This is a genomic window from Pseudomonas akapageensis, from assembly GCF_011355085.1.
Classification (GTDB): Bacteria; Pseudomonadota; Gammaproteobacteria; order Pseudomonadales; family Pseudomonadaceae; genus Aquipseudomonas; species Aquipseudomonas akapageensis.
The window spans coordinates 1-56,144 of sequence record NZ_VXCP01000022.1 but is presented as its reverse complement, the minus strand read 5'-3'; the positions used below and the strand labels follow the sequence as shown (position 1 = coordinate 56,144).

Annotated in this window: 55 protein-coding genes, 1 tRNA gene, 3 pseudogenes and 1 riboswitch; of the genes and pseudogenes, 37 read left to right on the top strand and 22 right to left on the bottom strand. The window is 60.6% G+C overall.

Annotated elements, in window-relative coordinates:
* Nucleotides 1-107: 107 nt before the first annotated feature.
* The 5 genes from F2S13_RS16045 to F2S13_RS16025 all read right to left on the bottom strand — a co-directional run bounded on the left by F2S13_RS16045 (nt 108) and on the right by F2S13_RS16025 (nt 3,821).
* Nucleotides 108-183: transfer RNA gene (locus F2S13_RS16045), tRNA-Gly, on the bottom strand.
* A 66-nt stretch (nt 184-249) separates the two neighbouring features.
* Nucleotides 250-810 (bottom strand): CDP-diacylglycerol--glycerol-3-phosphate 3-phosphatidyltransferase, encoded by a 561-nt coding sequence (pgsA, locus tag F2S13_RS16040; RefSeq protein ID WP_166362471.1) that lies wholly within the window; start codon nt 808-810, stop codon nt 250-252.
* A 32-nt stretch (nt 811-842) separates the two neighbouring features.
* Nucleotides 843-2,681 (bottom strand): excinuclease ABC subunit UvrC, encoded by a 1,839-nt coding sequence (gene uvrC, locus F2S13_RS16035; protein WP_166362469.1) that lies wholly within the window; start codon nt 2,679-2,681, stop codon nt 843-845.
* Between the two features lie 2 nt (nt 2,682-2,683).
* Nucleotides 2,684-3,328 carry a response regulator transcription factor GacA gene (gene gacA, locus F2S13_RS16030; protein WP_166362467.1) on the bottom strand — a complete coding sequence of 215 codons (645 nt, stop codon included), beginning with the start codon at nt 3,326-3,328 and terminating at the stop codon, nt 2,684-2,686.
* Nucleotides 3,329-3,455: 127 nt separating this feature from the next.
* On the bottom strand, nt 3,456-3,821 hold the full coding sequence (locus tag F2S13_RS16025) for a helix-turn-helix domain-containing protein (protein WP_166362465.1): 366 nt from the start codon (nt 3,819-3,821) through the stop codon (nt 3,456-3,458).
* A gap of 198 nt (nt 3,822-4,019) precedes the next feature.
* Between F2S13_RS16025 and F2S13_RS16020 the strand changes: the two genes are divergently transcribed.
* Nucleotides 4,020-4,325 (top strand): hypothetical protein, encoded by a 306-nt coding sequence (locus F2S13_RS16020; protein WP_166362463.1) that lies wholly within the window; start codon nt 4,020-4,022, stop codon nt 4,323-4,325.
* A gap of 130 nt (nt 4,326-4,455) precedes the next feature.
* On the opposite strand, the gene F2S13_RS16015 is transcribed toward F2S13_RS16020, so the two are convergent.
* The gene (locus F2S13_RS16015; protein ID WP_343047488.1) at nt 4,456-4,890 is read right to left on the bottom strand and encodes a GNAT family N-acetyltransferase; all 435 of its coding nucleotides are present in this window, start codon (nt 4,888-4,890) and stop codon (nt 4,456-4,458) included.
* Nucleotides 4,891-5,496: 606 nt separating this feature from the next.
* Here F2S13_RS16015 and F2S13_RS16010 point away from each other — a divergent pair.
* The 10 genes from F2S13_RS16010 to F2S13_RS15965 all read left to right on the top strand — a co-directional run bounded on the left by F2S13_RS16010 (nt 5,497) and on the right by F2S13_RS15965 (nt 17,206).
* Nucleotides 5,497-6,606 (top strand): 3-deoxy-7-phosphoheptulonate synthase, encoded by a 1,110-nt coding sequence (locus tag F2S13_RS16010; protein ID WP_166362461.1) that lies wholly within the window; start codon nt 5,497-5,499, stop codon nt 6,604-6,606.
* A 79-nt stretch (nt 6,607-6,685) separates the two neighbouring features.
* Nucleotides 6,686-6,967 carry a peptidylprolyl isomerase gene (locus F2S13_RS16005; RefSeq protein ID WP_095966785.1) on the top strand — a complete coding sequence of 94 codons (282 nt, stop codon included), beginning with the start codon at nt 6,686-6,688 and terminating at the stop codon, nt 6,965-6,967.
* An 81-nt stretch (nt 6,968-7,048) separates the two neighbouring features.
* Nucleotides 7,049-8,914, top strand: coding sequence for an extracellular solute-binding protein (locus F2S13_RS16000; RefSeq protein WP_166362459.1), 1,866 nt, complete (start codon nt 7,049-7,051; stop codon nt 8,912-8,914).
* Complete coding sequence (locus tag F2S13_RS15995) at nt 8,911-9,969, top strand: microcin C ABC transporter permease YejB (RefSeq protein ID WP_166362457.1); 1,059 nt, start codon at nt 8,911-8,913, stop codon at nt 9,967-9,969. The genes F2S13_RS16000 and F2S13_RS15995 overlap by 4 nt, the downstream gene beginning before the upstream one ends.
* Nucleotides 9,969-10,991: an ABC transporter permease gene (locus F2S13_RS15990; RefSeq protein ID WP_166362455.1), complete on the top strand. Its 1,023-nt coding sequence runs from the start codon at nt 9,969-9,971 to the stop codon at nt 10,989-10,991. Before F2S13_RS15995 ends, F2S13_RS15990 begins: the two co-directional genes overlap by 1 nt.
* A 45-nt stretch (nt 10,992-11,036) precedes the next feature.
* Nucleotides 11,037-12,431 carry a sigma-54 interaction domain-containing protein gene (locus F2S13_RS15985; protein ID WP_166362453.1) on the top strand — a complete coding sequence of 465 codons (1,395 nt, stop codon included), beginning with the start codon at nt 11,037-11,039 and terminating at the stop codon, nt 12,429-12,431.
* Nucleotides 12,432-12,712: 281 nt separating this feature from the next.
* Nucleotides 12,713-14,104 carry a GntP family permease gene (locus F2S13_RS15980; protein ID WP_166362451.1) on the top strand — a complete coding sequence of 464 codons (1,392 nt, stop codon included), beginning with the start codon at nt 12,713-12,715 and terminating at the stop codon, nt 14,102-14,104.
* A 10-nt stretch (nt 14,105-14,114) separates the two neighbouring features.
* Entirely contained in the window at nt 14,115-14,885 is a 771-nt protein-coding gene (hbdH, locus tag F2S13_RS15975) for a 3-hydroxybutyrate dehydrogenase (RefSeq protein WP_166362449.1), read from the top strand.
* 11 nt (nt 14,886-14,896) lie between these two features.
* Nucleotides 14,897-16,852 carry an acetoacetate--CoA ligase gene (locus F2S13_RS15970; protein WP_166362447.1) on the top strand — a complete coding sequence of 652 codons (1,956 nt, stop codon included), beginning with the start codon at nt 14,897-14,899 and terminating at the stop codon, nt 16,850-16,852.
* Nucleotides 16,853-16,930: 78 nt separating this feature from the next.
* On the top strand, nt 16,931-17,206 hold the full coding sequence (locus tag F2S13_RS15965; RefSeq protein WP_007932676.1) for a peptidylprolyl isomerase: 276 nt from the start codon (nt 16,931-16,933) through the stop codon (nt 17,204-17,206).
* 265 nt (nt 17,207-17,471) lie between these two features.
* On the opposite strand, the gene F2S13_RS15955 is transcribed toward F2S13_RS15965, so the two are convergent.
* Nucleotides 17,472-18,680, bottom strand: coding sequence for an amino acid deaminase (locus F2S13_RS15955; protein WP_166362445.1), 1,209 nt, complete (start codon nt 18,678-18,680; stop codon nt 17,472-17,474).
* Between the two features lie 100 nt (nt 18,681-18,780).
* Between F2S13_RS15955 and eco the strand changes: the two genes are divergently transcribed.
* Nucleotides 18,781-19,260 carry a serine protease inhibitor ecotin gene (gene eco / locus F2S13_RS15950; protein WP_166362443.1) on the top strand — a complete coding sequence of 160 codons (480 nt, stop codon included), beginning with the start codon at nt 18,781-18,783 and terminating at the stop codon, nt 19,258-19,260.
* 133 nt (nt 19,261-19,393) lie between these two features.
* On the opposite strand, the gene F2S13_RS15945 is transcribed toward eco, so the two are convergent.
* Nucleotides 19,394-19,654: a DUF1652 domain-containing protein gene (locus F2S13_RS15945; protein ID WP_166362441.1), complete on the bottom strand. Its 261-nt coding sequence runs from the start codon at nt 19,652-19,654 to the stop codon at nt 19,394-19,396.
* Nucleotides 19,655-19,839: 185 nt separating this feature from the next.
* On the opposite strand from F2S13_RS15945, the gene ku reads away from it, so the two are divergent.
* The 3 genes and pseudogenes from ku to F2S13_RS15930 all read left to right on the top strand — a co-directional run bounded on the left by ku (nt 19,840) and on the right by F2S13_RS15930 (nt 25,420).
* Entirely contained in the window at nt 19,840-20,727 is an 888-nt protein-coding gene (gene ku, locus F2S13_RS15940) for a non-homologous end joining protein Ku (RefSeq protein WP_166362439.1), read from the top strand.
* A gap of 51 nt (nt 20,728-20,778) precedes the next feature.
* A pseudogene (ligD, locus tag F2S13_RS15935) lies at nt 20,779-22,812 on the top strand (DNA ligase D); the annotation flags it as partial.
* A gap of 139 nt (nt 22,813-22,951) precedes the next feature.
* Nucleotides 22,952-25,420 carry an autotransporter family protein gene (locus F2S13_RS15930; RefSeq protein WP_246237913.1) on the top strand — a complete coding sequence of 823 codons (2,469 nt, stop codon included), beginning with the start codon at nt 22,952-22,954 and terminating at the stop codon, nt 25,418-25,420.
* Here the strand turns inward: F2S13_RS15930 and F2S13_RS15925 are convergent.
* Nucleotides 25,410-26,105, bottom strand: coding sequence for a metallophosphoesterase (locus F2S13_RS15925; protein ID WP_166362432.1), 696 nt, complete (start codon nt 26,103-26,105; stop codon nt 25,410-25,412). The genes F2S13_RS15930 and F2S13_RS15925 overlap by 11 nt on opposite strands.
* A 74-nt stretch (nt 26,106-26,179) precedes the next feature.
* Between F2S13_RS15925 and F2S13_RS15920 the strand changes: the two genes are divergently transcribed.
* The 5 genes from F2S13_RS15920 (at nt 26,180) to F2S13_RS15900 (ending at nt 28,540) form a co-directional block, all read left to right on the top strand.
* A complete protein-coding gene (locus F2S13_RS15920) occupies nt 26,180-26,692 on the top strand; it encodes a DUF3016 domain-containing protein (RefSeq protein WP_166362430.1) in 513 nt (170 codons plus the stop codon).
* A 41-nt stretch (nt 26,693-26,733) separates the two neighbouring features.
* Nucleotides 26,734-27,090 (top strand): osmotically-inducible lipoprotein OsmE, encoded by a 357-nt coding sequence (gene osmE / locus F2S13_RS15915; protein WP_166362428.1) that lies wholly within the window; start codon nt 26,734-26,736, stop codon nt 27,088-27,090.
* Nucleotides 27,091-27,150: 60 nt separating this feature from the next.
* On the top strand, nt 27,151-27,516 hold the full coding sequence (locus F2S13_RS15910) for a hypothetical protein (RefSeq protein ID WP_166362426.1): 366 nt from the start codon (nt 27,151-27,153) through the stop codon (nt 27,514-27,516).
* 109 nt (nt 27,517-27,625) lie between these two features.
* Nucleotides 27,626-27,994, top strand: coding sequence for a hypothetical protein (locus F2S13_RS15905; RefSeq protein WP_166362424.1), 369 nt, complete (start codon nt 27,626-27,628; stop codon nt 27,992-27,994).
* A 201-nt stretch (nt 27,995-28,195) separates the two neighbouring features.
* A complete protein-coding gene (locus F2S13_RS15900) occupies nt 28,196-28,540 on the top strand; it encodes a hypothetical protein (protein ID WP_166362422.1) in 345 nt (114 codons plus the stop codon).
* A 116-nt stretch (nt 28,541-28,656) separates the two neighbouring features.
* Here F2S13_RS15900 and F2S13_RS29250 read toward each other — a convergent pair whose 3' ends face one another.
* Nucleotides 28,657-29,028 (bottom strand): hypothetical protein, encoded by a 372-nt coding sequence (locus F2S13_RS29250; protein WP_218583958.1) that lies wholly within the window; start codon nt 29,026-29,028, stop codon nt 28,657-28,659.
* Between the two features lie 137 nt (nt 29,029-29,165).
* Here F2S13_RS29250 and F2S13_RS15890 point away from each other — a divergent pair, with 137 nt between their 5' ends.
* On the top strand, nt 29,166-29,543 hold the full coding sequence (locus tag F2S13_RS15890) for a hypothetical protein (protein ID WP_166362418.1): 378 nt from the start codon (nt 29,166-29,168) through the stop codon (nt 29,541-29,543).
* Between the two features lie 3 nt (nt 29,544-29,546).
* Here the strand turns inward: F2S13_RS15890 and F2S13_RS29245 are convergent, their stop codons facing one another.
* Both F2S13_RS29245 and F2S13_RS15880 read right to left on the bottom strand, forming a co-directional pair.
* Entirely contained in the window at nt 29,547-30,062 is a 516-nt protein-coding gene (locus tag F2S13_RS29245; protein ID WP_218583957.1) for a lysis system i-spanin subunit Rz, read from the bottom strand.
* Nucleotides 30,059-30,457: pseudogene (locus F2S13_RS15880) on the bottom strand (glycoside hydrolase family 19 protein); the annotation flags it as partial. The pseudogene F2S13_RS15880 and the gene F2S13_RS29245, both read right to left, overlap by 4 nt.
* Between F2S13_RS15880 and F2S13_RS15875 the strand changes: the two are divergent.
* The 3 genes and pseudogenes from F2S13_RS15875 (at nt 30,443) to F2S13_RS15870 (ending at nt 31,991) form a co-directional block, all read left to right on the top strand.
* Complete coding sequence (locus F2S13_RS15875) at nt 30,443-30,703, top strand: hypothetical protein (RefSeq protein WP_166362412.1); 261 nt, start codon at nt 30,443-30,445, stop codon at nt 30,701-30,703. The pseudogene F2S13_RS15880 and the gene F2S13_RS15875 overlap by 15 nt on opposite strands.
* Nucleotides 30,704-30,781: 78 nt before the next feature.
* Nucleotides 30,782-31,136, top strand: a pseudogene (locus F2S13_RS29445) (hypothetical protein).
* 315 nt (nt 31,137-31,451) lie between these two features.
* Nucleotides 31,452-31,991 (top strand): hypothetical protein, encoded by a 540-nt coding sequence (locus tag F2S13_RS15870; RefSeq protein WP_246237912.1) that lies wholly within the window; start codon nt 31,452-31,454, stop codon nt 31,989-31,991.
* Between the two features lie 67 nt (nt 31,992-32,058).
* On the opposite strand, the gene F2S13_RS15865 is transcribed toward F2S13_RS15870, so the two are convergent.
* Complete coding sequence (locus tag F2S13_RS15865) at nt 32,059-32,253, bottom strand: hypothetical protein (RefSeq protein WP_166362410.1); 195 nt, start codon at nt 32,251-32,253, stop codon at nt 32,059-32,061.
* 318 nt (nt 32,254-32,571) lie between these two features.
* Between F2S13_RS15865 and F2S13_RS29440 the strand changes: the two genes are divergently transcribed.
* From F2S13_RS29440 to F2S13_RS15850, 3 genes are all read left to right on the top strand, one after another.
* Nucleotides 32,572-32,799: a site-specific integrase gene (locus tag F2S13_RS29440; protein ID WP_246237911.1), complete on the top strand. Its 228-nt coding sequence runs from the start codon at nt 32,572-32,574 to the stop codon at nt 32,797-32,799.
* Between the two features lie 39 nt (nt 32,800-32,838).
* Nucleotides 32,839-34,425, top strand: coding sequence for an ABC-F family ATPase (locus tag F2S13_RS15855; protein WP_166362408.1), 1,587 nt, complete (start codon nt 32,839-32,841; stop codon nt 34,423-34,425).
* A 225-nt stretch (nt 34,426-34,650) separates the two neighbouring features.
* Nucleotides 34,651-35,838 (top strand): MFS transporter, encoded by a 1,188-nt coding sequence (locus tag F2S13_RS15850; protein ID WP_166362406.1) that lies wholly within the window; start codon nt 34,651-34,653, stop codon nt 35,836-35,838.
* Here the strand turns inward: F2S13_RS15850 and F2S13_RS15845 are convergent.
* Nucleotides 35,835-36,866 carry an alpha/beta hydrolase family protein gene (locus F2S13_RS15845; protein WP_166362404.1) on the bottom strand — a complete coding sequence of 344 codons (1,032 nt, stop codon included), beginning with the start codon at nt 36,864-36,866 and terminating at the stop codon, nt 35,835-35,837. The two genes, F2S13_RS15850 and F2S13_RS15845, sit on opposite strands and share 4 nt — an antisense overlap.
* 458 nt (nt 36,867-37,324) lie before the next feature.
* Between F2S13_RS15845 and F2S13_RS15840 the strand changes: the two genes are divergently transcribed.
* Nucleotides 37,325-37,609, top strand: coding sequence for a DUF3077 domain-containing protein (locus F2S13_RS15840; protein ID WP_166362402.1), 285 nt, complete (start codon nt 37,325-37,327; stop codon nt 37,607-37,609).
* A gap of 207 nt (nt 37,610-37,816) precedes the next feature.
* On the opposite strand, the gene F2S13_RS15835 is transcribed toward F2S13_RS15840, so the two are convergent.
* Nucleotides 37,817-38,428 (bottom strand): FMN-dependent NADH-azoreductase, encoded by a 612-nt coding sequence (locus F2S13_RS15835; RefSeq protein WP_166362400.1) that lies wholly within the window; start codon nt 38,426-38,428, stop codon nt 37,817-37,819.
* 138 nt (nt 38,429-38,566) lie between these two features.
* On the opposite strand from F2S13_RS15835, the gene F2S13_RS15830 reads away from it, so the two are divergent.
* Together F2S13_RS15830 and F2S13_RS15825 are read left to right on the top strand one after the other, a co-directional pair.
* Entirely contained in the window at nt 38,567-39,475 is a 909-nt protein-coding gene (locus tag F2S13_RS15830) for a LysR substrate-binding domain-containing protein (RefSeq protein WP_166362398.1), read from the top strand.
* Nucleotides 39,476-39,495: 20 nt separating this feature from the next.
* Nucleotides 39,496-39,840 carry an MmcQ/YjbR family DNA-binding protein gene (locus tag F2S13_RS15825; RefSeq protein ID WP_166362396.1) on the top strand — a complete coding sequence of 115 codons (345 nt, stop codon included), beginning with the start codon at nt 39,496-39,498 and terminating at the stop codon, nt 39,838-39,840.
* A gap of 5 nt (nt 39,841-39,845) precedes the next feature.
* Here the strand turns inward: F2S13_RS15825 and F2S13_RS15820 are convergent, their stop codons facing one another.
* Nucleotides 39,846-40,322, bottom strand: coding sequence for a DUF1294 domain-containing protein (locus tag F2S13_RS15820; RefSeq protein WP_425500233.1), 477 nt, complete (start codon nt 40,320-40,322; stop codon nt 39,846-39,848).
* A complete protein-coding gene (locus F2S13_RS15815) occupies nt 40,319-41,149 on the bottom strand; it encodes an undecaprenyl-diphosphate phosphatase (RefSeq protein ID WP_166362394.1) in 831 nt (276 codons plus the stop codon). The genes F2S13_RS15820 and F2S13_RS15815 overlap by 4 nt, the downstream gene beginning before the upstream one ends.
* 630 nt (nt 41,150-41,779) lie before the next feature.
* Here F2S13_RS15815 and F2S13_RS15810 point away from each other — a divergent pair.
* The 6 genes from F2S13_RS15810 (at nt 41,780) to F2S13_RS15785 (ending at nt 47,156) form a co-directional block, all read left to right on the top strand.
* Nucleotides 41,780-42,259, top strand: a complete 480-nt coding sequence (locus F2S13_RS15810) for a hypothetical protein (RefSeq protein WP_218583956.1) — start codon at nt 41,780-41,782, stop codon at nt 42,257-42,259.
* Between the two features lies 1 nt (nt 42,260).
* Nucleotides 42,261-42,851 carry an adhesin gene (locus F2S13_RS15805; protein ID WP_166362392.1) on the top strand — a complete coding sequence of 197 codons (591 nt, stop codon included), beginning with the start codon at nt 42,261-42,263 and terminating at the stop codon, nt 42,849-42,851.
* A 55-nt stretch (nt 42,852-42,906) separates the two neighbouring features.
* On the top strand, nt 42,907-44,307 hold the full coding sequence (locus F2S13_RS15800) for an autotransporter outer membrane beta-barrel domain-containing protein (protein ID WP_166362390.1): 1,401 nt from the start codon (nt 42,907-42,909) through the stop codon (nt 44,305-44,307).
* A 64-nt stretch (nt 44,308-44,371) separates the two neighbouring features.
* Entirely contained in the window at nt 44,372-45,052 is a 681-nt protein-coding gene (locus F2S13_RS15795) for a C39 family peptidase (RefSeq protein ID WP_166362388.1), read from the top strand.
* A gap of 33 nt (nt 45,053-45,085) precedes the next feature.
* The gene (locus F2S13_RS15790; protein ID WP_166362386.1) at nt 45,086-45,829 is read left to right on the top strand and encodes a hypothetical protein; all 744 of its coding nucleotides are present in this window, start codon (nt 45,086-45,088) and stop codon (nt 45,827-45,829) included.
* 46 nt (nt 45,830-45,875) lie between these two features.
* Nucleotides 45,876-47,156, top strand: coding sequence for a transporter (locus F2S13_RS15785; RefSeq protein WP_166362384.1), 1,281 nt, complete (start codon nt 45,876-45,878; stop codon nt 47,154-47,156).
* Nucleotides 47,157-47,208: 52 nt separating this feature from the next.
* Here the strand turns inward: F2S13_RS15785 and F2S13_RS15780 are convergent, their stop codons facing one another.
* Entirely contained in the window at nt 47,209-48,534 is a 1,326-nt protein-coding gene (locus F2S13_RS15780; RefSeq protein ID WP_166362382.1) for a sigma-54 dependent transcriptional regulator, read from the bottom strand.
* 324 nt (nt 48,535-48,858) lie between these two features.
* Between F2S13_RS15780 and F2S13_RS15775 the strand changes: the two genes are divergently transcribed.
* The gene (locus F2S13_RS15775) at nt 48,859-49,125 is read left to right on the top strand and encodes a hypothetical protein (RefSeq protein WP_166362380.1); all 267 of its coding nucleotides are present in this window, start codon (nt 48,859-48,861) and stop codon (nt 49,123-49,125) included.
* 152 nt (nt 49,126-49,277) lie between these two features.
* On the opposite strand, the gene F2S13_RS15770 is transcribed toward F2S13_RS15775, so the two are convergent.
* The 4 genes from F2S13_RS15770 to cobW are packed head-to-tail and all read right to left on the bottom strand — an operon-like array spanning nt 49,278 to nt 55,792.
* Nucleotides 49,278-50,018: a vWA domain-containing protein gene (locus F2S13_RS15770; RefSeq protein ID WP_343047478.1), complete on the bottom strand. Its 741-nt coding sequence runs from the start codon at nt 50,016-50,018 to the stop codon at nt 49,278-49,280.
* Nucleotides 49,943-50,944, bottom strand: a complete 1,002-nt coding sequence (locus F2S13_RS15765) for a magnesium chelatase ATPase subunit I (RefSeq protein WP_166362378.1) — start codon at nt 50,942-50,944, stop codon at nt 49,943-49,945. Before F2S13_RS15765 ends, F2S13_RS15770 begins: the two co-directional genes overlap by 76 nt.
* Before the next feature lie 9 nt (nt 50,945-50,953).
* On the bottom strand, nt 50,954-54,724 hold the full coding sequence (gene cobN, locus F2S13_RS15760) for a cobaltochelatase subunit CobN (protein ID WP_166362376.1): 3,771 nt from the start codon (nt 54,722-54,724) through the stop codon (nt 50,954-50,956).
* 3 nt (nt 54,725-54,727) lie between these two features.
* On the bottom strand, nt 54,728-55,792 hold the full coding sequence (cobW, locus tag F2S13_RS15755; RefSeq protein ID WP_166362374.1) for a cobalamin biosynthesis protein CobW: 1,065 nt from the start codon (nt 55,790-55,792) through the stop codon (nt 54,728-54,730).
* 93 nt (nt 55,793-55,885) lie between these two features.
* A riboswitch (cobalamin riboswitch) is annotated at nt 55,886-56,088 on the bottom strand.
* Nucleotides 56,089-56,144 lie beyond the last annotated feature (56 nt).

Genomic DNA, 56,144 nt, shown 5'->3' with positions numbered 1-56,144 from the left:
GCTGCGCTCTGGCAAGACCGGGATTGTCGGGCTGAAACGAAAAAAGGACCCGAAGGTCCTTTTTTCAATCGCTTGCAGAATTCATTTGAACTCTGCAGCGCCATGTCTGGAGCGGGAAACGAGACTCGAACTCGCGACCCCGACCTTGGCAAGGTCGTGCTCTACCAACTGAGCTATTCCCGCGTGGTGTTGCTGGGCGCCATTGTAGCTTATTGATAACGCACCGCAACCCCTTGATTCAAAAAACTTTTATTTTTTTTCAACATCGATGCTCAGGTGCGGCCAGGCGGCGCGCAGGTAGTGCAGCATCGACCACAAGGTCAGCACTGCCGAGATCATCAGCAGCGAATAACCCAGGATCACCCAAAAAGTTGCTGCGACCGGGTTGGCCAGCAGGATGACCAGCGCCAGCATCTGCGCGGCGGTCTTCCACTTGCCCAGGTTGGACACTGCAACATGCGCCCGTGCACCGATTTCGGCCATCCATTCGCGCAGTGCCGAAACGACGATCTCACGACCGATGATCACCGCCGCCGGCAACGTCAGCCACATGTTGGCGTGTTCCTGCACCAGCAGCACCAGGGCGACCGCGACCATCAGTTTGTCTGCCACAGGGTCCAGGAACGCACCAAAGGGCGTGCTCTGCTCCAGGCGGCGTGCCAGGTAGCCGTCGAGCCAATCGGTGGCGGCGGCGAAGGCGAACACCACGCTGGATGCCATGTAGCTCCAGTGGTAAGGCAAATAGAACAGCAAAATGAAGATCGGTATTAGCACAACGCGCAGAACGGTAAGCAGATTTGGGATATTCATCGGCACAACTGGCTACAAGGTGAGGGGGCATTCTACTCGCTATGCAAGTTGGCATAAATCAACTCAGCGAGCTTTTTACTGATACCAGGGGCTTTGGCGATCTCATCGATGCTGGCACGGCTGAGCTCCTGTAATCCACCAAAATGTTTGAGCAGATCGCGCCGGCGCTTGGGGCCGACGCCGGCCACGCCTTCGAGCGTCGAGGTGCGACGGGTCTTGCCGCGGCGTGCACGGTGGCCGGTAATGGCAAAACGGTGTGCTTCGTCACGAATCTGCTGGATCAGGTGCAGGGCCGGCGAGTCCCCGCGCAAGGTGAATTCGTGGGCGGCATCGTTGAGGTACAGGGTCTCGAAGCCGGCCTTGCGGGTGGCGCCCTTGGCCACGCCGAGCAGGATCAGGTCCGGCACGGCCAGCTCCTGGAGCACTTCGCGGGCCATGTTGAGCTGGCCCTTGCCGCCGTCAACCAGCAGCACGTCGGGCAGCTTGCCCTCACCCTCCTTCAATTTGCTGAAGCGCCGGGTCAGGGCCTGATGCATGGCGGCATAATCGTCGCCCGGGGTAACCCCTTCGATGTTGTAGCGACGGTAGTCGGATTTCAGCGGCCCTTCCGGCCCGAACACCACGCAGGAGGCCACGGTTGCCTCGCCGCTGGAGTGGCTGATGTCATAGCATTCCAGTCGCTGCGGCGGCTCGTCGAGGTTGAGCACTTCGGCCAGGGCGTCGAAACGCGCCGCCACGTGTTGCCGGTTGGCCAGGCGCGCAGCCAGTGCCTGTTCGGCGTTGGTGACTGCCAATTGTTGCCAGCGTGCCCGGGTACCGCGCACCCGATGGCTGATGGTCAGCTCGCGTCCGCGCAACGTGTGCAGCGCCGCGATGATCGCCTCGAAGTCTTCATGCACGACGTTGACGATCAATTCACTGGGCAGGTCGCGTTCAGGGCTCGCCAGGAAGTATTGGGAAAGAAACGCCGACATGACTTCAGCGACCTCTTCCTCGATGCCCACCTGCGGGAAGAAGTTCTTGCTGCCCAGCACGCGCCCGCCACGCACACTGATCAGGTGCACGCATGCACCGCCGGGGTTGACGAATGCCGCCACCACGTCGACGTCACCGCTGCCGCCTTCCATGCTTTGCTGGTCCTGCACGCGTCGCAATAAGGCGATCTGATCCCGCAGTTCGGCGGCGCGCTCGAACTCCAGTGCCATGGCCGCCTGCTCCATGGAGGCATTGAGCTCATCAGTGAGCTGGTTGCTGCGCCCTTCCAGGAACATGACCGAATGGCGAACATCGTCGGCATACACTTGCGGGTCGACCAGACCGACGCAAGGCCCCTTGCAGCGCTTGATCTGGTATTGCAGACACGGCCGGGTGCGGTTCTTGAAGTAGCTGTCTTCGCACTGCCGCACCTGAAAGGTCTTTTGCAACAGGCTGAGGCTTTCGCGGATGGCCCCTGCACTCGGGTAGGGACCGAAGTACTTGCCCTTCTGCTTCTTCGCGCCACGGTGAATGGTGAAACGCGGAAACTCGGCGTCCGACAAAAACACATAGGGGTAGGATTTGTCGTCACGCAGCAGGATGTTGTAAGGCGGTCGCCATTCCTTGATCAGCGTCTGTTCAAGCAGCAACGCTTCGGTTTCATTGGCGACGATGGTGGTTTCGACCTGGGCGATGCGCCCGACCAGGGCGGCGGTCTTGGGCGCGAGGCCCGTCTTGCGAAAATAGCTGGCCAGGCGCTTCTTCAGGTTTTTGGCCTTGCCCACATACAGCAGCCGCGCCTCGTCATCGAACATCCGATAGACGCCGGGGCGTGCGCTGCAGGTGGCCAGGAAAGCACTCGGGTCAAATGGAGCGTGATCAAATGGAGCAGTCATGATCAGAGGCTGGCGTCGACCATGCCGTGGCGCACCGCCAACAAGGTCAACTCGACATCGCTGGTGACCGAGAGCTTCTCGAAGATCCGGTAGCGATAGGTGTTGACGGTCTTGGGGGACAGGCAGAGCTTGTCGGAGATGATCTGCACCTTCTGGCAGCCGACAATCATCAGTGCGATCTGGATCTCACGCTCCGACAGCGCGTCGAACGGCGACTGGCTGGACTGGGGCTGGAACGACTTGAGCGCCAGCTGCTGGGCAATCTGCGGACTGATATAGCGCTGGCCGGCAAACACCAGGCGAATGGCCTGGACCATTTCATCGAGCCCTGCGCCCTTGGTCAGGTAGCCGGCGGCACCGGCCTGCAGCAGGCGGGTCGGAAACGGATCCTCTTCGCAGACGGTCACCGCCACGACCTTGACGTCAGGCTGGCTGCGCAGCAATTTGCGTGTCGCTTCGAGGCCGCCGATGCCTGGCATCTTGACGTCCATCAAGACCACGTCCGGCTTGAGCTCACGGGCAATCTTCAGGGACTCTTCACCCGATTCGGCCTGCCCTACCACCTGCAGACCATCGATATCGGCCAACATCCGAGTAATGCCTGTGCGCACCAGATCATGATCATCGACTACCAGGACCCTAATCAACAGACACCTCGCGTTATGGTCTTAGGATTGTCGCCACCTTAACAAATAATCCATGTCCAAACCTAGCTCAAAGCGTCGTCCTGCTGACGCCTGAATACCATCACCTGCATGACGCCACGCAACCCTTTCAGGAAGCAACCGCCGAAGGCTTGATTTTGCTGGCGATGACCGCCGATTGCGTGGCCAGTGTCGTCACCAGACGGTGCAAGGCGTCCTGGTCTTCCTGCTGCAAGACGCGATAGCAACCCAGCACCCGCTCCTCGACCTGGGAAAGATGTCCCAATGGCGTGGGCGTGCGCACTCCGGTCAGGATATATAGAACGTCGGCACCGCGCGCGGCAACAGCGGCCAGGTAGTCGGCCTTGGGCGTGCGCTCGCCGCTCTCGTACTTGCCCTGGGCATTGGGCTCAACACCACCGATTTCACCGAAGACTCGTTGGGTGAGGCCAAGTCGCTCTCTTTCTTCCCTGATCCGCGAACCAATTCCACTCATTTGAATGTATAATCCATTATCTACAACTCGAAAAGGTGTGCAAAATCATGGCACACCGCCCTCACTTGAACGGATCTGAACTATGCCCGGTATACGGTCTGCCGCACAAGCCACAACCTGGCTGAAACATACGGATAGAGCGCTCGGGGCACTTAGCCACCAACCAGGCTGATCGTTCAGCAGACAAGGAGTCACGCCATGCAGAACATGCACGAAGTTGCCGTGCTTTTCCTGGATCGCCAGATCGAGGACCCCGTCGCACACTGTCGCAGCAAGCTGCTCAATCGGTGCATCAGCCATCTGGTCGACACGGCCGACATCAGTCTCGGCACTGCCGAAGACATTGCCTTGCAAGCCCTCGCCGAGATTGAGGCGCGGACCACGGATTTTGCCGTGGACCTGGTGCGTACGACGCCCCATGCGGTGTTCATCGTTGACCCGCGGACGGGGAGTCAGCGTTGTTTTACGATTGGGGAATTGCTGGATTTGCCTGTTTCGACTTGAGGTCCTCATCGCGGGCAAGCCCGCTCCCACAGAGTTCGTGTCTGGTTCGCCATTTGTGAACCACAGTTGCCCCCTGTGGGAGCTGCGGTGCGACGACTCGACTTGCCAGCGATGCAGACGACACGGTGTGTCAAACGAACACCGGTCTTTCCATCCGCACAAAACACTCATCCTCCCCCACCGCGACAAACCCCTTGCGCAGATACAGCGCCTGCGCGGGGTTGCTGTTGAACACGGTCAAGCGTACCCGCGGCAGCCCACGTTCCCGGGCCCAGCGAAAGGTTTGATCGAGCACCCGCGAACCGAAGCCCTGGCCACGGACGGATTCGATCAGGTGCAGCTCGCGGATGTACAGCGCCCTGGCATCGGCACTCAGGCTGAGGTAGCCCACCGCGCCGTCGCCGGTACTGAGCAGCCACTGCTCGCGCCAGTGCCAGGCCTGGTCGAAGGCTTCGTCCATCCAGAGCAGATCGAACTGGCGGTAATACTTCAGCATGGCGCGCCGGGTCAGGTCCCGGGCGAACGGCAAGTCCGTTTCACTGGCGCAGGTAAAGTACAGTTCCACAGAATTCTCCTGACCGATCCACAAGACCAACGGGCGCTGGCGTCCGGAAAGTGGAGAAAGTCTGGCATAAATCGCGGCGATTGAAATTTCTGATTGAATCGCCGCATCGCCGTGAAGTAAGCTCGGGGCATCAACCGGAGAACAGCATGTCTCACCTCACTCTCACTCAAGCTTGTCACGCTGCCAGCGCTCGTCGCCCGGTCGTGGCTGCGGCTGAGCGTGCACCGGTCAACTTTTATTTTGGGTATTGGTTTAGCCACTGGCGCGCCTGATACCCACACGGCGCCCACTACTTAGGGGTCGCCTGACAGAGAATTCTCAACCCCCGGTCGGCCTCCCGACCGGGGGTTTTGTTTTTTCAGCCCCAGCAACACCGAACTGACATTGAACTTGAGGAATACACCATGAACTTCACCACTTATTACCGCTACGACAGCAACACCGCCTGGCGATTTAGCCAACTCCGTTCGGGACAGCCTGCCGCCTCCGATCGGTCACGCATGGGTGGCACGCACACACACGACGCCAACACGGCCAATTGTCGAACACCTCGGTAGGGTTGATTGCGCGGGAAAGCACCCGCCGCCAGCCCTGGGAAGCCTGAACATGAATTCGTCCATCCGCGCTCTGCCCCTGACTCACCTGCAGCCACAGAACCTGTCCCTGGCTGCCAACACCGTCGTCAGCCAACGCTTGCCCAGCACCCTGGAGCTCAAGCACCAGGTGCCCCTCACTGCCGCCCTGCATGAGCAAGTCAGCGCTCATCGACAGGCCGTGCGCGCCATTCTCGACGGCAAGGACCCGCGCCTGCTGGTGGTGGTTGGCCCTTGCTCGATCCATGACCCACAATCGGCGCTGGAATACGCCGGCCGCCTGGCCGACCTGTCCCGCAATCTCAGCGAGGACATGTTGCTGGTCATGCGCGCCTACGTGGAAAAACCCCGCACCACCATCGGCTGGAAAGGCCTGGCCTACGACCCGCGCCTCGATGGCAGCGACGACATGGTCGGCGGCCTGACCCTGTCTCGCGAGTTGATGCGCGAAATGCTCAAGCTCGGCCTGCCGATCGCCACCGAGCTGCTGCAGCCCATGGCGGCAGGCTACCTGGACGACCTGCTCAGCTGGGTCGCCATCGGTGCCCGCACCACGGAGTCGCAAATCCACCGGGAAATGGCCAGCGGCCTGGGCATGCCGGTCGGTTTCAAGAACGGTACCGACGGCGGCGTCGGCATCGCCTGCGATGCCATGCGCAGCGCGGCCCATCCGCACCGACACTTCGGCGTCGACCCCCAGGGGCATCCGGCCATCATCGAGACCCAGGGCAACCCTGATACGCACCTGGTACTGCGCGGCGGCCATCGAGGGCCGAACTACGATCGCCAGAGCATTGCCCAGGTCCACCACAACCTGGCCAAGGCGGCGATCCCGACGCGGATCATGGTCGATTGCAGCCACGCCAACAGCGGCAAGGACCCACTGCGCCAGCCCGAGGTGTTCGACGATGTGCTCGAACAACGCCTGCAGGGTGACCGCTCGCTGGTCGGGATGATGCTCGAGAGTCATCTGTTCGAAGGCTGCCAGCCCCTGGGCAAGGACCTGCGCTACGGCGTCTCGGTGACCGATGGCTGCCTGGGCTGGGAGGCAACCGAAACCCTGTTGCGCCGCGCGGCCGCCAAACTGCGCCAGCAGGCGCGCACAGAGCAGGCACCGGCTTGAAACCCGGTGGAACTTTTAACGGGAAATAGCCCACTGATTCCGGTAGGCTCATCACTTTCTTGAAAAGGAGTACTCCCTCATGGCCAAAGCCACTGCCCGTCACATCCTGGTTGCCAGCGAAGCCAAGTGCAATGAACTGAAAGCGCAAATCGAGGCCGGCGCTGACTTCGCCGAAGTCGCCAAAGCCAACTCCACCTGCCCGTCCAGCCGCCAGGGCGGTGACCTGGGCTCGTTCGGCCCGGGCCAGATGGTCAAGGAATTCGACACCGTGGTGTTCAGCGCCCCGCTCAACGTGGTGCAAGGCCCGGTCAAGACCCAGTTCGGTTATCACCTGCTGGAAGTCACCAGCCGTCAGGACTGATCAACCTGCGCTATATAAAGTGGAAGCGGCTGCGGCCGCTTCCATTGTTTGACCCCCACCCCGAATGCAACAAGGGTGAACATGCGCTTGCCGTCCCTGACCACCCTGCCTGCCCTTTTGCTTTTGCTGATCCTGCAGTCGGTGGACGCATCGCCCCAACACGCCCTGACGGTCTACGCAGAAGCACCGAAGTACCCCGCCGGCTTCAACCATTTCGACTACGTCAACCCGCTTGCCCCCAAGGGCGGCAGCATGCGTCGTTCGGCGTTGGAGCTGGGGCAGTTCGATCACATCCTGCCTTATATAGACAAGGGCATCGGCATCACCGAGGTTGATGGCTGGATCTATTCGCCGCTGGCCGTACGCTCCCAGGATGAGCCCTACACCGTGTATGGCCAGGTGGCAGAGAAAATGGAGCGCGCAGACGACGGCTTGTGGTTGCGCTTCTACCTTGATCCGCGCGCCCGCTTCGCCGACGGCACCCCGATAACCGCCCAGGACGTTCGCTATACATTCGACCTGCTGATGACCCAGGGCAGCCTGAGGTATCGCACCCAATTTGCCGACGTGAAAGATGTGCAGGTCGAATCCGAACGGCAGATTCGCTTCAACTTCAAGAGCAACGAGAACCGCACCCTGCCCCTGGACCTGGCATCCCTCCCGGTGCTGCCCGAGCATTGGTGGAAAACCCGCGATTTTGCCAACGGCGGCGGTTTCGAGCCGCCCTTGGGCAGCGGGCCGTACCGCGTCGCCAAGGTCGACAATGGCCGCAGCATCACCTTCGAGCGCGAGCCGAACTGGTGGGGCAAGGACCTGCCGGTCAATCGTGGCCGCTACAACTTCGACCGCTTCAGCATCGAGTTCTTCGGCGATACCGATGTCGCCCGCCAGGTTTTGCGTGGCGGCGCCTATGACTACAACCGGGAGTTTTCCGCCACCGCCTACTCGATCGGTTACGACAGTCCCGCGCTGCATGATGGCCGCCTGCAGAAAGCCCATTTGGCCCAACAGTCATTGCAGGCAGCCCAGGGTTTTGTCTTCAACCTGCAACGGCCAATGTTTCAGGACCGCCGGGTGCGCCAGGCACTGAGCCTGCTCTGGGATTTCGAGTGGAGCAACCGGCAGATGATGCGCAACATGTACATCCGCCAGCAAAGCTTCTTCTCCAACAGCCCGTTGGCAGCACGGCAGCTGCCGGATGCGGACGAGCTGAAGATCCTCGAACCTTTGCGTGGACAAATCCCCGACGAAGTTTTCACCCAGGTCTTCGAAGCGCCGAAAACCGATGGCTCCGGACTTATCCGCGACAAGCAGATGCAGGCTCTGGCGCTGCTCGCGGAGGCTGGCTGGCACCCAAAGGGCGACCAACTGGTCAACGCCGAGGGCGAGCCCCTGAGCTTCACCTTCCTCAACAGCCAGAACGGTTTCGAACGCCTGCTGCTGCCCTGGAAGCGCACCCTGGCGCAGATCGGCATCGACCTGGAGATACGCCGCATCGATAGCTCGCAATACCTGAACCGCCTGATGGCCCGCGACTACGACATGATTGTCACCGGCTACCCGGTCACACCCTCCCCGGGCATGGAGCTGTACAACTACTTCGGTTCCCAGGGCGCCAGCGACCCGGGCTCCAACAATTACATGGCCCTGCAGAGCCCTGTCGTCGATCAGCTGATTACCGGCCTGGTAAAGGCCGAAACCCAGCCCGACATGGTTCGTCATGCCCATGCACTGGATCGGGTGCTGCAATGGAATTACTACTGGATTCCCAATTACTACCCGCCGGGCACCTCGACGGTCTGGTGGAACCGCTTTGGCATTCCGACCGTGCAAGCCAGCAATGACGAAGCCATCGAGTCCTGGTGGGAAGTCAGCCCGACCGCGCTGACCAACCAACAGATGACGGCACTCAAGGCCCGCGAACACAGCAACGAGGCACAGCAATGACAGGCTATATCCTGCGACGACTGCTGCTGATCATCCCCACCCTGCTGGTCATCCTGCTGGTCAATTTCGTCATCGTCCAGGCCGCGCCGGGCGGACCGGTGGAACAAGCCATCGCGCGCCTGCAAGGCATTGGCGCAGGCGCTGTCGCCGGCTCCACGGAGACCTTGCACGTCGGCTCCCGGGCCAGCCGCGGCCTCGACCCGAAATTGATCAAGGAGATCGAGCACCAGTATGGCTTCGACAAGTCGGCTCCCGAGCGCCTCTGGCTGATGCTCAAGCAATACGCCATGCTCGACTTCGGCAACAGCTTCTTTCGCGGGGCCAAGGTGACTGACCTGATCCTCGACAAGTTGCCGGTCACCATCTCACTGGGGCTGTGGGCCACCCTGATCACCTACCTGGTGTCGATCCCGCTGGGCATTCGCAAGGCCGTGCGCCATGGCAGCCTGTTCGATGTCTGGACCAGCACCGCGATCATCATCGGCTATGCAATGCCGGCGTTCCTGTTCGCCCTGCTGTTGATCGTAGTGTTTGCCGGCGGCACCTCCCTGAACTGGTTCCCGGTGCGCGGCCTTGTCTCGGAAAACTTCCAGCAGCTGTCACTGCTGGGCAAGATTGCCGACTATTTCTGGCACCTGGTGCTGCCGGTCACCTCCCTGGTGATCGGCGGTTTCGCCACCCTGACCATCCTTACCAAGAATGCCTTTCTCAACGAAATCACCCGGCAGTACGTGGTTACCGCCAGGGCCAAGGGCCTGGGCGACCAACAGGTGCTCTACGGCCATGTGTTTCGCAACGCCATGTTGCTGGTGGTAGCCGGGATTCCCCAGGCCTTGATCAGCGTGTTTTTCGCAGGGTCGCTGCTGATCGAGGTGATTTTCTCCCTCGACGGCATGGGCCGCATGAGTTACGAAGCGGCCGTTGCCCGTGACTATCCGGTGGTGTTCGGCTCGTTGTTCATCTTCACCTTGTTCGGCTTGCTGATCAGATTGATTGGCGACCTCTGCTACACCATGGTCGACCCACGCATCGACTTCGAAACAAGGGGCCGCTGATGCTGACACTGTCGCCCATGAGCCGTCGCAAGCTGCAGCGCTTCAAACGCAACCGGCGTGGCTTGTATTCGCTGTGGCTGTTCATGCTGCTGTTCGTCATGAGCCTTGGCGGCGAGCTGATCGCCAACGACAAACCCTTGTTGCTCAGCTATCAGGGCAGCCTTTATTTCCCGGCACTCAAGCGCTACACCGAACAGGACTTCGGTGGGCAACTGCCCTTCCAACCCGACTACCGCAGCAACTATGTACGCGATCTGATCGCCAACCAGGGCGGCTGGATGCTGTTCCCCCCCATTCCCTTCAGCGCCGACACCCCCAACTACGACCTGCTGCAACCCTCACCCAGCCCACCATCGACGGTCAACTGGCTGGGTACCGACGATCAGGGCCGCGACGTGCTCGCGCGGGTCATTTTCGGCGCACGGGTGTCGATCCTGTTCGCCCTGGCCCTGACCCTGATCAGCATGCTGATCGGCATCGCGGCCGGGGCATTGCAAGGCTATCACGGCGGCTGGGTCGATCTGATCGGGCAGCGCTTGCTGGAGGTCTGGTCGGGACTACCGGTGCTCTACCTGTTGATCATCCTTTCGGGTTTCGTCGAGCCGAACTTCTGGTGGCTGCTGGGGATCATGGCGCTGTTTTCCTGGCTGGCGCTGGTCGATGTCGTGCGTGCCGAATTCCTGCGCGGGCGCAATCTGGAGTATGTCCAGGCCGCCCGCGCACTTGGGCTGCCCGACCGGCTGGTGATCGTGCGACACATCCTGCCCAACGCCATGAACGCCACGCTGACCTTTGTGCCCTTCATACTCACCGGCGCCATTTCGACCCTGACCGCACTGGATTTCCTCGGTTTCGGCATGCCCGCCGGCAGCGCCTCGCTGGGCGAGCTGATCAACCAGGGCAAACAGAACCTGCAGGCACCGTGGCTGGGTTTCACGGCGTTCTTTACCCTGGCACTGATCCTGTCGCTGCTGGTGTTTATCGGCGAGGCGTTGCGCGACGCCTTCGATCCGAGGGCATAATCGACGCTTCACAGCCCGGCTCTTAACAACCGCATGGAACGGTCAATGAACGACAGCGAAAGCCTCAAGGACTACCAACAGGTTCGCCAGCTGGCGATTCGCTCCTTGTTCGAAATCATCGAGCAATCAAGCGAAGGCACTGTGATTGTCGACCGCGATGGGCGCATCGTCTGGATCAACGAACGCCATGCACGCCGCTTCGGCTTGAGCGACGCCAGCGTCGCCATCGGCCAGCCTTGTGAAAGCATCATCCCCGGAACCCTGATGCGCGAGGTGGTCAACAGCGGACGGCCGATCCTGCTGGACATGCTCGACACCCCGAGAGAGCCGCTGGTGGTGATGCGCCTGCCGATTCACGATGGTGCAGGCGAAGTGATCGGTGCCATCGGTTTTGCCCTGTTCGATGAGTTGCGCAACCTCTCACCCTTGCTTGAACGCTACTCGAGCATGCAGCAGGAACTGGCCTCCACTCGCTCGCTACTGCGCGCCCGCCAGGCCAAGTACAGCTTCGCCCAGTTCATCGGCACCAGCGCAGCCAGCCTGGACGTCAAGCGCCGAGCCCGGCGGGGCGCCAGCAGTGACTCGCCGATCCTGCTGCTGGGCGAGACCGGCACCGGCAAGGAACTCCTGGCCCACGCCATCCATGCCGCGTCAACGCGTGCGCACAAAGCCTTTGTCAGCATCAACAGCGCCGCCATCCCCGAAGCCTTGCTCGAGGCAGAATTCTTCGGTACGGCGCCGGGGGCCTTCACCGGTGCCGACCGCAAGGGCCGTCCCGGCAAATTGAAAATTGCCCAGGGCGGCACGCTGTTTCTCGACGAAATCGGCGACATGCCGCTGCCTCTACAAAGCAAGCTGCTTCGGGTGCTGCAGGAAAAGGAATACGAACCGGTGGGTTCCAATGAGGTGATCCAGAGCGATGTGCGGGTGATTGCCGCGACCTCCACGGACCTGGCCGCCGCCATGGCCCGGGGCGAGTTTCGCGCCGACCTGTACTACCGGCTCAATGTCCTGCCGATCCAGGTTCCGCCGCTGCGTGAACGGCTGGAGGACATACCGGCGATCAGCGAGGCCACCCTCGAAGACCTCAACAGCCAGCACGAACTGGACAGCGACGCCCTGGCCCTGCTCGCCCAGCATGCCTGGCCGGGCAATATTCGCGAGCTGCGCAATGTGCTGGAACGGGCCGCGTTGCTCTGTGATGACAGCCGACTGGGGGCTGCGGATATTCGGGCGGCGATCGGCACGCTCAAGCCCCATCGGCATGGGACGCCAAGCCCGGTGCGCGAGACCTTGAAGCAGGCCAGCGAGCGGTTTGAGCGGCAGATGATTGAGGCGGCGTTAAGTGAGTGTGGTGGGAATGTGCCGCAGGCGGCGCAGTTGCTGGGGCTGGGGCGGTCTACTTTGTACAAGAAGATGGTGGCGTTGGGGGTTGGTTAGTCTCTGATTGGAGATATTGGTTTCTGATTTGAGATTGTTGCGGCCGCGGTGCGGCCGATCGCTGGCAAGCCAGCTCCCACAGAGTCGGCGCTGTACACGAATCCTGTGGGAGCTGGCTTGCCAGCGATAAGGTCCGAAGGACCTTCATCTCAATACAGAGACGAACATCCAATCACCTTACAAAAAAACATATATATTTCAACAACTTAACAATCTGGCACAAATCTCGCTATCTCCCCCGCAACCAACAACAAAAACAAGCTGCACCAAGGAGACACTCGATGAGTGTAATCATCGCCCTGGCGGCCCTCGCGCTGCTGATGCTCGCCGCCTATCGTGGCTATAGCGTTATCCTGTTCGCCCCCATCGCCGCCCTCGGCGCCGTCCTCCTGACTGATCCCTCCGCCGTAGCCCCCGCCTTCACCGGGGTGTTCATGGAGAAAATGGTCGGTTTCATCAAACTGTATTTCCCGGTCTTCCTGCTCGGCGCGGTCTTCGGCAAGCTGATCGAACTGTCCGGCTTCTCCCGTTCGATCGTTGCCGCCGCCATCCGCTTGCTCGGCACCCGCCAGGCCATGCTGGTGATCGTGCTGGTCTGCGCCTTGCTCACCTATGGCGGCGTCTCGCTGTTCGTGGTGGTGTTTGCGGTGTATCCGTTTGCCGCGGAAATGTTCCGTCAGAGCGACATTCCCAAACGGTTGGTCCCGGCGACCATCGCCCTGGGCGCGTTTTCCTTCACCATGGACGCCCTGCCCGGCACGCCGCAGATCCAGAACATCATTCCCTCCACCTTCTTCAATACCACCGCCTGGGCTGCACCCTGGCTGGGGCTGATCGGTTCGATCTTCGTCTTCTGCGCAGGCATACTGTACCTGCAGCGTCAGCGCAACAAAGCCCAGCGCGCCGGTGAGGGCTACGGTACGCAACTGCGCAATGAGCCGGAAACCGCACCTGACCTGAAGCTGCCCAATCCGCTGATTGCCCTGTCGCCATTGTTGCTGGTGGGCATCATGAACCTGCTGTTCACCCACCAGATCCCCCTGTGGTACGGCAAGACCCACACCCTCAGCCTGCCCGGCATGGCCACCCCGGTGCAGACCGAAATCGCCAAGCTCACCGCCATCTGGGCGGTGGAAGCGGCCCTGCTGGTCGGTATCCTCGTGGTCATGCTCTTTGGTTTCAACGCCATTCGCGGCAAGTTGGCCGAAGGCAGCAGGTCCGCCGTGGGCGGTGCCATGCTGGCGGCAATGAATACCGCCTCCGAATATGGCTTTGGCGCGGTGATCGCCTCGTTGCCGGGGTTCCTGGTGCTGGCCGACACGCTGAAAAGCATCCCCAATCCGCTGGTCAATGAAGCCATCACCGTCACCCTGCTGGCCGGCATCACAGGCTCCGCCTCGGGCGGCATGAGCATCGCCCTGGCCGCCATGTCCGACAGCTTCATCGCTGCCGCCCACGCCGCCAACATTCCGCTGGAAGTCCTGCACCGGGTGGCCGCCATGGCCAGTGGCGGCATGGACACACTGCCGCACAATGGCGCGGTGATCACCCTGCTGGCGGTCACCGGATTGACGCACCGCGAGGCGTACAAGGACATTTTCGGCATTACCCTGATCAAGACCCTGGCGGTGTTCGTGGTCATTACCACCTTCTACCTCACCGGCATCGTTTAAGGAGCGCAGCATGAGTCTCAAAGGCAAAACCGCGTTGGTCACAGGATCCACCAGCGGCATCGGCCTGGGCATCGCCCTGAGCCTGGCCCGAGCTGGCGCCGATCTGATTCTCAATGGTTTCGGCGACGCCAGCGCCGCCGTCGCCGAGGTCGCCGCATTCGGCGGCAAAGTCGGCCATCACCCGGCCGATATCAGCGATGTGCAGCAAATCGCCGACCTGTTTGCCTATGCCGAACGCGAGTTCGGCGGAGTCGATATCCTGGTCAACAATGCCGGTATCCAGCATGTGGCGGCGGTGGAGGAATTTCCGGTCGAGCGCTGGGACGCGATCATTGCCATCAACCTGTCGGCCGTGTTCCACAGCACCCGCCTGGCCTTGCCCGGGATGCGCCTGCGTGGCTGGGGCAGGATTGTCAACATCGCCTCGGTGCACGGCCAGGTCGGCTCGGTCGGCAAGGCAGCCTATGTGGCGGCCAAGCACGGGGTGGTCGGCCTGACCAAGGTCGTCGGCCTGGAAACCGCCACCAGTAACGTGACGTGCAACGCCATCTGCCCGGGCTGGGTCCTGACCCCGCTGGTGCAAAAGCAGATCGACGACCGTGCCGCCAGAGGGGTCGACCCAAAGCAGGCACAGCACGATCTACTGGCGGAAAAGCAACCGTCGCTGGCCTTCGTCACTCCCGCGCATCTGGGCGAACTGGTATTGTTTCTATGTAGCGAAGCCGGCAGCCAGGTACGCGGCGCAGCCTGGAACATCGACGGCGGCTGGCTGGCGCAGTGATGGAGGCTGACATGGCAAAGCTACTCTGGCGACCCGATCCTGCACGCATCCGCGCCTCACGAATGGATGCGTTCCGGCGCTCGATCAATCAGCGCCATGACCTGGACCTGGCCGACTACCCCGCCCTGCACCGCTGGAGCATCGACCAGCGCGAAGCATTTTGGCAGGCCATCGTCGACACCTTCGATGTCACCTGGCACACCCCGCCCTCCACCGTGCTCATCGACGGCCCGTACATGCCCGATGCACGCTGGTTCGACGGCGCTACCCTGAACTTCGCCGAGCACCTGCTGCGCCGTCGCGACCATCACCCGGCGCTGGTCTCTGTGCGGGAGGATGGCCTGCGTGAACAGCTGACCTTTGCCGAACTCGCCGCCCATGTCGCCGGCCTGCAACAAAGCCTGCGCGCGGTCGGTGTGGGCCCGGGCGACAGGGTCGCGGCCTGCCTGCCCAACACCTGGCAAACGGTGGTGGCCATGCTCGCGACCACCAGCCTGGGCGCGATCTGGTCCTGCTCGTCACCCGAGTTCGGCACCCACGGTATCATCGACCGCTTCGGCCAGATCGAGCCCAAGGTGCTGATCGTCTGCGCCGGCTATGCCTATGCCGGCAAGGACATCGATCAGACCGACAAGGTCAACGAAGTGCTGGCCCAACTGCCGACGCTCAAGCAATTGGTGGTCGTGCCATATACCCGGCCACAGGCACGCAGCGCAGACTTCAAGAGTACTGCGCCGGTCTGCCTGTGGGACGACTTCTACCAGAGCGACGGCGAACCGGAGTTCACCCCGGTGCCCTTCGCCCATCCCCTGTATATCCTTTATTCCAGCGGCACCACCGGCGTGCCCAAGTGCATCGTCCACACCGCCGGCGGCGTGTTGCTGCAACACTTCAAGGAACACGGACTGCACGCCGACCTGGGCGCCGAGGACTGCCTGTTCTACTACACCACCTGCGGCTGGATGATGTGGAATTGGCAGGCCAGCGGCCTGGCCCTGGGCGCGACGCTGGTGCTGTATGACGGCTCGCCCTTCCATCCTGGCCCGCAGCGCCTGCTGGACCTGATCGACAATGAAGGCATCAGTGTCTTCGGCGCCAGCGCCAAGTACCTCGCGGCGCTGGAAAAAGCCGGTGAGCAACCGCGCCTCAGTCACCGCCTGGAGCGCCTCAAGGTCCTGTTGTCGACCGGCTCGCCTCTGTCGCCTGAGAGTTACGACTACGTTTACCGCGAGATCAAGGCCGACCTGTGTCTGTCATCGATTTCCGGCGGGACCGACATCATTTCCTGCTTCGTGCTCGGCAACCCGGTATTGCCGGTGCACCGGGGCGAGATCCAGTGCAAGGGCCTGGGCATGGCCGTGGAGGTCTGGAATGACGCCGGCCAGCCGGTGATCGGCGAGAAAGGCGAACTGGTCTGCACCCGGTCCTTCCCGGCCATCCCCCTGGGGTTCTGGAACGACCCCGACGGCGAACGCTTCAGGGCTGCCTACTTCGAGCAATTCCCCGGGGTCTGGGCCCACGGCGATTATGCCGAGCAGACCGCCCATGGCAGCATGCTCATTCATGGCCGCTCCGACGCGGTGCTCAACCCCGGCGGCGTGCGCATCGGCACGGCGGAGATCTATCGCCAGGTGGAAAAGATCGAGCAGGTACTGGAATGCGTTGCCATCGGCCAGCAATGGCAGAACGACGTACGGGTCGTGCTGTTCGTGCGCCTGCGTGAAGGCATCACGCTGGACGATGCCCTGCAGGAGCGCATCCGCCACGTGATCCGCGCCAACACCACGCCGCGTCATGTGCCAGCGAAGATCCTCGCGGTCAACGATATCCCGCGCACCATCAGCGGCAAGATCGTTGAATTGGCGGTGCGCAACATGGTCCACGGCCTGCCCGTGAAAAACACCGATGCCCTGGCCAACCCCGAAGCGCTGGAGCAATTTCGTGACCGTGCGGAACTTGCCACATAATCAATCCATGCCTGCGGGCCGATCATGGGGCATAATCGCCGGCTTTTTTACTGCAGCACTCTGCAAGGCAGTCGCGACATGAAAGCACAAGCTCGCCATATTCTGGTGAAAACAGCCGAAGAAGCCGAACAACTCAAGCAACGCATCGCCAAGGGCGAAGCCTTCGATGTGCTGGCCAAGAAGTACTCCACCTGCCCGTCGGGCAAGCGCGGCGGCGACCTGGGCGAAGTCCGTCCAGGACAAATGGTTGGCGCCATCGACCAGGTGATCTTCAAAAAGCCCCTGCGTACGGTGCACGGCCCGATCAAGAGCAAGTTCGGCTATCACCTGGTCCAGGTGTTTTACCGGGACTAGGGCGTGTCATCAACCATTTCCTGGCTTGCGTTGTCGCCTGAGCGCGTGCCAGGCAAGGCGCAGTCCGCAGCCAATGGTCACTCCATTGGCAAGGGCTGCAACGCCGCATGGCGCGCGCTCAGGCACAACCCGGAGGGCCGGGCCTGTTTTTGCGCAGGGCTGCGTTACTCGTCGTTCATTTGGAATGACCAAACTTCTCTCCTCGCGCCTTGCCCTGCGCAAAAACAGGCGCCGGCGCAAGCCAGGAAATGGTTGATGACACGCCCTAAAAGGTTGTCGGCATGTTCTCGATCACCCTTAGCTGCTCATCGACCAGGCACACCGTGCGCCACTTGTCGAAGGTCAGGCAAGGATGCGAAGTGCCGAACGAGACAATGTCACCGATGTGCAATTCGCACCCCGCCGGGACCTGCATGAAGGCATGCTGGTCCATCAGCCGGGTCACCCGACAGGCACTGACATCCTCGCCGACGGCCGGCTCGACACCTGCTCGATAGCGCTTGAGTGGCACCGGCAGCCCGGCATCGTAGGCCACGTCGCGCTTGCCCAGTGCCACCACGGCAAAGCCTGGTTCAGGCATCGACTGTACATGGGCCCAGACCTCCAGCGCCGGGCGCAGGCCCTCGACCAGGTCGCCATGACGCTCGAGCACACCGTGTTGGGCATCCTGGTAGATGCCATGGTCATGCACCACGTAACAGCCCGGCCGCAGCACTCCGAGAAAGCGATCCCGCACCGCGCGCGCGGCGAAGGCCTCGGCAATCAAGTCATACCAGGCCGAGCCCGAGGCGGTGATGATCGGCTGGTCCAGGGCGAACGCGTGCTGGTGCTGCAACTGCACCGCCAGGTCCACCAGCGAGGCGGCATAGACACGGACATTGTCTTCGATGTGTTCGCCGTGAATCACGCCCTCGTAGCCTTCAATGCCGGTCAGGGCCAACGCCGGTTGCGCGGCAATCGCAGCCGCCAGTTCGCGCACCTGCTGCTCGGTGCGGCAACCGCAGCGGCCACCGGGCACACCGTACTCGATCATCACATTCAGGCGCAGGCCGCGCGCCTCGAAAAACCGGCCCAGTGCTGCGACGTTGTCCGGGTGATCGACCAGGCAATGGAAGTCGAACAGCGGATCGACCAGCAACTCGGCGATCAGGGCCATGTTGGGCATACCGACCAACTGGTTGGCCATCAGCACCCGGCGCACGCCATGGGCATAGGCGGCGTGGGTCTGCACGGCGGTGGCCAGGGTAATGGCCCAGGCTCCCTGTTCGAGCTGACGCTGGAACAAAGCCGGCGTCATGCTGGTCTTACCGTGTGGCGCCAGTTGGGCACCGGTTTTCTGAACGAAGTTCTGCATCCAGTGAATGTTGTGCTCCAGCGCCGGGCGATGAATCACCAGCGCCGGCAGACTGACATCGCTGACCAGGCTGGCGCCGGGCGCGGCCCAGCCCTTCTCCTGGTGGCTGTTGATACTCATCGGGAGCTCTCCTGAAGATCATTAGGATAGTAATAGACTGATCGCCACTCATCATCGACATTACGCTTGAAATTCATTCAACGCCCTGCAAGGAGGCAACATGCGCATTTCAATTCTCACCACCCTCGCCCTGTCATTGACCGCACTGGGCTCACAGGCCTTTGCGGCCAATCTCAAGGATGTGGCGCCCTACCCTGAAGCCGAAGCCGGCTTCACGCGACAAGTGATCCACTTGCCCGCGCAAACCGATGAAAACAATTACCAGGTCGAAATCGTCGCCGGCAAGCAACTGGACGTCGACTGCAACCGCCAGCGACTCGGCGGCACGCTCGACGAGAAGACGCTGCAGGGCTGGGGTTACAGCTACTATCGGCTTGAAGCCGTGAAAGGACCGATGTCCACCTTGATGGCCTGCCCGGACAGCAAGAAAACCATGGCCTTCGTGCCAGTGGTCGGGGAAGGCTTCATGCTGCGCTACAACAGCAAGCTGCCGATCGTGGTGTATGCACCCAAGGGGGTGGAAGTAAATTATCGGGTCTGGTCGGCGGGTGAGCAGCTCAGCAAGGCAAAAGAGGAGTAACAGTTAGTTCTCGTTCCCACGCTCCGCGTGGGAATGCAGTGCCAGACGCTCCAGCGTCCGCGACGCGGAGCGTCACAGGGGGCGTTCCCACGCAGAGCGAGGGAACGAGGGCTAGCGTGGGAGCGAGGACCAACTAAAGGCTATCGCCGACGCGATTGGCCTTGACCAGATGGGTATGCGCCAGGTCATGGCGCAAGCCGGTAATCAGATTGGAGATCGCACGGCTGCTGTTGAGCCGTTCAGCGCAAATTCCCGTGACCAGCAGATCGACCCGCTCACTGGTCCGGTCGAATACCCGCACCGTCAACGAACGGTCCTGCGCCAGCGTGCATTGGCAACGCATGGGCAAAAAGCTGCTTTCGATGATGTTGCGCAATTCCAGGGTTGAAAGCATGTACGCTTCTCCTTTTTATTGGTCGGCATCAATTGCAAACGTGCATTGCGGATCCAGATTCAGACTAGGCCGCTTTGCGCAGATCCACATAAATTATTTTTCCCAGCCCCCGCCACCGACGGTAAATTGAAACTTTGCCCCCGCGCTCGCAGTCACCTGCTCATGAGCAATCGAGGGCGACAGCGATGGCACGTGCAATCTGGAAAGGCGCGATCAGTTTCGGACTGGTCCATATCCCCGTAGCGCTGGTCTCGGCGACCTCTTCCCAGGGCGTCGATTTCGACTGGCTGGACAAGCGCAGCATGGACCCGGTCGGTTACAAACGCGTGAACAAGGTCACGGGCAAGGAGGTCGACAGCGAACACATCGTCAAGGGCGTGCAGTACGAGAAAGGCCGCTATGTCGTACTCAGCGAAGACGAGATCCGCTCGGCCCATCCGAAGTCGACCCAGACCATCGAGATTTTCTCGTTCGTCGACAGCTCGAAAATACCCCTGCCGAACATCGACACCCCCTACTACCTCGCCCCTGACCGGCGCGGCGGCAAAGTCTATGCACTGCTGCGCGAAGCCTTGCGCCAGACCGACAAGGTTGCGCTGGCACGGGTAGTCCTGCATACCCGGCAGTACCTTACGGCCTTGATGCCGCTGGAGGATGCCCTGGTGCTGGTCAAGCTGCGCTGGCCGGCGCAAGTACGCAGCCTGGAGAGCCTGGAGCTGGACAGCGAGGTCAAGAAGCCAAGCCTGTCCAAACCGGAACTGGACATGGCCAAGCGCCTGATCGACGACATGAGTGCGGACTGGCAACCGGCAGACTATCTCGACACCTTCGAAGAACAGATCATGGCGCTGGTCGACAAGAAGGCCCATGAAGGCAAGATCGAAGATGTCGAGACCATCGAAGGCCAGGAGCAGCGCCAGAGCGCCGACGTCATCGACCTTACCGAGTTGCTCAAACGCAGCCTGGCTGGCCGATCGACGAGCAAACGCGCAACCGCCGAAAAGCCCGCCAGGACACCGGCAAAGGCCGAGAAAAAGCCAGCTGCACCACGCAAGACGCGCAAGGCCTCATGATGTGCGCGTGCCAGGTAACCGATCATGAGCGAGTACACCCGCAAGCGTAATTTCGAGATCACCGACGAACCGCCCGAACATCCCGTCAAGCGTGGCGGCAAAAAGGCGCCGGCGTCCCTGCAATTCGTGGTGCAGAGCGGTGCGCAAGTCGCGATGAAGAAGCCGCCAGTCAGCCCGCGGACAACTGAAACCAAAGCCCGCGCAACAGATGCCCGCTTCCCTGATGCACTGGCACCTGAATTGGCCACGCTGGTCGACAAGGCGCCGGCCGGCGATTGGCGCTATGAAATCAAGTTCGACGGTTATCGCCTGCTCACCCGCATCCATGCTGGCGAAGTGCGCCTGTTCACCCGCAACGGCCATGACTGGACCGACAAATTGCCGCGCCAGGCCAAGGCCATCGACGCGCTGAAGCTCGACGACAGCTGGCTCGATGGCGAAATCGTCGTGCTCGACGAAGCCGGCCTGCCCGACTTCCAGGCACTGCAGAACGCCTTCGAGCTGGGCCGCAGCCTGGACATGATCTATTACCTGTTCGACCTGCCGTTTTGCCAGGGCGAAGACTTGCGCCAGCAGCCGGTAGAAGACCGGCGTGCGCGCCTGAAGAAAATACTAGGCGCACACAAGCACAAGCTCCTGCGCTTTTCCGATGCCTTCAACGCCAGGCAACAGGATATCCTCCAGAGCGTCTGCGCCATGAAACTCGAAGGCGTTATCGGCAAGCGTGCAGGCAGCCCCTATCGAAGCCAGCGCAGTACCGACTGGATCAAGCTCAAGTGCCAACTGCGCCAGGAGTTCGTGGTGGTCGGCTATACCGCGCCGCAAGGCAGTCGCAGTGGCTTCGGCGCGCTGTTGCTGGCGGTGCATGAACGCAAGCAGTTGCGCTATGCCGGACGGGTGGGTACGGGCTTCGACCAGACGACGCTGGATGATCTGTCAGCGCGCCTGAAAGCATTGCATGTCGATGCTTCGCCCCTGGACAAGCCTTTGAGCAGCAGCCAACGCCGTGGAGTGCAATGGGTCGAACCGCATCTGGTGGCCGAAGTCGAGTTCGCCCAATGGACCCGCGAAGGCATCGTGCGTCACGCCTCTTTCGTCGCCCTGCGCAGTGACAAGCCAGCCGCCGAGATCGTTCATGAGCGGCCATTGAAGGCCGAACGCCCTGCCCCCGGTAAAAAATCGGCGATCCGCCCACTGGTGGACAAGGTGCCGATCAGCCACCCCGAACGCGTCATCGATGCCGCAAGCGGTACCCAGAAACTGCAATTGGCGCAATTCTACGGCCAGATCGCAGAATGGATCCTGCCTTACCTGAAGAACCGTCCAGTGGCCCTGCTACGCGCACCGGAGGGTATCGATGGCGAGCAGTTTTTCCAGAAACACGCCGAGCGCCTGGCCATCCCTCATATCAAGCAGCTCGACCCCAAACTGGACCCCGGGCATGCCCGCCTGCTGGAAATCGACTCCGAACAGGCGCTGATCGGCGCGGTGCAAATGGGCACGGTCGAATTTCACACCTGGGGCTCGACCAGCAACCGCATCGATACCCCGGACCACTTCGTTCTTGACCTGGACCCGGACCCTGCCCTGCCCTGGCGCAGCATGCTCGAAGCGACTCGGCTGACCCTGTCGGTGCTGGATGAACTGGGCCTGGATGCCTACCTCAAGACCAGTGGCGGCAAGGGCATGCACATCATCGTACCCCTGGCCCGGCACGCCGACTGGGATACGGTCAAAGCCTTCGCCAAGGCCATCGCCCAATTCATGACGCAGCAATTACCGGAGCGTTTTACGGCGACTTCGGGCCCGAAAAATCGCGTTGGCAAGATTTTTGTCGACTATTTGCGCAATGGGCGCGGAGCCAGCACCGTGACAGCCTATTCGGTCAGGGCACGCCCCGGACTGCCCGTGTCGGTGCCCATCGCGCGCGATGAACTTGAACGCCTCAGTGGCGCACAGCAGTGGAATGTCGGCAACTTGCTCGAACGACTGCAAGCGCTCAAGGCCGATCCCTGGCAGGGCTATGCCAACCGTCAGAGAATCACTCGCCCGATGTGGGAAAAACTGGGAAGCAGTCCTCCGTGACACTTCGGGCGTCGGCCCCTAAGTTTCAAACCTTTTTTACAAGCTAACAACCTGGCAGATCTGTCAGCTTATGCACTTGCGTTGTCGCTGTTAGAAATCCTGCAAATCCCGCTTTCTTCGGGTTTCAAGGATGATAGCGATGGCAAACAACAAGCTGATCCAAATCGGTGCTCTTTCTCTCTTGAGCCTGGCGCTGCAGCAGGCCCAGGCTGCCTGCAGCGTCACCCGCCCGGCGGGTAATAACCATTATTTGTGCGAATCAGGGAACTCTGGCCCATTCAACGATGGGCTGGGTAACAACACGCTGGTCGCCCGCGGCACCAGCAACATCGCGTCCGTTGACTTCGGTGCGGGCGACGACCAGGTCCATATCGCCAGCAATGCGCAGATCGGCGCAATCCGGGAAGGCGATGGCAGCGACTCCTTTTTCATGACGGGAGGGAAAATCGCGTCACTGGACCAAGGTGACGGATTCGACGACTTCTATATCTCCGGTGGCACCATCGTCGGCGCATTTGTATCCGGCGACCGGGCGAAAGTGAGCGGGGGCACCATCGGTCGGGTCGACATGAAACTCGATGACAACATCTTCGAGATGTCTGGCGGGCTGATCATCGGCAACCTGGTCACAGGACTCGGTGCCGACACCATCAAAATCGAAGGTGGCAGAATCGGCGGCAATGTCAGTACCAGCGGCGGCCCCGACAAAATTACCGTCACCGATGGCGAAATCGATGGGGAAATCCGCGCCAGCGAGGGGGATGACCGTTTCGAATGGAATGAAAACGGTGTCATCAAGTCGGCCATTCTGATGGGCAACGGCAATGACACCGCGTTGATCACCCACCTGACTGAAAGTCAGATTTCTTCCACTCCCACTGTGGATGGGGGGCTGGGCAACGACCAACTGACAATCGAGCGCAGCACCTCCGATTCAGCGGGCCGCTATACTGGCTGGGAAACAGTCAACCTGACCCGCCGTTCGAAACTCAACTTGGCCGACGATTTTGTCCTGGGCGACAGCATTAGCGGCACAGGCACCTTCAACATCGATCGGAGCAGTACTCTGGCCGTCACCCAAGGCACGATCCGGCCCCATACCGCAGGCCAGTTGGTGACCCTGAACAATGCCGGGACCATCGACATGACCACCGGCAGCAGCGCCGCCACCGACTCACTGACCGTGCATGGCAATTATACCGGCAGCGGCGGCCAACTCTGGCTGCAAACCGTTCTGGGCGACGACAGTTCCAGGACCGACAAACTGGTGGTCGACCAGGGCAATATCAGCGGTAACACGCAGATCACCGTCAGCAACCTCAATGGTCCGGGGGCCGCGACCCTGAACAATGGCATCGAGGTTGTACAGGCTCGCAATGGTGCCGTCAGCAGCGCCGATGCGTTCTCGCTCAAAGGCGGTTCGCTTTCGGCCGGGGCCTACCAGTACGTCTTGTTCAAGGGTGGTCGCAGCGCAGGATCGGAAAACAGCTGGTTCCTGCGCAACAGTGTCGTCGCCCCCGCGCCTCGGGCTCCGGTCGATCCCGTACAGCCACCTGTGACCACACCTGTGGAGATCCCCGCCGAGATCTTGCCAACCCCTGCCATGGACTCGCCGCCATTGCCGCCGGCTGTGGTGGGTGCAGACCCTATCCCGCTCTACCGCCTCGAAGTGCCGGTCTACTCGGTCGTGGTACCTGCCGCCCAACTGATGCTCATGAACTTCCTCGCCACCTTCCACGATCGTCAGGGCGAGCAGAGCCTGCTGACTGAAACCGGGTTCGTACCGGCCGGCTGGGGCCGGGTCTACGGCAGTGAGCTGCGCAAAAGCTGGACCGGCGCCGCCTCTCCACGCCTTGACGGTTCGGACCAGGGCTTCCAGGTCGGCCATGACGGGTTTGCCTCGCAAACCAGCGACGGGCTCTATCAACGGGCCGGGATGTTCGTCGGCAAGAGCCGCCTGCGCGGGGACGTCGATGGCTTCGCCGGAGGATTCGAGAATACCCGGGCCGGTAAAACAAAGCTCAATGGCGAGCATATCGGCGCCTACTGGACAATCTCCGAGCCCCAGGGCTGGTACATCGATCTGGTGGCCATGTATTCATGGCTGGACGGGGACAGTCGCTCCGAACGTGGCGTCAAGCTCGATACCAAAGGCCACGGCCGCACCCTTTCGGCCGAGGGTGGTTATCCGATCAAGGTGTCCGACAACTGGGCCGTCGAGCCACAGGTGCAGATCATCAACCAGCAGATCCGCCTGGACGGCCAGAACGACGGGATTTCCGACGTCTCCTTCGACTCCCAGGACTCAACTACCGCCCGGCTCGGCGCTCGTTTGAAAGGACGCTATCAGATTCGGAACATTCCGGTGGAGCCTTACTTGCGAGCCAATGCCTGGCGAACATTCGGTGGCTATGACACGGTGACCTACAACGCTTTCGACAGCATCAAGACCGAGCACAAGTCCTCCTCGGCCGACATTGGCTTCGGTGTAGTCGCCCAATTGTCAAAATCAGTCAGTACCTATGTCAGCCTTGACTACAAGACCAACCTGGACACTAACAATCAGGAAGGGATCGCCAGCAACGCGGGCGTACGCATCAGCTGGTAAAAGGCACGGCCTCGAGGGTATGCAGATCCAGCACGGTGAAATACCCCGAGGCCCATCCCGCCGTGTCGATATGGTAGACATTGCCCAGCACCGCCACCTGCCGCAAGGGGGTGTGCCCCACGATCAGGGCTCGCACCCCTTCGACGCCGTCCGTTCGCTCTTGCTGCAAGCGCCTTCTTGACCACTGACAGACTTCCTGCACCGCCGTCAGCATGCTACCGCCCTCGACCAGGATTTCGCGCAAGGGCGCCCAACTCGAGAACGGACAGTCGGCATGCACCAGCGCAACCACGCCGCCTGGAGTCTCCAGCTCGATCGCCAGGGGCATGCGATCGAAACGGCTGGCGAACACCTCCTGCTCCTGTCGCGGCAAGTCCAGGAACCAGCCACCCCCACTGGCACGGTACATCGAGTAATCCAGATAACCACCGCACACATGGGCTATGGCCAAGGCTTCGTGATTGCCTTGCACGGCGTAAAACCAGGGCTTATCCAACCATTCGAGGGATCGCTCGCTTTCCGGGCCGCGGTCGACCAGGTCGCCGACACTGAACAGGCGATCACAGGACGCATCGAACCCCACCCCATCGAGGGCGAATTGCAGCCGCGTGAAATGGCCATGGATATCTCCCACGGCGAAATCGCGCCCTGCACTATTGGCTGAAAGGTGAAGCAGTCTGCTCATGCTGAAACCAGTACCAGGGGCGTAGAATAACTATAGTGCGGCAGCCAGCCCAACGCGTGGACGGGAGGTGAAACGTGCGTGTGATAGTGTCAATTGCCACACTGGCAGCACTGACGTTGTTGATCTGCAGCCAGTCTTTGGCGGCCACCACCAAAGTGGTGGATATCAGCTACAAGCACCCTGAATCCTTTAGCGATGCCAGCTTGAACGCCAACGGTTACGAGCGCGGTGCCGATGACTATGTCATGAACAGCCTGAGCAGCTATATGGAGCGCCTCGGCGCGCGCTACCTCAAGCCCGGCCAGCAATTGCAGATCGAAGTCGACGATATCGACCTCGCCGGCCGCTACGAACCCTGGCGCCCCAATGCCAGCCAGGTCCGCTTCATGCGCGATATCACGTGGCCAATCATCAACCCGCATTATGTGCTCAAACAGGATGGCCGGGTACTCAGCCAGGACGATGCACGGGTAATGGACCAGCTCTACCTGCAACGCCCCGGCCGTGCGGGAAGCAACGACCGGTTATATGCTGAAAAGGCCATGCTCGACGACTGGTTCCGGACGAAATTCGCCCACCCGCAGTAGCCGGCCGTCTTCCGCGACTCACTCAGACACCGGGAGACCCCATGAACAAGCAACTTCTCGCAACCTGTATTGTGCTGGCGACGCTGGGTGGTTGCGCCGACCCTCTCTACGACACCTATCGGGACCAGCCACTGGTCGCAAAAGTCGACAAAGGCATGAGCAAGCAACAGGTCCTCAGTATCGCTGGCCAGCCTGCATCCCAGAGCACCCGCACGGAACGCCCCGGCTCCTGCCTCGATTACCGCTTGACCCATGCCAACCAGCAGCAGCCCTATGCCGTCAGCTTCGATGCAGCTGACAAGGTGGATCACACCGGCTTCATGACTTGCGCGCAATGGAGCGCCAAGCAACGCGATGACAAGGAGTCCATTACCAGCGGAGGTGGCGGCGGTTACTGACGATCCTTCCTCGAAGGCTTGCCGGCAACTGTCAGGGAACGACTCACCCCAGGAGACGCCATGATGAAAAGATTCATAACCTGGTTTTTACTGGCAACTGCCCTGAGTGTTCCGGCTGTCACAGCGCTTGCTGAATCCGTGCCTTATAACGGGTTCCCGGCAACACCCAAGTCGTTCAACATGCCCGGCAGCACAACGGCAACCCCGGATGCACTGCCGGGCCCGGCCAGCGAGGCCATCGACCGCGCCACCACCGTTCATCCGAGCGACAGCAGAAATACCGGCAAGGGTAAAAGCTCGGGAACAGCCATCAATCGAACAATGGGATCCGGAACCGGTGGCACGGGCGACGCAGGTGGTTCGAGTGGTAGCGGTGCGGGGACCGGAGCAGGTTCCAGCGCAGGAGGCGGTGCCAGCGGACAATAACCTGGATAATTTTAACCATTAGTAACAAAAATTACCGAACTATTGATGTACCCTGCTGTCGCGCGATCATCGGTTTCACCCCACCCAACACAACCGCAAGGAAGCCATCATGAAGAAGATTGTGTTTTTGTCCTGCATCCTGTCCTTGAATGCAACTTCAGCAATGGCAGATGCCCTGCAAATCTCATCTGAACAAGATGATGCCACCTATTCAATCGTTGCTATTGCCGGGGACAGTGCCGATAGAACGGTGGTTACCAAGCGGGTAGGAACCAGCGGTGCCAGCTATGCCAAGCGCGCGTTCAACTGCGGCGACCACACGGTGCTATTTCTTGGATCGGGTAAAACAATGGAGGACCTGGTCTCAGCAAAGCCGGATCCCGAGACAACCCCCATTTTCAAAGGCTCCCTATCAGCGAGTATCGCCGAAGTCGCTTGCAAGGCCTCTGATCCGTCTGGTTTAGCGTTGCAGAACTAGAGGTATAGGCGCTTGGGCCAATTTATGCGAAATGGAGCGTTTTGGAGAGGCTAAAACCCCCGTAAACACTGCGCATCGCTTCCGCTGCATTTCAGGTGCGAGCTCAGACTCAGGCGCAGCGGACACCTGATTTTCGCTAAAGCATTTAGATCTGTCGCCGATATGCTACTTAGGTAAAAACACTGTATAGGAGAGGTTGGCATGGATGTGAACGTTTACGACGTTGACTCGGTTTCCGACGAGCAAATTAAGCAGAAGCTCAAGAACCATGAGAGTTTTGTCTTGGAATGCCCGGACCACCTGAAAACCAGCGCAGCGGTCAAAACGCTTGAAAAGCTGGTTGAGTCCCAAGGAATGAAATGCCGCGTCTACACAATAGGTCGGGTTGCTGCGATGGGAGCCGCCGCATGGACAGGCTGGGGGACAGTCATTGCGGCCGGGGCAGGCATAGCAATCGCTGCGCACAATATCGCTACGTGGTCGCCTGACTACGAAATTGGCACGCTCCCCTTGGGCACAAAAATTTCCGTCGACTATAAAAAGTAAATCGTAAGGCTCGCAATTATTTACAATTGCCAGCCTTTTTACTGCGCTTCCCTTGGCGTTCTGCCCGATCCCTTCCTTTTTATAGCCCCCACAACCCCCTACTCAGCCCGACACCATCACGACTGCGCAGAGAGGCAGCCGTCGATATCCTCCACGCCGCTCAGCACGAAACCACCGGTCGACATGCTGGCCAGCGTGGTATCAAGCAACGGGTTGATCGGATCAGGATCGAGCGGCAATGCGGGCCGCACCCTGGCTACATTCGCCTTGCGACTCAGCACTCGGCAATCAAGCTCCTGCACACGCAGGTCGCTCCTCAATGGCTCGATGGCTCGATGGCTCGATGGCTCGATGGCTCGATGGCTCGATGGCTCGATGGCGAGGATGTCCTTTTGCGGCCTGGCTACGCCCTTGAGCCTCGTTTGGTGATCAGGAGATACATCCCGCCGCCGCAAACTGTATGTAAAAACAGTTTCAAATGGGTACATTAAACTGGGTAGTACGCTTTTTACCGCTCGGATTGTCTACGAACTATCGAAATAGGTAACCATTCGAAACAAAACCGAACTTTTGATGTAACATGCTGTCCCGCAATTATCACTAGCACCACCGCAAGGAAGCCACCATGAAGAAACTTGTGTTTTTGTCCTGCCTCCTATCTTTGAATGCGACTTCAGCATTGGCCGATGCCCCGCAAATATCATCTGACCTGGATGATGCCACCTTTTCAATCGTTTCTATGACCGGGGACAGCGCCGATAGAACGGTGGTTACCAAGCGGGTAGGAGTCATCGGTACCAGCTATGCTAAGCGCGTGTTGAATTGCGCCGATCGCACTGTGCGATTTCTTGGATCGGCCAACATAGTGGAAGACTTGGCCTCGGCAAAACAGGATCGCGAGTCGACCCCCATTTACAAAGGCTCCCTATCAGAGACTATCGCCGAGGTAGCATGCGAGGCTTCCGATAACGATGCGCCTGTTTTGGCATCGCAGGGCTCGTAACTATCACTTCGAACAAACATCCCTGACACATGCCTGCAGCGCTATCAAGGCTGATTGGTCGGCGATGACTCCTGTTCTGAAATCGAAAACAGTCCGTCCAGCAGCTGCAGAGAGTTCGATGTCGCCTGCATTGCCCAATCTGGCGGCGCTGGCGGTACCGGGCACGTTGCTACCACCGGCACGACAACTTCCCGCGATGCGCAGCCGGAGCCGGCGAGCGCCATCAGCGACAGCACGGCGCAGAGTTTCATTTTCAGCGAGTGCATTGGCTTTCTCCATAGTGGTTTTACTGTCGAGATAGGCCAAGGCCTGCTCGGCGGTCTGCTGCTTCTCCAGCGCTTGGCGGGACTGAGTAGCACCAGCATTGGCAATTGCAGTAAGGTCGGCTTGATGCGTAGATTCCTGGCTGGTCAGCTTGGCGGCGTAGCTGTTGGCCTGCCAGCGCCAGGCGACCGCCCCGCTGCCAGCCATCAGCAGCAGGACAACAGCGAACGCTGCGACCCACTTCACGGAGCTCATGCCAACACCTGCACCGCGCGATCGCGCAACGCCAAGCGCTCAGCCTGGTCATTGAGCCCGCCATTGATCTTGCGGGTAATCATGTCGAACAGCCCGGCATCGGCCAGTTCGTTCAGCCCTTTGACCGACCAGAACCACGCCGCCGACATCGCAGCATGCTCCGGCCGCACGAGTAGTTCAGGCTGCGCAACAAGGTCAAGGCCCAAAGCAGCGCCGGCATTAAGATAGTTGGTCATCCCTGTCACCTGAATCAGCCCCCTGCCCCGGTACCGCCAGCCATCACCGGGCGCGGTGTTGCGCATGCGGGCGTTATGCACGCTCGCGGTACCTCCGCCAGCGGCATAGGCACCGCTATCAGCCTGCACCAGGTCGTTAATTGCATGGGCATCTCCACCGCCACCCTGCACCGGATCGCCAAGAAAGGCGGCTTCTTATTCAAGGTCAGCACGTCAAATCGCGGGCATGACCGTGCCCCCGATCCAGCGCCCTACGCCGCCAAGCTGGAACGGCTCAAAGCATTACGCGATGTGGGCCTGTCTCGCAACCAGGTCGCCAAGCAAATGGACGTCAGCAACGACGTGCTCATCCGCCTGATCGAAACCTACGAAGTCGACTTCCCCATCCGGCAGACGAGGAAGTGAGGTGGATCAATAGAGCCGCCAATCGGCACTGCCGCCAGCACATCGACATCCCACCAAGCGGAACGACGGAGGCCGTGTATGGCTTTGACACAGAGGGAGCGGGACGAGCGCCGGCACGACAAGGCGGCCAGGGCTGCAGGAGGAAGATTTGCGGCTGAAGGTACGGCCGAGTACGAAGCAGGCACTACTGGAGCTGATGGCCTGAGCCGACATCGAGAAACAGGGCGAGGCGATGACACTGATGATTCATCACCTAGACGCGCTGAGCCCGGGCGGAGCGCTGCCGATGCTCACACCACCGCGCCACGAAATTACGATATCACCGTCTGTGGCGCGGAAGCTGGAACTGGCGTACCAGCGTGAATCTCTGCGAATCTGTTTCGACGAACAGTTAACGGTTGCTAATCCTACATCGGCTGAACGTGGTACTTGAGCGTGCGCTCGAGTGTCATGAACTCACCATCACCAACTAAGCCGACTAGTTCATTTTTTGGCATCATAGAGGCAGCCCTGATCGTCGAACTCGTAGACAATCTGACCATCAAGCCTCACGCAACACTCAAAATTGATTGTTCCAACCAGATCTCCGTTTTCCCAAACGACCCTATATCGCCCTTTGCTGTAATCAACAAGCATTCAATTTCTCCTGATCCGCCAAAACGCGGACCGTAAATTGAACATTACCTAAACCCAAATTGCCACCATGCCGCATCCTGCCACGGAGGGCGGCGCCTGTATGGAGAAAGCCGTGAGCTACTTCTACAAGACCGAATCAGCAACCGTCCTGGCCGCCGCGCGCGCCTGTGACAACAAGAAAGCCGCCTGGAACGCCCAACGCGAGATGCAGGGGCAGGCTTTTGGCGGCGCCGCATCGCCGATGTACAGCGGCTCCCGCAACTACGTCGGAGGCATCAAGCTCAGTGCCAACACGAGGCTGGATGTACACTGCAGCCGAGCGGATAAGTACGGCGACCGCGCCCTGCGCCGGGCAGCAAAGCACGTCAACGACAGCGACAAAGAGGTTCGAGCAGCCGAGAAGGTTGAGCACCAGCGATCGCTCGATCTCTGGACCGAGCGCTGCCCGGACGTGATCGACCAGGATCAGATGTGGCAGGCCATCGGCGTGAACACCGGCGGCATCTGGATGACCGGCGGAGTCTGCTTCGAGAGCGGCGGCGTCGTGTGCCTGAACCTCGGCTGCAAGGCGGAAGGCGGAAGACGGCGAAGTGGAAGGCCTGAGCGAAATCCTGGGCAGCGAGTACGAAGCCGCGCGCCAGCAGGTGCTTGAACAGCGCAAAGCGGCCTAACTCTCCGGCGCTACCCGCCAGCACCTTACCGGCGCCCGCCTATGAGCGTTACCGCAGATCCTGAGCGGTACGTTCGGCGCCATCTGCAGCATATCCTGTCTTATGAGCCAGCTCTGCAGCTTCCGAAGTCATGTAGTAGGACTTCAGCACCATCTGGCTTGCTTCGTATATAAAGTACGCGTTGGTGGTAGATGCAGCGGTTATGGCCAGCCCGAAAGCCACCAAAAGTGCTCTGTTGCTCATCTGGCTCTCCTGCCAATCGAAAAAAAGCGCGAATGCTACCTAACCACTCCCCCTCGGTGCCACCTCACCAGACGGATGGCAGCCTGGAGATTCCCATGAGCACATTCGCAGTCTTCGGCATGACCGCCGACGCCAGATACTGTTGAACGAAAGAGCCATCAACGCACTGAAGCAGGCCCAGCGAATAGCTCAGTTGCGAAAATGGCGTCAGTTTCTCCGCACGCTGTTAGTCCGTTTGTGTTTCCGCCGAGCAAAGGCGGGCTGTGGATTCAGTCGCCGAGTGTTACAATCAAACACTTTAAGGATGCCCTGGCCTCCTTGGGCATCCGTGAACGCCGCCAATACGATACCCGGCACACCTATGCAACGATGTGTTTAATGGCCGGCATGAACCCCGCGTTCATCGCCAACCAACTTGGACACAGCGTCGAAATGTTGCTCTCCACTTATGCCAAATGGCTCAGCTCTGCTTCCGATTGGAAGGAGCTCGAGAAGCTGCCGATTCGTTTTGAAATTGGCCCAAAATTGGCCCAAGAATCTGGATAGCGCTCCAATACACCGCTAAAAGCCCCGCAGGATACGCTCTTGATCTCCACCGCTAACATCACCATGCAATTCGGTGCCAAGCCCCTGTTCGAAAACGTTTCGGTCAAGTTTGGCAACGGCAACCGCTATGGCCTCATCGGCGCCAACGGTTGTGGCAAGTCGACCTTCATGAAAATCCTCGGCGACGATCTGGAGCCGTCCGGCGGCCAGGTCATGCTGGAGCCGAACGTGCGCCTGGGTAAATTGCGCCAGGATCAGTTCGCCTACGAAGAATTCACCGTGATCGATACCGTGATCATGGGTCATGAAGAGCTGTGGAAGGTCAAGGCCGAACGCGACCGCATCTACTCGCTGCCGGAAATGTCCGAAGAAGACGGCATGGCCGTTGCCGAGCTGGAAACCGAATTCGCCGAAATGGACGGCTACACCGCCGAATCCCGTGCCGGCGAGCTGTTGCTGGGCCTGGGCATTCCCCTGGAACAGCACTTCGGCCCGATGAGTGAAGTCGCGCCGGGCTGGAAGCTGCGGGTGTTGCTGGCCCAGGCGTTGTTCTCCGATCCGGAAGTACTGCTGCTGGACGAACCGACCAACCACCTGGACATCAACACCATTCGCTGGCTGGAAAACATTCTCACGGCGCGTAACAGCACCATGATTATCATTTCCCACGACCGTCACTTCCTCAACAGTGTCTGCACCCACATGGCGGACCTGGACTACGGCGAACTGCGTCTGTTCCCGGGCAACTACGACGAGTACATGACCGCGGCGACCCAGTCCCGCGAGCAATTGCTGTCGGACAACGCCAAGAAGAAAGCCCAGATCGCCGAGCTGCAGACCTTCGTCAGCCGCTTCTCGGCCAACGCCTCGAAAGCCAAGCAGGCCACCTCCCGCGCCAAGCAGATCGACAAGATCCAATTGGCCGAGGTCAAGCCATCGAGCCGCGTCAGCCCGTTCATTCGTTTCGAGCAGACCAAAAAGCTGCACCGCCAGGCCGTGACCATCGAGAAGATGTCCAAGGGCTTTGACGGCAAGACCCTGTTCGAAAACTTCAGCTTCACCGTCGAAGCCGGCGAGCGCGTGGCGATCATCGGCCCGAACGGCATCGGCAAGACCACCCTGCTGCGCACCCTGGTCGGCGAGCTGACCCCGGATGCCGGTGCGGTGAAGTGGACCGAAAGCGCGGAACTTGGCTACTACGCCCAGGACCATGCTCACGACTTCGAAGACGATGTCACCCTGTTCGACTGGATGGGCCAGTGGACCCAGGGCGAGCAGATGATCCGCGGCACCCTGGGCCGCATGCTGTTCTCGAACGACGAGATCCTCAAGTCGGTCAAGGTGATTTCCGGTGGTGAGCAAGGTCGCATGCTGTTCGGCAAGCTGATCCTGCAAAAGCCTAACGTACTGGTGATGGACGAACCGACCAACCACCTGGACATGGAATCGATCGAGTCGCTGAACCTGGCGCTGGAGAACTATCCGGGCACCCTGATCTTCGTCAGCCATGACCGCGAGTTCGTGTCCTCCCTGGCCACCCGCATCATCGAGTTGAGCGCCGATGGCGTGGTCGACTTCAGCGGCACCTATGACGACTACCTGCGTAGTCAGGGTGTTGTAATCTAATCAGCCCCTACGCCCCTCGTTCCCACGCTCTGCGTGGGAATGCGGTGCAAGACGCTCCAGCGTCGACCGCCCCGAACGTGACGCAGAGCGTCACAGGATGCATTCCCACGCGGAGCGTGGGAACGAGGTGCGCGAGGTGTAGGAATAATTCGTTAGCCTGCTTTCTTTTATCCTCCTCCCAAGCCATGATGCTGTTCTTCAGCCGCCCATCCTCGAACGAGCCTCATGTCTGCGCAACAACCTGCACCTTCGTCTTCGATGTCGATCACCCTGCAGATCATTTCCATCGTTTTCTACACCTTCATCGCCTTTTTCTGCATCGGCCTGCCCATCGCCGTACTGCCAGGCTATGTGCATGGCGACCTGGGTTTCAGCCCGATGATCGCCGGGCTCACCATTGGTTCGCAGTACCTGGCAACCCTGCTCACTCGTCCGTCGGCCGGGCGCCTGGCCGATAGCCTGGGAACCAAGCACGCCATCATCTACGGATTGATCGGTATCGCCCTGAGCGGAGTATTGACGCTGGCCTCGAACCTGTTGATGCACGTGCCCGCGCTCAGCCTGACGGTCTTGATCCTGGGCCGGGTACTGCTCGGTATCGCCCAGGGCCTGATTGGCGTTGGCACCAACAGCTGGGGCATCGGCCAGCTGGGCCCCGAGCATACGGCGCGGATGATTTCCTGGAATGGCATTGCGTCCTATGGCGCCATTGCCATGGGCGCGCCGCTGGGCGTCATGCTGGTCGAAGGGCTGGGCTTCGCCGCACTGGGCATCGCCCTGACTGTCCTCGCCTTGCTGGCGCTGGCGATCATCCGCAACAAGGCGTCGCTGGCGGTGACCAGCGGAGAACGCCTGCCATTCTGGGCGGCATTCGCTCGGGTTGCGCCGTTCGGTACCGGCCTGGCACTGGCCTCCATCGGCTACGGCACCCTGACCACCTTCATCACGCTTTATTACGTCGAACGGGGCTGGTCAGGTGCGGCCTGGTGCCTGACGGCATTCGGCGTGTTTTTCGTCCTGGCGCGGCTGCTGTTCGTCAATTCGATCAACCGCCTGGGCGGCTTTCGCGTGGCCATCGCCTGCATGGCCATCGAGACCCTGGGGCTGTGCCTGCTCTGGCTGGCACCCTCCACGGCCCTTGCCCTGGCGGGTTCCGGCCTGGCCGGTTTCGGCTTGTCGCTGGTGTACCCGGCGCTCGGCGTCGAAGCCATCAAGCAGGTCCCGACCTCAAGCCGTGGCGCGGGCTTGAGCGCCTACTCGGTGTTTTTCGACCTGTCACTGGCGATCGCCGGCCCGATGATGGGGGCCATCGCATTGCACCTGGGTTACCCCTGGATTTTCTGCGGTGCGGCCCTGCTGTCGGTTACCGGCTTGCTGCTGACCCTGCTGCTGTTTCGTCGCGCAGCATATTAATGCCCGGCTGTCTGCCAGCCTGCGCGGTCGGGTCTGCCTAGCGTACGGGTAAAGAAGCGTGCGGCTTCGGCGGTCAGCGAACGATGGATGCCTTCGCGGTCCACGCCCTCGGCGTCGGTGCACAGCGCTGCCATGGTCTGACGCTGCTCCGGCGTACAGGGCGCCATGAACACGAAGTGCCCTGCTCCGGCCAGTAGCCTGTAGTCGGGCACGACCGGCAGTTTGCGCGCCAGGGCGTCGGCATTCTTGTCGATGGCCACCAGCTTGTCGCTGTCACCACTGTAGATCAGGGCCGGCACATGCACATCGGCCAGGGCCTGACGCCCGAACATCAGGCTAAGCGGGGCCATCAGCATCAGCGCCTTGACCCGCGGATCGGCTTCGGGCCCCAGGTCGTCCCGATCGGCGATCAACTCACCCTGGGTCTTGCAGGCATCCATATCCTGCGGGCGTTCCTGGCAGTAATTGCGCAGCCGTTGCAGGTCGGGGTGGGCACCGGAGAGAATCAACGCCGTCTCGCCGCCTGCCGAGTAACCAATGACACCGACCTGTTCACCTTTGACGTAAGGCGACAGCAGCCGGTCGCCCAGGGTCGCGGTAATGGCTTCGGAGATATGCAATGGCCGCCCGTACAGGTTGCTGAGGGTGCCCAGGCGACTGTGGTCCTTGTAGTTGTCACCGGGATGCAGCACCGCGACCACGATAAAACCTTTGCGTGCCAGGGAAGTGGCCAGGTAGTGCAACGCCAGGGGGGTTCCGGTGTTGCCATGGGACAGCACCAGCAACGGAAAACGGCCCATGGCGATCTTCGCTTCTTCGCCCGCCGCGATCTGATAACCACCGAACCGACTCTGGTGAGGACGCCCCGTGGATGGGTAGAACGCCAGGGCTTTCATCGGTTGCAGATCCAGCGGATCGAGAAAGGTCATCCGATGGTAACCGACACTGGGGTACTGCGTTGCTTCGGCTTGCACCGAAAACGCACTCAAACCCAGGCAGAAAAGTAACAACGCACAAAGACGCATCATCGGGATGCCCACCTTTGCCAAGCCGCGAATGAACCTCGCACGCCGCGCACTATTGTATCAGGGAGCTTCCCGATGCGGTGCGATGGCGTGAAAGTTCACAGTCCTGGACAAAATCGTGCATAAAACGGGCCACTTCCAACTTGCCAGCGATAGCGGTCTATCTGTAGGCAAATTCTTTATTTCTTGAACGACATTTCCCAAGCATAATCAACCCGCCTTGAATGCTGTTGCGCCTGTGTTTGCCGGTGGCTAGTCTTGCCCGGTCGTTGCCAATTCAACGACCGGGCCTGGAAACCCGAGGAACCACAATAGGCGCATAGGCGAGTTTATGGCGGCTGTGCGCGGGAGGTCTTCGGACCTGCCGGGTTCCTATTGTCCCGGTTTTCCAGCCTGCGTACAGCTGCCACCCATTCGTCTGGAAACGAACGTGGCAGCTCCACAACAGTAGGAGCCACACCATGATCAAAATCGTTCCCGATCCACCCGCTTCAACCCCCGCACTGTTCACCACGGAAACACCCTTCGGCACCGTCGACAGCAACGGCCAGCCCATGTTCACCGTGCGCGGCGGCATCCCGGCCGAAGACGCATTGGCCCATGCCGCGACCCTGGTCCAATACGCCGAAGCCACAGCCTGGGATGTGGTCGATCATCTGCACCTGAATGACAAATCGCTGGTGCTCGGGCTGATTCAACAGCTCGATGCGGCGCAGGCGTTGATCAGCGCGTTGGCGGAGCGCTGAAAACCCTGTGGGAGCGGGTCTTGCCCGCGATGGGCTGCACAGCGGCCCCTGCCGCGTCAGGCTCAACATCGTACGGGAAGGCTGCGCCTTCCAATCGCTGGCAAGCCAGCTCCCACAGAAAGACAGGCAGACAGACAGGCAGATAGGCAGGCAAAAAAAAACCGGTTGCGGGGGTATACCCCGCAACCGGCTGTGTGAGCAGTTCGATCAAGCAGCTGCGAACAGCTGCTCGTTGATCTGCACCTGAGCGTCGCTCATGGCTTTGTTGCGCATATCGTCACCGTAGGCCAGGCCGTGGGCACGAACGATTTCGATATCGGTGATGCCGATGAAGCCCAGGAACACCTTGAGGAACTCTTCGTGGCCCACACCGGTCGGCTGGCCGGCGTGCAAGCCACCGGAAGTCGATACGATCACCACTTTCTTGCCGCCGCACAGGCCTTCAGGACCGGCTTCGGTGTAACGGAAGGTCTTGCCGGCGATGGCAATACGGTCGATCCAGGCCTTGAGTTGGGTCGGCACGCTGAAGTTGTACATGGGCGCAGCGATCACCACGGCATCGGCGTCGAGAAACTCCTGCAGGGTGTCGGCGCTCAGTTGGGCTTCGTGCTTCTGCGCAGCGTCACGCAGTTCGTCCGGGGTACCGGCAGCGACCAGGGTGGCAGCGGAAAAGTGGCTGAGTGCGTCAGCGGCCAGGTCACGATAGGTGACCTTGCTGCCTGGCTCGGCAGCCTGCCAGGCCTCGACCACGCTGCGGCTCAGTTGGCGAGAGGCAGAGTTGTCGCCGAGGATGCTGGAATCGATGTGCAACAGTTTCATGGGGGACTCTCCTGAAAGGGGGATCGGATCGCTACAAGTGCAATCAAGCTGGATATAATCCTACAGAACAAAACAATTACTGATTAGTCAGGGTAAATGCGCTAGTTTGTCCTATATACAGGACAATCGAGCACCACTATGCAAGACCTCAACGACCTCTATTACTTCGCCAAGGTCGTCGAAGCCGGAGGCTTTGCCGCCGCCGGACGACTGCTGGGCATCCCCAAATCACGGCTGTCACGGCGCATTGCCGAACTGGAAGAGCGCCTCGGCGCACGGCTGCTGCAACGCACCACCCGGCAACTGAAGCTGACGACTGTGGGTGAGCGCTACCTGCGCCACTGCCAGGCCATGCTGCTCGAGGCCGAGATGGCCGACGAAGCCGTTGCCAGCATGACCAGCGAGCCCCGCGGCCGATTGCGGGTGTCCTGTCCGGTGGGGCTTGCCCATGAATTGCTGCCCGAAATCATCAGCCGCTTTCTGCAGGCCCACCCCCATGTACAGCTGGACATGATCCTGCTCAACCGCCGTGTCGACCTGATCACCGAAGGCATCGACGTCGCCTTGCGCGTACGCGACCTGGGCGACGAAGACCCGATGCTGGTGACCCGGCGCTTGCGCCAGGCGCAGATGATCCTGGTGGCGGCGCCGAGCTTCCTCGAAGGCCGCACGATAGAAAACCCCGACGATCTGGCCCAGGTACCGGTGCTGGGCGCACTGGAAAGCGACCGCATGGTGCACTTGCGCATGCTGGACCAGCACGGCAACAAACGCGACCTGGTGCTCGAGGCACGCCTGGGCATCGAGGACTTCATTGTGCGAAAGGCAGCGGCGATAGCCGGGCTGGGATTTACCGCCCTGCCGATCATGTACTGTGAAGAAGGATTGGCCAGCGGCGAACTGGTTCAATTGCTGCCGGCCTGGTCGATGCCGGGCGGCTTTCTGCAAGCGGTGTATCCGCACCGGCGCGGAGTATTGCCCGCGGTGCGCGCCTGGATCGATCATCTGGTCGAATCGTTCAAGGATTGCGGCGACCGTTACGTGTGAACCCAAGGGAGGGACTGACGATGACCGAACAGGATGTGGCGGATTTCTGCCTGAGCTTGCCGGGCGCACGCGAGGACTACAAATGGGGTGGCGTGCGTGTGTTTTCGATCGCGGGCAACAAGATGTTCGCGACGCTCAACCTGACCGCCCATGGCCTGGCCTTCAAGGTCGACGATGAGTTGTTTCTCGGCTACGTCGACCGCCCGGGCATCCACCCGGCGCCCTATCTGGCCCGAGCGCACTGGATAAGCATGAGGCACCCCTACCCTGTCTCGCCCCAGGAACTGACTGCGCTGTTGCAGCGCTCCCATCAGTTGGTGGTCAGCCGCCTGCCCAAGCGCGTGCAGGTCGGGCTGAAGCTTTGAGTGGATCAGGTGCCGAGCAGAGGTTGTAACGCCTTGCCCATCCAGTCGCCGCCGAATACCAGGTGATCGACCCAGAACAGTTGATGCAGGGTGACGATGACCCAGAACTTCGCCTGATAGGGCAACTTGCGCGTCTTGTGCCGGAACAGTTGTTGCGCCAGAAGGGCGCCGGGCCAGCCACCACACAATTCGGCGGCATGCAGGACCCGTTCGGGAGTGCGCCAGGCGTTGCCGCGCGCCTGGCGCTTGTCGTGCCAGTAGAGGTAGAAGGTCAACAGGCTCGCCAGCACGTAGGCCAGCGACGGCAGTGCCGACTGCCCCGCCCCGAGCATCTGCAGTGACCCTACCATCGGCAGCAGGCAAAGCCCCGCCAGTACCAGCAGCTTGGCGCGCAGGTTGTGAACAGGCGTGACGGCACCCTGCCTGGATGCCTCTCGCGCCTCGTTCGGATTACCCGTACGTGGGCGCCCAGCGCTTTTCACGGTTTGGCCGTCGCCCAGTCCACCCAGCCGAACTGCCAGGTCGCCAGAATGATCAGACCGAAGACAATCCGGTACCAGGCGAACGCCGCATAGCTGTGGCTGGCAATGAACTTGAGCAGGCCACGCACGGCAATCATGGCGAAGATGAAGGAGACGACGAAGCCGATGGCAAAGACCGGAAAATCGCCGGGCTGGAACAACTCCCGGTATTTGTAGCCCGAGTACACGGCCGCACCGACCATCGTCGGCATCGCGAGGAAGAACGAGAACTCGGTTGCCGCCTTGCGCGACAGGCCGAACAGCAGCCCGCCGATAATGGTCGAGCCAGAGCGCGAGGTACCCGGAATCATCGCCAGGCATTGGGCACAACCGATTTTCAAGGCATCGGTCCAGCGCATATCGTCGACATGCTCGACGCGAATCACGTGCTGGCGCTGCTCTGCCCACAACATGATGATGCCGCCCACTACAAGGGCCGTAGCCACGGTAATGGGGTTGAACAGGTAGTGATGAATCAGGTCGGAAAACAGAACACCCAATACCACGGCCGGCAGGAAGGCGATCAGCAGGTTGACCGTAAAGCGCTGGGCACTTGCCTGGCGCGGCAGCCCCACGACCACGTCAATGATCTTGCGTCGAAACTCCCAGACAACCGCCAGGATCGCGCCCAGCTGAATAATGATGTTGAAGGCCATAGCCCGCTCACCACCAAAGTTGATCAAGTCCGCGACGATGATCTGGTGGCCGGTACTGGAGATGGGCAGGAACTCCGTCAGCCCCTCGACAATCCCTAGTATTACTGCCTGCATGGCGGTCCAAAAATCCATCATTCCCCCGAGAAGCCATGCGCATGGCAGGCTCCTTTAATATTTTTAGTGGCTACAATGACTCGGCAAGCTCGTTTGCGTGGCGACATGCGACCAGGAAAACGGCAATAAGACCAAGACGTTAATCAGGTTTGACTCTTTTGCGCCGAAATCCTATCAGACCCACGCGCCAAACGCTGCCCGTAGCCCTTTCCAGCAACATGAAATTCCTGACAGCTTGGCGATTGGATACCCATCGCGTCAGGCAACCGTCAATACTGATCCTCGAAACCCGGGACCGCGAGGCACCGGCTACACGCAGACGCGATGCAATTCAGGCGCCGAATCGGCTGGAGGACGCCTGACTTGCGGACTTGTTGCTTGCCAAGTGTCCATTCCTGAAACAACCCACCCCCCGCAAACCCGCAGGCTAAAGCACTTCAAGCTCTGCCGGAGCAAAGTGTTAATCCGCCGATACAACCGCCCCACGGACCACATTGCGAGCATTACCGGATAGATGGTCGATGCCGCATCCGGGCTTCTGTTTCGCCGGCTTTACAACATTTTTTTGACTACATCAACTAAAAACAACAACCCACTGTTTTTATTGAAAAAAATAAAAGCGGCACAGCTTCTGCTCGGTTTTTCGCAATGCTGACCAGGGCCAGCGCACTTCAAGAAGGAATTGCCGTCGTGGGGAATCTAGATAAAGGCGTTTTCCGCCTCCTGCTGATCGGATGTGCATTGGGATCGAGTTTCAGCCTGCCGGTTCAAGCCGATAACGGCATCGTCGTGATTACGCGCGATGTCCAGACGCGCAACGCAACCAGGCCGCCGATGGTACCTGACCCGAATCCCACGACCGTCAATACCAACCCGTCGGCGCATATCCTCAAACAGACGAACGAGTTGAGCGACGGCGATTTTGCCAGTGTCAGCAGTGGTTCAGGCATTAGCAGCCTGGTCACGCAACAGACCAACCCAATTGGCTCCGGTATCACCAATCAGACGCAATTGGCCAACATACCCGGTGGACGATCCGGTGGCCCCGGCAACGGCATCGCCAACATGGTCAACTCGAACGTTCAGAAAGGCCTGGGCGCTTTGAACATCCTGACGGGAGGCCAGTGAGATGCGTCGCTCACTCCTGATCCTGGCCATGTTCTGCAGTACCCCGGCCCTCGCCCAACCGCCTGTGATCTCACAATACCCTGTTATCAATCATGCCGAAATCGACAGCTCCGGCATGAGTTACCAGGGCAACCTCTCGGTCAACCAGGCGGCGGGCGATCAGCAACAACAGGCCAACGCCCGGGCGATTGCCGTTGGCCACCAGGCAACCGCTACCACGCAGATTCGCCAGAAACTGCGGACCATAGTCGATCCGACAATGGATGCCCAGTCCACGATCAAAGGCAACTCATTCAGTAACGGCACCGGCATTCTGGGGGTCAACCAGAGTGCGGGCGCCAGCAACCAGCAAGCCAATGCCGTACGAATCAGCATCAGTGCTCAACCGCAAAGTATCGACGACAGCGTCCTCAAGCAGCAGAACGTGGCGCTGCTCTACAACTCCGATCCAACTGATTCCGCACCCAGTTATCGTCAGGTCGCTACCGGCGACCAGGCCTTCACCGGTAGCCGTGGGGTGATTCAGTTGAATCAGAGCGCCGGGGTGGGAAACCGCATGGCCAACACCCTGAGCGTACGGGTCTCGGATTGACCCAAACAGGTATTAACAACACTTAACTACCTAAAATAAAGTACGGAGAATCACCATGAAACCTTCGATGGCAATCAAGCCTCTGGTTTTCGCAATTGCTGCGGTCATGGCTGTTGCTGTACAAGCTGGTGACTACAAACCACCAAGACACCACAACCATCACAACGATCACCACCACACCCCTCCTCCAACAAAGGTCCCTGTCTACGCCACTGCCAATGCGTACGATAAGCAAAGCAGCACCAACAACTACATCCGCAACGAAGGGACCGTCAATAACGCTGAGATGAACTCCTCGGCCGGCGGCAGCAGCGGGAACGTAGGCATCAACGTGGCCGCCGGTGATGGCAACCAACAAGACAACGCAGCCGCTATCGCAAACGCCCAGTCCGACGCATCCGCAATCGACAACTCCTTCGTGTTCGGTATGGCCACTGCCAGTGCCAGGGTTGACCAATACAGCAACCGCAACAGGGTCGACAACTACGGCAGCACAGCGACTGCTACGATGAGCGCCTCGGCCAATGGCGGCAGTGGCAACCTGGGTGTCAACATTGCTGGTGGCGATCTGAACCAACAGAAAAACACCATGGCAATTGCCAACACCAATGCCCCGCTGGGTAATGCAAGAGCCGACGCCAACGCCACCCAGAATGGTCCTGGCCTGGTGGTGATCAACAACGCCGATCGGACGTTCGACGTGACTACGCTGTCGCTTACCAAAACAGTCAGCGGCAACTCCTCCTTCGACGCGTCGTCCGAGTTGCACATCGATAAAGCTTCGACCAAGAGCGTGGATGTGAGCGGCTCCAGACACTCTGAAAGGAGCGGCTCCAACAGCTACGATGCCAGTGGCTCTACCAGCTATGATGCAAGTGGCTCGTTGTCTATCGATGCGAGCGGCTCCAGGAGCCACGAGTCGCACTCTACCAGTAGCCGTACTCTGGATGCTTCCGTGGATGCCACGTTGGCCGCTGAGGCGACCCTTACCAAGGACAATGGCTGGGGCCCACGCACCCGCAGTGCGAGTGTAGATGCATCGCTCAATGCAACCCTCAACGTAGCTGTCGACAAGACTCGCGATAAAACGTCCAGCTCTTCGTTCGAAAAATCGTTCGACGCATCGTTCGAAAAATCCCTCGACACCTCGTTCGAAAAATCGTCCGACAGCTCGTTCAACAGAACGCGCGACTCGTCGTTTGAAAAATCGTTCGATAAATCGACCTCCGATTCGTTCGACAAAGAGAAGAGCTTCAGTGCGGCCAGCTCTTTTGAGTTGAGCAACACAGTGACCTGGCAAGTGCTGACCCCAACTGGCTGGGCAAACCCTGTGACCAACACTGCTACTCTTAGCGGTTCGGTTACCGGCGCCAGCGGCAACGTGGGTGTCAACGTGGCTGCCGGCGTGGGCAACCAACAAAGCAACTCCCTGTCCATCGCCAACAGCTCCATGTAAATGCTGCGGTCTGAAGGCCCCCTTCGGGGGGCCTTTTTTCACCACTATCAGAAGGCGTCCGATCATGCGCATTATCGCCTTGGCATTTTTGCTTTGTGTGGCCAGTCTGAGCGAGGCCGCGCAAATGCCACTTTCTGTCCTGCCGGGCGGAGCAGTGGTGTACAAGCCGATCCAGAGTATACGCGAGCGCAAATTTGCCGACCTGATTCCACAGAAAACCGACTTCAGTTGCGGCGCAGCGGCGCTGGCGACCATTTTGCGCCAGGCCTATTGGCTGGACGTGAATGAAGAACAGATCATCGAAGGCATGCTGGCAAAAGCCGATCAGGATCTTGTCCGGGTCCAGGGCTTCTCCATGCTCGACATGAAGCGTTACGTAGAAAGTATCGGCATGCGTGCCCGTGGCTACCGGGTACAACCAGAGACCTTGAGCAGTATCCGCATTCCGGTGGTGGTACTGATGGACATCCGTGGCTACAAACATTTTGTGGTCATGCAAAAAGTCGACAACGGCTGGGTGTATATCGGCGATCCCGTACTTGGCCATAAGCGCTTCACAGTCGACGACTTTGTCAAAGGCTGGAACGGCATCATCTTCGCCATCATCGGCCAGGGTTACGACAAGACCAATGCCTTGCTCGACCCACCTATGCCACTGACCGCCAAGAACCGCATCAACACCTTCAGCCCGGTGCAAGACGCAGAGTTGATGGATTTCGGATTCATCCAAAGCGACTTCTTCTAATGTCAAGGGAGCACGAAGCTCCGGGAGTATCCAATGAAGACTCCATTCTGGTTGGCCGTGGTCTGCCTGACCGCCAGCCTGCCGACCCAGGCACAAACGTTCAAACCCATCGAACTGAAGGATTCGGAGTTGGCCACCTTGCGCGGTCGCTATGTCATGCCGGGACGGATCATCAGTTTCGGGATCGTCATGACCAGCGCCTGGCAAAACGCCAACGGTGACGTGATCGGCGCAACCTCCTCGATGCAGATTCAACAAACGACCATCAAGCCCCAGTTCTATGTGTCGATGATCGACAGAAAAGGCAATGGTTCGGGGGACGCCTCCCAGGGTACCGGTATCGTCAGCGGTGGCAATGGCCTCAACAGCACCCAGGGCGTCACCCAGGTGGTGCGCGCGGCCGGCGACAACAACAGCGCCTATAACAATGTCGACATCAACGTCAAAGAAGGCAGCCAGGCACCACAGATGAACACCCAGGGCCAGGCACTGGCCGCAGGTTCGACCTTGACCAGCGCCAATGGCGCAGGCTCCCTGAGCATATCCTCGACCGGCACGGGCGTGCAGCTCAACATCGTGGCCAACAACAATCAGGGCTCCACCGTACAACGCCTGGCCCAGGGTGGGCTGATGCAGAACACCACCTTGCTCGGCGGTGGCAACCAGGTCCACAACCTGACCTCGCTCAACGTCGTGCTGCGCGACAACCTTCCGGCCACCGGGTCGATCAGCGGCAGCCTTGACCAGCTCAAAGGTCTACGCACTCTAGGATACTGATCTACGCTCAGTCTCATCAAATGTAGTCAGAAGGGACGGCTCACCCATGCATCGATCGTTGACATTAAAAGCAGTCGTTTGTCTGAGTACCCTGGTCCCGGCCACATTGCTGCAAGCAGCACCGGACCCCCAGGTCGAAGCCTTAAAACAAGAACTCATGGAGCTGAAATCCCGTTACGAGGCACAACAGAAAGCGCTGATGGTCCTCGAACAGCGTGTGAAACAAGTCGAAGAAACACCTGCGACACCGCCCCCCAAACGCCTGACCCGCTCCCCCGCCGAACAGGTCAAGGGCGGTCAGACGGTGGCCAGTGGTGCGCCCGGCACCTCGGGCAGTTCCTATGGGCAATCGCTCAAGGAAGATTCGGAACCGGCCCAGAGCGTTTCCAACCTGTACGACGAGGCCAGTGGTTTCTTCGGCGGTGGCAAGTTCAGTGTCGAGACAGGACTGACCTACACCCACATCGATACCCGAGCATTGGTGCTCAACGGTTTTCTCGCGCTGGACTCGATTTTCCTGGGCAACATCAACCTCGACCGTATCAAGGCCGACAACTGGACCCTGGACCTGACCGCCCGCTACAACCTGGCGCAGCGCTGGCAATTCGATGTGAACGTACCGGTGGTCTACCGCGAGTCGACCTATTCCTCCGGCGGTGCCGGCGGTGCCGGCCCGGTAAGCTCCGACGCAACCGTCACCCGCGACCCGACCATTGGCGATGTCAACGTCGGTGTGGCCTACAAGTTCCTCGATGAATCGGAAAACCTGCCCGATGCCGTCTTCACATTCCGGGTCAAGGCGCCGACCGGCGATGATCCCTACGGTATCAAGCTGGTCAACGACCCGAACAACGACAACCTCTCCGTGCCCCAGGACCTGCCCACCGGCAACGGCGTCTGGTCGATCACCCCGGGTATCTCGCTGGTCAAGACCTTCGACCCGGCCGTGCTCTTCGGCAGTCTGGCCTACACCTACAACATCGAGGACTCCTTCAGCGACATCAGCCCCCAGGTCAATTCCAAGGTACCTGGCGACGTGAAACTCGGCGACTCCTGGCAGCTCGGTGCCGGTATTGCGTTTGCCTTGAACGAGAAGATGAGTATGTCGTTTTCCTTCTCCGACCAGTTCTCCAGCAAAAGCAAGATCAAACCGGATAACGGCGATTGGCAATCGGTGCCCAACAGCGACTTCAACGCCGCCAACTTCAACATCGGCATGACTCTCGCGGCAACCAACAACCTGACGATCGTACCCAACCTCGCCATCGGCCTGACCGACGACGCGCCAGACTTCTCTTTCAGCCTGAAATTCCCTTACTACTTCTAACAAACGACAAAGCCCGCTTCGGCGGCGGGCTTTGTCGTTTGAGCCTTGAAAGTCAGCGAATCTGATGCTTGTGCAACAAGCGGTAGAAGGTAGGCCGAGAAATACCCAGCACTTTCGCGGCGATGCTCAAATTGTCACTGTGACGATTGAGCACATCGCACAACGCCTGGCGTTCGGCCCGGTGCTTGTAGTCTTCCAGCGTGCCCATCGAAGGCGTGAATGAGTGCTGGCTGAGCAGGCCCAGATCCTGTGCCTCGATCTGCCGTCCTTCGGCCAGCACCAGGCCACGGCGCACCCGATTGGCCAGTTCGCGAACATTGCCCGGCCAGTCGTGCTTGCCCATGGCGACCAGGGCATCTTCACTGAAGCTGCGCGGGCGCCGGCCTGTTTCCAGGCTATAGAAGTGGGAAAAATGGTTGGCCAGCATCGACAGATCACCATGGCGCTCGCGCAAGGGCGCCGTCAGCACTTGCAAGACATTGAGCCGGTAATACAAGTCTTCGCGAAAACGTCCCTTGGCAATGGCCCCTTCCAGGTCCACATGGGTCGCTGCCAGGACCCGGACATCCACCGGAATCGGCTGGCTGCCGCCAACGCGCTCAATATGCTTTTCCTGCAGAAAACGCAGCAGATTGGCCTGCAGTTCCAGCGGCAGATCGCCTATCTCGTCGAGAAACAAGGTACCGCCATGGGCGGCCTCGATTCGGCCGATCTTGCGCTGATGAGCCCCGGTGAAGGCGCCCTTCTCATGCCCGAACAATTCGGACTGGATCAGATGCTCGGGGATTGCCCCGCAATTGATGGCCACGAATGGCTTGGCGTGCCGCTGCGACAGGCGATGCAGCGTGCGCGCGACCAACTCCTTGCCGGTGCCGCTTTCGCCACGGATCAACACTGGTGACTCTGTCGGTGCCAGTTTGCTCAATAGTTTGCGCAATTCGCGAATCGGCCGGCTGTCACCGAGCAACTCATGTTCGGCATTATCGACATGGATCGACCCCTTGCCGCGCAGGCGCGCCATGCCGAAGGCGCGCCCCAGGGTGACCTGCACCCGGGAGACGTCGAACGGCAAGGTATGAAAGTCAAAAAACCATTCACAGACAAAGTCACCCGCGTTCTGCACTCGCAGCACTTCCTGGTTGAGCACGGCAATCCATTCGGTACCGCTGCGGCTGATCATGTCCTTGACCGCTTCGGGTCGTTCCAGGTGAAAAGGCTGCAAACGCAGTAACCCGACATCGCAGGGATGCTCCGGGGCAGACTCCAATGTACAACTATCGACATCCCAGCCGACGGTACGCAAACCGGGCAGTAGCCGGTGGCAATCGTCACAGGGATCGACGATGAGCAGGCGACGGGTTGGTGCTGTATCAAGCATGACCGTTCCTTGGCGCCAATTATTGGAAAAGTTATTGGAAACAGTGCGTTGGCGAGCCTGTTTGTAACAGTAGCAATGAACCCGGGATGCCCCACTACCGTTGGTCTGCAAGTACTTTTCGTCATTAGAGGGGCACGGAATTTTGTCGCTGATTCAACGTCTGAGGCAGCAGGACGAAACACCTGTGCAAAGAAAAAATATGTTTTTTTCTATTGTGTGTGACTCGAACCGACACTTGAGACATCAGTACAAGTAAGCAACCGAACAGCAGTGCTACTGCAACGGTTGAAAATACATGTTTGGGCACACAGAGAGACCGACCCCATGAACGCCCCGCTCCGTGTCAACGAAGCACTTCTGATTGCAGACCACGCCTTTGAACCCTTCCAGTGCGTGGCCTGGGATGCGCCCAATGGTACTGGTGAGCTGAGCCTGGCCGTGATCGACCGGACCAGAACCAGAATCGGCAGCAAACAAGTGCCCAGCAGTACCTATTCCGATCCGGCGCAACTGGCTGGTCTGATTGAAGAAGTTCGTGCCGAACTGCGCCAGAAGGGTTATGACTTGCAACCCTGGAAGATGCCGGAATAATTCCTGACGACACTTTGCGGCGCCATAAAGTGCGCCGCCAAAATCGTTAGCAAGCGAACTTGTAAGCCGCGCAGTGTTCTAGCAATCTGCCAGTAACTGGCAAATGGCTATTCTTTTTATATCGAAGTGATTAATAGCGGTAATACACGAGACTAAAGGATGCGCAATGCATCTATATGTTGATAATCCGCCTGAAGCTCGCGGGCAAGTTGTTGCGCACGCCCGAGCCGGATCGGCCCTCGTTCGATATCGACCAGTACACTCGGACAACCGAGCGGTGCCAACGCAGACCATTCCTTGATCCGCCCATCAGTCAATACCAGGCAGCGCTGCTGCTCCTGAGCATGGCGTCTTTGTCGCTGCTGCAGCCAGTGATTGGCTTGCGCAAGCGCCGCCAGCAATGGCGTCCCACCGCCGGCACCGAGCGCATCGAGCCAGGGTTGCAGTGCCCTTGAGGCCTTCAGGCCGTGTCGTTGCCAGCGCGGTTCGGTACCACAGGCCGTCAGCAAGGCCAGCCGCGCCCGGCTGCGATAGGCCTGATCGAAAACCTGCGCCAGCAAACCCTTGGCCTGACTCAGGGCCTGGTGACGGCGGGTCGACGCCGAAGCATCGACAATGATCAACCACAACTCATGGGGCGCGCTTTTGCGCATCTGCCACTGCAGGTCGCTGCGTTGACGTGGCCTGCCCTTGAGCAAGGTCGCCAACCAGTGCACCGAGCCCTCATGCCCGCCCCTGGTACGCCCGCGCACGCCATGATCGATCTGCCCGGCACGGGGTCTGGCATCCGCCCCCTGGCTGAAACGGGGGCGGATGCTCAGGGCTTTTTTGGCCAGACCGGCACTTCCCGCCGCGCTGCGGCGGACACGGGTTGCGGCGGCAGTTCGCCCCACTGCCCTGGCGCCGATGACGATGCCTGAGCTTCGCTCGCTGCTGGCTGCTGTTGGGTGGGCGGTGGTGGGGCCGCGCCTTCGCGGCGACGGTGGCGCAAGGCGAACTCCGCCACCGCGTCGATATCTTCCTCGGCGATGGCAGTGGCACCGCGCCAGGCCGCATGCGCCCTGGCCGCGCGCAGCCAGACCAGGTCGGCCCGCAGACCGTCGACCCCGGCGGCGAAACAGCGCGCCGTGATCTGCGTCAGCGCCTGATCATCCAATGGGATGTGCGCCAGGTTTTCCCGTGCCCGCTGACAGCGCTGGCGCAGTGCCTCCTGGGCCGGCGCCCACTGCTCGCAAAAGGCCTGGGGGTCACTGTCGAAATCGAGCCTGCGCCGAATGATCTGCCCGCGTGCCAAGGGTTCCGGCTGGCCGCTGAGGGCGACATTGAGACCGAAACGATCGAGCAACTGCGGGCGCAACTCACCCTCCTCCGGGTTCATGGTGCCGATCAATACGAAACGGGCGCTGTGCCGATGGGATATGCCATCGCGCTCGATGCGGTTGGTACCGCTGGCGGCCACGTCCAGCAACAGATCGACCAGATGGTCTGCCAGAAGATTGACTTCATCGACATACAACACACCGCCGTCGGCCCTGGCCAGCACACCGGGGGAAAACTGTGCACGCCCCTGGCCGAGTGCCGCGTCCAGGTCCAGCGTGCCCACCAGACGCTCTTCGGTGGCGCCCAGCGGCAAGGTGACGAACTGGCCGCTGGCCAGCAGGTCGGCCAGGCCACGGGCCAATGTGCTCTTGGCCATGCCCCGAGGTCCTTCGATCAGCACGCCGCCGATTTTCGGGTCAATGGCGGTCAGGCACAGGGCCAGTTTCAGCTCGTCGGCGCCGACCACGGCAGACAGGGGGAAATGTGCAATGTCGTTCATGGGGATTCGTCAGGCCTCTTCTTCGTTGTCCAGCAACAGATTCTCCAGGGCCTGGCGATAATCGCCAGGCTCGCTCCAGAGACCCCGCTGCTGGGCTTCGAGCAATCGTTCGGTGATGTCGCGCAAGGCATCGGGGTTGTGCTGCTGAATGAATGCGCGGGTATCGGCATCCAGCACATAGGCATCGGCCAGCAACGCGTAATGATGATCGTCGATCAGGTGTGTGGTGGCATCGAAGGCGAACAGGTTATCGACGGTGGCGGCCAGCTCGAAGGCACCTTTATAGCCGTGACGCTTGATCCCGTCGATCCACTTCGGATTGACCGCGCGCGCACGTACCACCCGATTGAGCTCTTCCTTGAGTGTGCGGATGCGCGGCACGTCCGGCTGGCTGTGATCGCCGTGATAACTGGCTGCAGGTTGGCCGCCGAGGCTTTCCACCGCTGCCAGCATGCCGCCCTGGAACTGGTAGTAGTCATTGGAGTCGAGCAGGTCATGCTCGCGGTTGTCCTGGTTCTGCACCACCGCCTGCACCTGACTCAGGCGCCGGGCGAAATCCTCGCGTGCCGGCGTGCCTTCATCGGCTGCGCCGTAGGCGTAGCCGCCCCAATTGAGATAGACCTCGGCCAGGTCCTCGCGGCTCTGCCACAAGCGACCGTCGATGGCATTCTGCACACCCGCGCCGTAGGCACCGGGCTTGGCGCCGAAAATCCGCCAGCCGGCCTGGCGCCTGGCAGCCTCGATACTCATGCCGCTGGCAAGCAGTTGTTCACGCTCGCTGCGCACGCGGGCGGCCAGCGGGTTCAGATCCTCCGGCTCATCGAGTGCGGCAACCGCTTGTACGGCAGCATCGAACAAACGGATCAGGTTGGCGAAGGCATCCCTGAAGAACCCGGACACTCGCAGCGTGACGTCCACCCGCGGACGATCGAGCAAACTCACGGGCAGGATTTCGAAGTCGTCGACGCGCTGGCTGCCGGTGGCCCAGACCGGGCGCACGCCCATCAGGGCCATGGCCTGGGCGATGTCATCGCCTCCGGTGCGCATGGTCGCCGTGCCCCACACCGACAGTCCCAACTGACGCAGGTGATCCCCATGGTCCTGCAGGTGCCGTTCCAGAATCAGGTTGGCCGAGGCAAAACCGATACGCCAGGCGGTGGCCGTAGGCAGGTTGCGCACGTCCACCGAGTAGAAGTTGCGTCCGGTAGGCAACACATCCAGCCGACCACGGCTGGGTGCCCCGCTGGGGCCGGCCGGAACGAATCGCCCCGCCAGGGCATCGAGCAACCCTTGCAGTTCAGCCGGACCACAGGCGTCCAGACGCGGTGCGACAGTGTCGCGCAAGCCATCGAGAATGGCCCGGACATCGGCCCACGCGTCGGTCTGCGGCAGGTCGACGGCACCCTCGAGGGTGTGCCCGATCAGTTGCGCGGCATACATTTCCAGGCGTTCGCGAGTGTCTCCCACGGTGCGCCAGGCATCGCCTTGCAGGGCTTGCAAGAGCGGCGGCCGCGCGCCTTCCCAGGTTTTCCCCAAATCACAATCAAGCGGGTCCAGACCCAGGGCAAAGGCTTTGGCCAATGCCCTGATCAGGCTCGACTGGGCGCCGCGACCATCGCCACGTGGAATGCGCAGCAAGGCCAGTAATGTATCGATGCGCAGGCGTCCGCTCGGCGATTCGCCGAACACATGCAAGCCATCGCGGATCTGCGACTCTTTCAAGTCGCACAAATAGGTGTCCAGCCGCGGCAGCCAGATGGCCGCATCGGCCTCGCTATCGAGCCCTTCTTCGAGTTGCAGTTCGCGGTCGATATGGGCTTCGCGCACCAGCTTGAGGATGTCGCGCTGCAGCTCCCGGGCCCGGCGCGGGTCAAGCAGCTGGGCCTCGTAATACTCGTCGGCGAGCAACTCAAGGTGGCGTAGCGGGCCGTAGGTTTCGGCACGGGTCAGTGGCGGCATCAAATGATCGATGATTACCGCCTGGGTGCGCCGCTTGGCCTGGGCGCCCTCCCCCGGATCATTGACGATGAACGGATAGATATTGGGCAACGGCCCGAGCAAGGCATCAGGCCAGCACTGCTCCGACAGGCCCACGCCCTTGCCCGGCAACCATTCGAGGTTGCCGTGCTTGCCCACATGCACGACCGCATCCACGGCAAAGCTGTGCCGCAACCAGAAATGGAAGGCCAGATAGCCATGGGGCGGGACCAGATCCGGGTCGTGATAGACCGCACTGGGATCGACCTGATAACCGCGCGCCGGCTGGATGCCGACAAAGGTCAGGCCGAAGCGCAGGCCGGCAACCATCATGCGACCGCTGCGAAACATCGGGTCGGCCTCAGGCTCGCCCCAGCGCTCGCGCACAGCTTGTTGGTTGGCCAGTGGCAAGCGGGCGAACGCTGCCAGGTAGTCATCCAGCGCCATGCTTTGGGCGCACGGGCGCTGGTCGAGGTTGTCCAGGTCATTGCTGACGCCGCCCAACAACGCGTGAATCAACGCGGTGCCGCTCTCGGGCAGCTTTGATACCGGATAACCCTGCGCCTGCAAGGTGCGCAAAATGTTCAGTGCCGCTGCCGGGGTGTCCAGGCCGACGCCGTTGCCAATCCGCCCATCACGGGTCGGGTAGTTGGCCAGCACCAGGGCCACGCGCTTCTGTGCATTGGGCAGACGGCCCAGCTCGCTCCAGCGGCGCGCCAGTTCGGCAACGAAATCCATGCGCTCCAGGTGCGGTCGATAGCAGACCACATCCGACTGACTGCGCTCGCTGCGCCAGGCCAGGTCCTTGAAACTGATCGGGCGGCTGATGATGCGACCGTCGAGTTCCGGCAAGGCGATGTGCATGGCCAGGTCCCGCGCGCCGAGCCCCTGCTCGCTGGCCTCCCAGCCGGTCTGATTGTCCTGGGCGCAGATAGCCTGGATCACCGGAATGTTGCGGCGAAACGGCCGCAGGTGCGGTGCTTCCGGACTGGACTGGGCGAAACCGGTGGTGTTGAGGATGACCTCGGCGCCCACTTCATCCAGCCAGTCTTCGACCAGCGCCAGGCAGCCCGCTTCTTTCAGGCTGGCCACCGCGATCGGCAACGGGTTAAGCCCGGCCAACTGCAGCCGTTCACAGAACGCATCGACGAAGGCAGTGTTGGCCGCCTGCAGGTGCGAGCGGTAGAACAACAAAGGCACCACGGCCTGATCGTCCCGCCAGTCGGCGCGCCAATCCTGCAACTGCGCCTGGGCCCTGCGAGGATGATAGATCGCCGTACGTGGCAGGACCTGCGGTGCCTCCCAGGCGTAGTCGCGGCCCAGCCAGCAATTGGCCAGGCAGCGATAAAAATTGAGGGCATTGGCCATGCCGCCCTGACGCAGAAAGTGCCACAGGCGCTCGGCCTCGGCGGCGGTCACGGTGCTCAGGCTGCTGAGCTCCGGATCCGGGCGGTCGTCGCCCGGCACCAGGATCAACCGCACCCCACGGGCAGCCAGTTCGACCAACTGTTCGACACCGTAGCGCCAGTAACCGATACCACCATGCAGGGAAATCAGGATCACCTTGGCATGGCGCAGGACCTGGTCGACATACAAATCGACCGAAGCATGGTTCTGGACCTGCATGGGGTTGGCCAGGCGCAGGCTGGGGAAATCTTCCGGCAACTGCTGGGCGGTTTCGGCCAGCAGTGCCAGGTGTGAATCGCCGCTGCAGAGAATCACCAGCTCGGCCGGTGTCTGGCCGAGGTCGGCAATACTGTCGTCCGGCACGAAACCGCCGGGCTGGGTCCGCAGCAGGTGCATGGCTTAAGCGTTCAGCGCAGCGCGCAGCTGGCTTTCGAGCAAGGTGGCATCGAGTTCCTGACCGATCAGCACCAGACGTGTGACGCGGCCTTCTTCGGCGCGCCAGGCGCGGTCGTAGTGCTTGTCGAAGCGTGTGCCCACGCCCTGGATCAGCAGGCGCATGGGTTTGCCCGGGATCGCGGCAAAGCCCTTGACTCGCAGGATGTCGTGTTGCACCACCAACTGGGTCAAGGCATCGAGCAGCAGGCTTTCGTCGGCCTGCGGCAGTTCGATGGAGATCGAGTCGAAAGCGTCATGATCATGATCGTCGTGGTCGTCGCCGTCATGGTGGTCGTGGTGGGTCCGGCGCGCGTCGATATGCGCTTCGGATTCCGCCCCCAGGCCCAGCAGGACGTCCAGCGGCAGGCGACCGCTGCTGGCTTCGATGACCTTGACCGCCGGCGGCAGTTCTTCGGCCACTTCGCGGCGCACGGCAGCGAGGGACTCGGCGTCGATCAGGTCGGCCTTGTTGAGGATGACCAGGTCGGCGCTGGCCAGTTGGTCAGCGAACAGTTCGTGCAGTGGCGACTCGTGGTCCAGGTTGGGGTCGAGCTTGCGCTGGGCGTCCACTTGATCCGGGAAGGCGGCAAAGGTGCCGGCAGCAACGGCCGGGCTGTCGACCACTGTGATCACGGCGTCGACGGTGCAGGCACTGCGGATTTCCGGCCACTGGAAGGCTTGGACCAGGGGTTTGGGCAGGGCCAGGCCCGAGGTTTCGATGAGGATGTGATCCAGATCACCGCGGCGTTCGACCAGTTCGCGCATCACCGGGAAGAATTCTTCCTGCACGGTGCAGCACAGGCAACCATTGGCCAGTTCGAAGATGCGGCCATTGGCTTCTTCTTCGGTGCAGCCGATGCTGCATTGCTTGAGGATCTCGCCATCGATACCCAGTTCGCCGAATTCGTTGACGATGACGGCGATGCGGCGGCCCTGGGCATTGTCGAGCATGTGCCGCAGCAGGGTGGTCTTGCCCGAGCCGAGAAAGCCGGTGACGATGGTGACGGGAAGCTTGGCCAGTGTTTTCATTGGATGCCCTTGGCGGATGGCGGGCATGCAGGACGAGAACCCCGGTGCCTGGCACGAGGTCGCATTCGCCACCGGATCACCCCGCCCGGTTGTAGTGAGAATCTGTCCGAGGCAGGTCTCCTGGCTTGCTGTGTGCCGATCGCTGTCGATCGGCAGGTCCGACGCCTTCCCGCTTGAGCGCAGTGGCATTGTCGGATTTTTCACGGCTTACAGTTGCGGGGGCAGCCGCGGCTTGGACCGCGTTCCCGTCTTAGCTCCGGCCTGGTGGCTGGAGAACCTCGAAGGGGCAAGGCTACGCAGTGGTTACTGGTTGGTCAATGTTCTCTGTCGTTTGGGGTTTGGGGTTTGGGGG

Coding starts and splice junctions, on each gene's coding strand:
- F2S13_RS15775 (WP_166362380.1), top strand. CDS start 48,859: ATGAACGCCCCGCTCCGTGTCAACGAAGCACTTCTGATTGCAGACCAC.
- F2S13_RS15795 (WP_166362388.1), top strand. CDS start 44,372: ATGCGCATTATCGCCTTGGCATTTTTGCTTTGTGTGGCCAGTCTGAGC.
- F2S13_RS15805 (WP_166362392.1), top strand. CDS start 42,261: ATGCGTCGCTCACTCCTGATCCTGGCCATGTTCTGCAGTACCCCGGCC.
- osmE (WP_166362428.1), top strand. CDS start 26,734: ATGAACAAGCAACTTCTCGCAACCTGTATTGTGCTGGCGACGCTGGGT.
- F2S13_RS15825 (WP_166362396.1), top strand. CDS start 39,496: ATGACCGAACAGGATGTGGCGGATTTCTGCCTGAGCTTGCCGGGCGCA.
- F2S13_RS16025 (WP_166362465.1), bottom strand. CDS start 3,821: ATGAGTGGAATTGGTTCGCGGATCAGGGAAGAAAGAGAGCGACTTGGC.
- F2S13_RS15985 (WP_166362453.1), top strand. CDS start 11,037: ATGAACGACAGCGAAAGCCTCAAGGACTACCAACAGGTTCGCCAGCTG.
- F2S13_RS16000 (WP_166362459.1), top strand. CDS start 7,049: ATGCGCTTGCCGTCCCTGACCACCCTGCCTGCCCTTTTGCTTTTGCTG.
- F2S13_RS15925 (WP_166362432.1), bottom strand. CDS start 26,105: ATGAGCAGACTGCTTCACCTTTCAGCCAATAGTGCAGGGCGCGATTTC.
- F2S13_RS15910 (WP_166362426.1), top strand. CDS start 27,151: ATGATGAAAAGATTCATAACCTGGTTTTTACTGGCAACTGCCCTGAGT.
- F2S13_RS15785 (WP_166362384.1), top strand. CDS start 45,876: ATGCATCGATCGTTGACATTAAAAGCAGTCGTTTGTCTGAGTACCCTG.
- F2S13_RS15765 (WP_166362378.1), bottom strand. CDS start 50,944: ATGAACGACATTGCACATTTCCCCCTGTCTGCCGTGGTCGGCGCCGAC.
- F2S13_RS15995 (WP_166362457.1), top strand. CDS start 8,911: ATGACAGGCTATATCCTGCGACGACTGCTGCTGATCATCCCCACCCTG.
- cobN (WP_166362376.1), bottom strand. CDS start 54,724: ATGCACCTGCTGCGGACCCAGCCCGGCGGTTTCGTGCCGGACGACAGT.
- F2S13_RS15905 (WP_166362424.1), top strand. CDS start 27,626: ATGAAGAAGATTGTGTTTTTGTCCTGCATCCTGTCCTTGAATGCAACT.
- F2S13_RS15955 (WP_166362445.1), bottom strand. CDS start 18,680: ATGAGTATCAACAGCCACCAGGAGAAGGGCTGGGCCGCGCCCGGCGCC.
- hbdH (WP_166362449.1), top strand. CDS start 14,115: ATGAGTCTCAAAGGCAAAACCGCGTTGGTCACAGGATCCACCAGCGGC.
- F2S13_RS15815 (WP_166362394.1), bottom strand. CDS start 41,149: ATGGATTTTTGGACCGCCATGCAGGCAGTAATACTAGGGATTGTCGAG.
- F2S13_RS15965 (WP_007932676.1), top strand. CDS start 16,931: ATGAAAGCACAAGCTCGCCATATTCTGGTGAAAACAGCCGAAGAAGCC.
- F2S13_RS15835 (WP_166362400.1), bottom strand. CDS start 38,428: ATGAAACTGTTGCACATCGATTCCAGCATCCTCGGCGACAACTCTGCC.
- F2S13_RS15890 (WP_166362418.1), top strand. CDS start 29,166: ATGAAGAAACTTGTGTTTTTGTCCTGCCTCCTATCTTTGAATGCGACT.
- F2S13_RS15990 (WP_166362455.1), top strand. CDS start 9,969: ATGCTGACACTGTCGCCCATGAGCCGTCGCAAGCTGCAGCGCTTCAAA.
- F2S13_RS15865 (WP_166362410.1), bottom strand. CDS start 32,253: ATGAGCAACAGAGCACTTTTGGTGGCTTTCGGGCTGGCCATAACCGCT.
- F2S13_RS15930 (WP_246237913.1), top strand. CDS start 22,952: ATGGCAAACAACAAGCTGATCCAAATCGGTGCTCTTTCTCTCTTGAGC.
- F2S13_RS15850 (WP_166362406.1), top strand. CDS start 34,651: ATGTCTGCGCAACAACCTGCACCTTCGTCTTCGATGTCGATCACCCTG.
- F2S13_RS15790 (WP_166362386.1), top strand. CDS start 45,086: ATGAAGACTCCATTCTGGTTGGCCGTGGTCTGCCTGACCGCCAGCCTG.
- F2S13_RS15840 (WP_166362402.1), top strand. CDS start 37,325: ATGATCAAAATCGTTCCCGATCCACCCGCTTCAACCCCCGCACTGTTC.
- F2S13_RS15970 (WP_166362447.1), top strand. CDS start 14,897: ATGGCAAAGCTACTCTGGCGACCCGATCCTGCACGCATCCGCGCCTCA.
- eco (WP_166362443.1), top strand. CDS start 18,781: ATGCGCATTTCAATTCTCACCACCCTCGCCCTGTCATTGACCGCACTG.
- F2S13_RS15900 (WP_166362422.1), top strand. CDS start 28,196: ATGGATGTGAACGTTTACGACGTTGACTCGGTTTCCGACGAGCAAATT.
- F2S13_RS15800 (WP_166362390.1), top strand. CDS start 42,907: ATGAAACCTTCGATGGCAATCAAGCCTCTGGTTTTCGCAATTGCTGCG.
- F2S13_RS16020 (WP_166362463.1), top strand. CDS start 4,020: ATGCAGAACATGCACGAAGTTGCCGTGCTTTTCCTGGATCGCCAGATC.
- F2S13_RS15780 (WP_166362382.1), bottom strand. CDS start 48,534: ATGCTTGATACAGCACCAACCCGTCGCCTGCTCATCGTCGATCCCTGT.
- F2S13_RS15945 (WP_166362441.1), bottom strand. CDS start 19,654: ATGCTTTCAACCCTGGAATTGCGCAACATCATCGAAAGCAGCTTTTTG.
- ku (WP_166362439.1), top strand. CDS start 19,840: ATGGCACGTGCAATCTGGAAAGGCGCGATCAGTTTCGGACTGGTCCAT.
- F2S13_RS15830 (WP_166362398.1), top strand. CDS start 38,567: ATGCAAGACCTCAACGACCTCTATTACTTCGCCAAGGTCGTCGAAGCC.
- F2S13_RS16010 (WP_166362461.1), top strand. CDS start 5,497: ATGAATTCGTCCATCCGCGCTCTGCCCCTGACTCACCTGCAGCCACAG.
- F2S13_RS15845 (WP_166362404.1), bottom strand. CDS start 36,866: ATGATGCGTCTTTGTGCGTTGTTACTTTTCTGCCTGGGTTTGAGTGCG.
- F2S13_RS15980 (WP_166362451.1), top strand. CDS start 12,713: ATGAGTGTAATCATCGCCCTGGCGGCCCTCGCGCTGCTGATGCTCGCC.
- F2S13_RS29250 (WP_218583958.1), bottom strand. CDS start 29,028: ATGTACCCATTTGAAACTGTTTTTACATACAGTTTGCGGCGGCGGGAT.
- F2S13_RS16005 (WP_095966785.1), top strand. CDS start 6,686: ATGGCCAAAGCCACTGCCCGTCACATCCTGGTTGCCAGCGAAGCCAAG.
- F2S13_RS15810 (WP_218583956.1), top strand. CDS start 41,780: ATGCTGACCAGGGCCAGCGCACTTCAAGAAGGAATTGCCGTCGTGGGG.
- F2S13_RS15875 (WP_166362412.1), top strand. CDS start 30,443: ATGGGCATCTCCACCGCCACCCTGCACCGGATCGCCAAGAAAGGCGGC.
- uvrC (WP_166362469.1), bottom strand. CDS start 2,681: ATGACTGCTCCATTTGATCACGCTCCATTTGACCCGAGTGCTTTCCTG.
- cobW (WP_166362374.1), bottom strand. CDS start 55,792: ATGAAAACACTGGCCAAGCTTCCCGTCACCATCGTCACCGGCTTTCTC.
- pgsA (WP_166362471.1), bottom strand. CDS start 810: ATGAATATCCCAAATCTGCTTACCGTTCTGCGCGTTGTGCTAATACCG.
- F2S13_RS29245 (WP_218583957.1), bottom strand. CDS start 30,062: ATGAGCTCCGTGAAGTGGGTCGCAGCGTTCGCTGTTGTCCTGCTGCTG.